Source organism: Methylobacterium sp. ap11 (genome assembly GCF_900110515.1).
In the GTDB taxonomy this organism is placed as follows: Bacteria; Pseudomonadota; Alphaproteobacteria; order Rhizobiales; family Beijerinckiaceae; genus Methylobacterium; species Methylobacterium ajmalii.
The window spans coordinates 56872-111963 of record NZ_FOEB01000009.1; the positions used below are offsets into that span (position 1 = coordinate 56872).

Below are 55092 nucleotides of genomic sequence, written 5' to 3' on the forward strand. Positions count from 1 at the left end.
CTGTTCCAGATGCTGCTGAGCCTGACCGGCGAGCGGGAATAGGCGACGAGCCGCCCACAGGGACGGACCCTCGACTTGATGCCCGCCTGCCTCGCAAGAGGTCGGCGGGTTTTTCTTTAGGGTTGGCAAATTTACTTTAAAATCTTGATCCCATATTTGACCTCATCCTGAGGTGCCGGCGATCGGAGATCGCAGACTGAAAGGAGCCTCGAAGGAGGGCTCCAGATGCCGCCGCGATCTCTGGAGTCCTCTTTCGAGGTCAGTCGATCTGCGATCGCCAACACCTCAGGATGAGGTCGAGGGTGGGCGGTCGAATTCCTCGGCGCCCGGCCAGAGATCGTCCTTGGCCGGGCATCGCGACCCCGTACGTATCCGAGGCGCCGCGCCCCGCCCCCTTGACCTCCCGCCGCCCCAAGCCCCACACCGCGCCGCAAGAGGCGCATCCCATGTCCGACATCCTGGTCATCGACAATTACGATTCCTTCACCTGGAATCTCGTCCACTTGATCGGGCCGCTCGCCGGCGCGATCGAGGTGGTGCGCAACGACGCGATCACCGTGGACGAGATCCGCCGCCGCGCGCCCGACGCCCTGGTGCTGTCGCCGGGGCCGTGCACGCCGAGCGAGGCGGGCGTCTGCCTCGACGTGGTGCGTGAGTTGAGCGACAAGATCCCGATGCTCGGCGTCTGCCTCGGCCTGCAGGCGATCGGCCAGGCCTTCGGCGGCGACGTGGTGCGGGCGCCGGCCCCGATGCACGGCAAGGTGTCGAGCGTGCGCCACCGCTCGACCGGGCTGTTTCGCGGCATCAACGGCCCGTTCGCGGCGACGCGCTACCACTCGCTCGTCGTCGAGCGCACGACCTGCCCCGAGAGCCTCGTCGTCACCGCGGAGGCCGACGGGCTGATCATGGCGCTCGAGCACGCCGAGCGGCCGGTCCACGGCGTGCAGTTCCACCCCGAGAGCATCCTGTCGCAGCACGGCGAGACGATGGTGCGCAACTTCCTCGACCTCGCCGCCGCCTGGAACGCCACGGCGCGGAATCCAGCCGCCCGGGGTGACAAGCGCGGCCGAGATGTGCATTGACGGGTCCGGCCCCTAAGCCAGCGCTGAGATCAGGCTCGTTATCGTCATGGACTCGTTCAAGCCCTACCTGGCGAAGGTCGCCACGGGCGCCGCGCTGACGCGCGAGGAGGCGCGGCGCGCCTTCGACCACCTGCTCTCCGGCGAGGTGACCCACGCCCAGGCCGGCGCCTTCCTGATGGCGCTGCACGTCCGCGGCGAGGCTCTGGACGAGATCACCGGCGCCGCCGCGGCCCTGCGCGAACGCATGACCCGCGTGGTCGCGCCCGAGGGCGCGGTCGACATCGTCGGCACCGGCGGCGACCATTCGGGCAGCTACAACGTCTCGACCCTGGCCTCCATCGTCACCGCCGCCTGCGGCGTGCCGGTGGCCAAGCACGGCAACCGCGCCGCCTCGTCGCGGTCGGGCGCCGCCGACGTGCTGTCGGCGCTCGGCGTCGGCATCGGCCTCACCCCCGACCACCTCGCCCGCTGCCTCGCGGAAGCCGGCCTGTGCTTCATGTTCGCCCAGGCGCACCACGCCTCGATGCGCCACGTCGCGCCGGTGCGGGTCGAGATCGGCACCCGCACCCTGTTCAACGTGCTCGGGCCCCTGTGCAACCCGGCCGGCGTGCCGGCGCAGCTGCTCGGCGTCTACGCTCCCTCGCTCGCCGAGCCGATGACCCGGGTGCTCGCCGAGCTCGGCAGCCGCCGGGTCTGGACCGTGCACGGCTCCGACGGCCTCGACGAGATCACCACCACCGGCCCGACCGCGGTGGTCGCCCTAGAGGACGGCGCGATCCGCCGCTTCACCCTCGATCCGCGCGAGGTGGGCCTGCGCCTCGCCCAGCCCGAGGAGCTGCGCGGCGGCGATCCCGCCTACAACGCAGCGGCCCTGCGCGCCGTGCTCGACGGCGCCCGCACGCCCTACCGCGACATCGGCGTCCTGAACGCCGCGGCCGCCCTCGTGGTCGCCGGTCGGGCCGGGAGCCTGCAGGACGGCGTCGCCCGCGCCGCCCAGGCGATCGACACCGGCGCCGCCCGGGCGGTGCTGGAGCGCCTCGCGGTCGTCTCCACCACTTAGTGTCTCTCACAAAACTCCCGATCACCGCCTCGGCTCGCTGTGGTGGCGACATCGCGGCGGGAGTTCTGCGAGGTGCACTTAAGATCGCATCCGGGCCGCCCGCCCGGACCGCTTTCCTGCTATACCCGATCGACCCCCGACATCCCCGAGGGGAGGCACGGCCTTGTCCGACATCGACACGACGCACCCGGAGGACGAGGCCCGGCCGCGCCCGGCCGACATCCTCGCCCATATCGAGGCCTACAAGCGGCGCGAGATCGCGGCGGCGAAGCTGCGCGTGCCGCTCGCCGAGCTCGAGAAGCGCGTCGCCAAGGCGGATCCGCCCCGGGGCTTCGCCGACGCGCTGGCCGCGCATGTCGCGCAGGATCGCTTCGCGCTGATCGCCGAGATCAAGAAGGCGTCGCCGTCCCGCGGCCTGATCCGCGAGGATTTCGATCCGCCGGCCTTGGCCCGCGCCTACGAGGCGGGCGGGGCCGCCTGCCTGTCGGTGCTCACCGACGAGCCCTCGTTCAAGGGCAAGCCCGAATACCTGACGGCGGCCCGCGACGCCTGTGCGCTCCCCGTCCTGCGCAAGGACTTCCTGTTCGAGCCCTACCAGGTGGTCGAGGCCCGGGCCTGGGGCGCCGACTGCATCCTGGTCATCATGGCGAGCCTCGACGACGACGAGGCGTCGGCCCTGGTCGAGACCGCCCACGACCTCGGCATGGACGTGCTGGTCGAGGTGCACGACGAGGCGGAACTGGCGCGCGCCCTGCCGCTGGGCACGCGGCTCATCGGGGTCAACAACCGTTCATTGCGCACCTTCGAGGTCTCCCTCGATACCGCCGTGCGGTTGAGCCCGCTGGTGCCCAGGGACCGGATCCTGGTCGGCGAGAGCGGCATCGGAGGCCACGCCGACGCGCAGGTGCTGGGCCGGGCGGGCATCCGCACGCTGCTCGTCGGCGAGAGCCTGATGCGGCAGGACGACGTGACGGCGGCGACGCGGCGGCTGCTGTTCGGCGATCAAACCTGATCCGACGGGAGCTGTTCGGACTCACGCGGCCGGAAATCCGGCCAGGAACCCGATCAGGGCCGCGTTGACCGCCTCCGGCTCCTCGTGCTGGAGCCAGTGCGTCGCCTCGGGGAAGTACCGCACGGCGCCTTGCGCGCATCGGCGCAGGCTCTCGACTGCCAGCCCCCGCTCGAGCGCCGTGTCGCGCTCGCCCCACAGCACCAGGACCGGCGGCCGGATCGGCCCCGGGGTCGGATCGCGCGGGAGGCGTAGGGCCCGGTACCAGTTCAGCATCGCGGCGATCGCGCCGGGCCGGCGCCAGGCGGCGGCGTAGGCCGCGAGGTCGTCGGGCCCGAAGGTGCCGGGACGGCTCGACGTGGTGAGCGCACGCTTCAGGACGGCGCAGTCGCCGGCCTGCAGCAGCGCTTCGGGCAGGCCGGGCAACTGGAAGAACCCGACGTAGACGCTGCGCAGGGCCTGGCTCGGATGCCGCCGGGCATAGGCGCCGAAGACGTCCGGATGCGGCGCGTTGAGGATCGCCACCCGGTCGATCCGCTCGGGGAAGCGGGCGGCCACCCGCCAGGCGACGAGCCCGCCCCAATCGTGCCCGACGAGGCGCAGGCGCTCGGACCCGAGCGCATCGGAAAGGCCGATCACGTCGTCGGCGAGCTTGTCGAGATGGTAGGCGGAAATGCCCTCGGGCCGGCTCGAGTCGCCGTAGCCGCGCTGGTCCGGCGCCACGACGTGCAGGCCGGCGGCCGCGAGCGGGCCGATCTGCCGCTTCCAGCTCCGGGATGTCTCGGGAAAACCGTGCAGCAGGACGGTGAGCGGGCCGTCCGCGGGACCGGCCTCGGTCACGTGGAGCGTGAGGCCGCGGACCGGGATGCGCCGCGTCGCGGGCTCGGGGAAGGTCGTCACGGCTCTCTCCCGCATGCGGCGGCTGACGAGAATCGAAACGCCGGCGCAGGACACCGGATCCGCGATCGGAAGCGTTGCTGCGACGCATCACCTGCGTCGTGGATGTCACGGAACGCCCATCGGGCCCTTGCCAGCCGAGCGGGCAGGGCCTAGCTTGGTTGGGCAACGCGGCGATGGCGTCGCGGCGTTGCTGCCCTCTTTGGGCGTTTCCTCCCTAGACTTGGGCCACACTTCGGTGTGGCCTTTTTCTTAGGTGCGAGGGCTCCTGTCAACGGCCAAGCTAGCGCTGACGGCCGCGATTTCACGTCATTTCACGCATCGCCGCAGAGGCTTGGCCGCGGCCGGCGCCAGCATCGGGCCCGGCGCCCCGGCGGCGTTCACCATTCGTCAAACACGGGTGCGAATGCACACTGCACGGCCGCGCTTCGGGCCCTATACGGCCCCAATCGTACGGCAGAGGAGGCTCGGTGGTGATCAGGGAAAGACTCGACGACATCCGCTTCATCGTGACGCTCGCGGCCGTCGCGGCGGCCGGCAGCGTGCTCGCCACCTTGTTCGGCTGAGCCGCGGCCGCTCGATGTCTGCAGCTCTGCTGTCCGGCGGTGGCGCGGCATTGTCGTTTCAGACGAGACTTTAAAGGCGGGATTTTTTCCGTCCCGGACGCCGGTTCAGACGGGGGTCGGGGTCCGGGCACGGTGGTCGCGGGGGCGGCGGGGCCAGATCAGGCGGCCGAGCGCCGTACCGGCCCGGCGGCAGAACAACGCGGCGCCGAGGAACCAGGCGAGGCCGAGCCAGAGTCCCTGGAGCACCGCGAGCAAGCCGGATCCGAGCACCAGGGCGCCGCGGCCGAGGAGCGCCAGCACCGCGCGGGTGCGCCCACCCATCCCTTCCGACAGGCGCGCGACGCGGCGCAGGTCGTCGGCATTCTCCGCAACCGACAGGGCCTGGAGCGTGCCCCGGGTGCCGAGCCGCGCCTGGATCCGGGCCGATTGCTCGCCGACGGCGCGGATCTCCCGAAAAGGCCCGGGGCGCAGCACGCCCACGGTGCCACGGCGCAGGGCGGTGAGATCGAGCCGGCCGGCCGCGGCGGCGGCGAGCCCCAGGGCTTCCCGGTCGACGGACGCGGCGGCGGCATTGGTCAGGCGCGCCGCCAGCGGGCGCGACAGCTTGCCGGTGCGGGCGGCGAGCTTCAGGGTCGTGGTGCCGGCATGGACCGGCACGCTGGAGCCGAGGGACAGGACGGTCGCCCCGGTCAGGGCGAGCCCCGCGGCGGCGAGGCCGAGGAGCAGCGGATCGTAGGACTCGCCCCGCGACAACCGCCCGCCCTCGCGCCACAGGTCGCGCAGGTCGCCGTAGCCGACGAGGTCGCCCGCCACCGCCCCGGCGAGGCCGGCCGGGCCGGCCCCCTCCCCGCTGACGAAGCCCGTGGCGGCCTCCGCCAGCGCCCGGCGCGGTGCGTCCGCGGCGAGCGCCTCGGCCCGGGCCCGCCGCTCCGGCGAGACCGGCACCCCGCGCGCCTCGGCGAGCGTCAGGAAGCTGCGGGCGAGGTCGTCGTCGCCGGCCGCGACCGCTGCGTCGAGGCCGGCCCCGATGCGCTCGGCGTCGGCGATGGCCGGCAGGCGCAGGGCCGCGAGCGCTTCCGGGTCGTCGGCCGCCGCGCGCAGGTGCCAGGCCCGGTCCGCGGCGGGCAGCAGCACCGGCGCGGCCGCGGCGAGGCCGGCGGCGCACAGGGCGAGGAACGCAGCGGCCGCACGCCGCCGTTCCGGATGCGGGGCGGGAGCTTCCATCGCCCCGGCCTCGTCAATCCTGCTGGCGCGGGCGCCGGGGCGGCCGGGCGGCCATCGCCGCCGAGGCGAGGGCGTCCGCGGGCGCGCCCGCATTGTCCTTGCCGGCCGCCGGCTTGCCGTGGGCGGGCGCCGCCCTGCCCTCGGCGGCGGTGGCCTTGCCGGCCGTCTTGGCGGCCGTCTTGGCGGCCGTCTTGGTGGCCGTCTTGGCTGCCGGTCCGTTCTGCGCGGGTGCGTCGGGGGCCGCTGCCTTGGGGTCGGCTGCCTTCGGGTCCGCTGCCTTGGCGGCCGTCTTTCTGGCGGGTGCCTTGACGGGCTTGGGCTTCGCCGCCGGGGCCGCGACCGGCGCCAGGGTCCCGGCGAGGGCCATCAGGTGCCGGCGATGGAGCACCGCCGGCCCGTCCTTCAGATCGGGATGGTGCTTGTCGAGGCGGGTCGCCAGGGCCTTGACCTCGGCGTCCTTCAGCCCGTCGACGATCAGCGCCAGAGGCTGCGGCCCGAGCGCCTCGCGCACCGCGCGCAGGCCCTGGAGATCGAGGGACTTGGCCTTCAGCTGCTTGGTCACCAGGGCGTGGGCGGCCTTGGTCACGTCGCTGCGGATCGCCGGAAAGGCCTCGGGCGCCTCCGCGATCGCGCACAGGACCGCGAGGCCGTCGATCTCAAGCGCCATCCAGGGCCTCCTTCAGCTCGGCCACCACCGGCGTGATCACCTCGCCGATCAGGTCGCGGGTGGCGTCGCGATACTTGTTGGCAAAGGTCTGATACTCGAGGGTGAGCGCGTTCGCCAGCGCCGCCGATTGCGGCACGCGGGTGCGGAACAGGCGGAACCGCGCGTCCTGCGCCGCGGCGCTCGCCTGCAGGGTGGCGAAGGTGGTGGCCTGCTGCTTGGTGTTCTGCCAGCGGGTGATCAGGACGTGCGGCGGCCGCCTGGGCGCCAGCATGCTCTCCGAGGCGCTGCCGACGCCCCAGATCGTCTCGTAGAACGCCTTGAGGCCGTAGGTGGACAGGAAGTCCGAGATGCAGGCGACCACCACGAGGTCGCTCGCCCGGATCGCCACCTCGGTCATCGGCGAGATGCCGGGCGCGCAATCGAACAGCACGTAGTCGTACTGCTCGCGCAGCGGCGCGAAGTCCTCCTGGAAGAGCTTCCACAGGTGGCCCTCGATGGCGTGCATCGAGAACTTGCGCTTGGTGAGCGCGTAGATGATCTCGCGCTCGACGATGCGCAGCGACGGGCCGGAGGCGAGGAGCGAGATCGGCAGCGGCTCGCCGAGATGGGTGGTGCTCGAGACGTGGGCGCGGATGAAGTCCGGCAGGGCGGCCTTGTCCCGGTCGACGATGCGCAGGCCGAGATAATAGTCGAGCGTGCGCCCGCCGGTGATCATCTCGGCGAGGATCGCGTCGCCGGCAAAGCACACCGAGGCGCTGGCCTGGGGATCGAGGTCGATCACCAGCACCGAGGCGCCGCCGGCGGCGAGCGCGTCGGCCAGCATCACCACGCTGGTGGTCTTGCCGACGCCGCCCTTCATGTTGGCGACCGCGACGAGCTTTCCCGTCGGGAGCTTGCCGGTCATGGGGATATCCGCGGGGCGCAAGCACGGCGCCGCGGCGCGGCGGGCGGACGGAACGGGGCCATCGGGTCTCTCTTCACGGCGAGGCCTCTTTCCACCACCGGTGCTCGAGTCGAGTCAATGCCGGTTGCACGATCCGGCGACGTCGCCCGGTCGCGGCCGGCGGTCAGCCGCCCGAGCAACGGGTGTAGCTCGCCGAGCCGCGCTCGCTCGCCCAGGTCAGGCGGTTCCCCGCCACGGTCAGGCGCACCCGCGAGGTCCAGCGCCGGCCGGCGGCCTGGCAGGCGGCGGTCGTGGTCCAGGTCCGGCCCTCGCGCCGCGTGTCGTGGAACCGGCACAGGGTCTTGCCGGCCCGGGCGCTGCCGGGCCGGATCACCGCCGGCAGGAAGCCGTGGCGGGCGGCGCGGCGCTTGGCGCAGGCCGCGGCACTCGGGCCCCAGACGCCCGCATAGGCCGGCGCCTCCTCCTCGTCCCGCTCCGCCTCGGGCGCGCGCTCGACCTCGGCAGGGGGCGGGCGCGGCCCGGTCCGGGCCTCCCGGCGCGGATCGGGCGGGACGCGCGGCCTCCCGCGGCCGGCCGGGGCGGGTGCCCGCTCCTCCGCCTCGTCGTCGGGCGCCACGTCGCCCGCCGGGGCGGGCTTCACCGGGCCGAACCCGGTCTCGCCCTGAGCCGTGCCGCGTGGCGCCGGCTCGCCGCGGCCGGGATCCGGCGTGGCAAGGTCCGATCGCCCGATCCCGGCCTTGCCGCCGTCGTTCCTGTCGCCTTCGAGCTTGCCGCCCTCCGGGGAGGCCCGGTCGCGGATGGCGGTGCGGCCCGGCGGCTCGCGCCAGCCGCCGGCTTGCGGGACGGCCTCGTCCGGCACCGCGTCCGGGGGCGGGGCCCGGCGGCGGAAGATCGGCACCGTGGAGCGGTAGGGCTTCGAGAGCACCGGCGCGTCGGCGGGCATCTCCAGATCGGACTGCGCGACGGCGCGGCCGGCCCCGGTCAAGCCGGCGGCGGCGGCCAGCCCCAACAGGCCGGCCACGAACAGGCCCGCGCGGTGAAACGCCCTCATGCTACCCCCAGGGTGCCCCGGCCGATGCCGGCGGTCACGTCGTCGAGCGCTCGCAAGCCATTGTGGCCATTGGTTCAGGGCCGCGAGAATGCGTCAAGTCGTCGGTGCCGCGAAGTCGGCCGGACCGGAGGTCCGGCACCGTGGTCGCCTCACCGGCGGAAGATACCCTTGAGGAGCTGCGCCGTCCGGTTGCGCCGGCGCTTGCGCGCCAGCTCGGCCGCGTCCCGCATCCAGGCGACCTGCACCACCCGGCGCTCGCCCGCGAAGGGCCGATGGCCGTGCCAGGAGGCGTCGCCGCGCAGGAAGGCGAACATCGTCCCCATCGTGGGCGGCACCTCGACCGCGTAGGGATCGAACCGCTCGCCGTCGTAGAGCACTCGCAGGCGCCCGGCTTCCGGCGCCTCCCAGGCGTCGTTCAGGTAGAGCAGGAGCGTCAGCACCTTGGCGGCGCCGTCGGTGTGGATCGCGCCGTATTTCGGCTGCGAGCGGCCCATCACCGTGGTCAGCCGCGGATGGGAGACGAGGTCGATCCCGAACTTCTCGCCCACCGCCCGCGAGACGGCATCGCCCTCGAGCTCCGCGACAAGATCCCCGAACCTGCCCGTGAGGGCGACCTCGTCCACCGTGAGGTAGCCGGGCTTGGCGATGGCGGGAAAGTCGCGGGCGAGCGCGGGCGCCGCCTCGGGTCGGATCACCTGCCGGCCGAGGACGTAGGGGTAGGGCGCCCGCGCGAGAGGCGCGGCACGTACGGCGTCGAGATCGAGGACCGGCGCGGCCGGGGCGGACACGATCACCGGGCAAGCTGCCGAAAGGGAAGTACAGGACAGGGAGGCTTCGACAGGGACAGCATGGGCCGCTCGCGCGCGTCGGATCTTGCGGCCGTCCGTCCGGACGGCGGGCGAGGCGCCGATCATCGAGTCCGATTGCGGCGGCGGCGCGGCATCACAGCCCGCCGCCCTGCCGGTTCCCCGGCGTTCACGTCTTGGCGAGCGAGGTTTGGCGAGCGCCGCCCGGGACGCCCCGGGCGCCGGCACCCGCGCCGAGATGGACGCGGTTTAACTTGCAACGGCGACGGTGCCATGGTCCTGCCACGGGACCCACCCATGGCGGAACGGGCGGCGCCGACGCCCACGCCCCGACCGCACCCCCTCACCGGCTCGCCCTCCAGGCGGGCCCGCCCAAGGCCCGCCCCCGGGCGGCCCGGAGACCGCGATGCACGGCTTGAAGCAGGCTCTCCTGCAGATCTGGCGCCTGGCCTATCCCTACTACACCACCCGCGAGGTCACGACCGTGCGGCTGTGGCCGCTGCCGGCGGTGAAGATGCAGGAACGCTGGGTCGCGCTGACCATGGCGGCCCTGGTGATCGGCATCGAGTTCGCCCAGGTCGCCATCAACGTGCGCCTGTCGTACTTCAACCGCGACTGGTTCAACGCCATCCAGGGCAAGGACGCGACGGCGTTCTGGTCGCTGCTGTTCTCGGTGTTCTGCCTGTGGGCCGCGGTCTACGTGGGGAGCGCGATCATCCAGTACGTGATCCAGTCGTTCCTGCGCATCCGCTGGCGGGCCTGGATGACCCGGCACTACGTCGAGCGCTGGCTCGGCAACGACACCCATTACCGCATGGGCTTCTCGGGCGCCCAGGCCGACAACCCCGACCAGCGCATCGCCGACGATATCGACCAGTTCACCCAGACCACCCAGACGCTGACGATCAGCTTCCTGTCGGCGGTCTCGAACCTGATCTCGTTCTCGGTGATCCTGTGGAACATCTCGTCGGCCTTCACGGTGCCGGGGACCGACTGGCACGTGCCGGGCTTCCTGGTCTGGGGCGCGCTGATCTACTCAGCGCTGGTCACCTGGATCACCCACCGGATCGGCCGGGCGCTGGTCGGGCTCAACTTCGAGCAGCAGCGCCGCGAGGCGGATTTCCGCTTCTCGCTCGCCCGCCTGCGCGAGTACGGCGAGCAGGTGGCGCTGCTGGGCGGCGCCCGGGCGGAGAGGGTGTCGCTCGGTGAGCGCTTCGCCTCGCTGATCCAGAACTTCTACGCCATCGTCGACCGCCGCAAGAAGCTCGCCGCCTTCACGGTCAGCTACCAGCAGGTCAACGTCGTGATCCCCTACATCCTGGTGGCGCCCTACTACTTCGCCGGCCAGATTCCGCTCGGGGTGATGACCCAGACCGCCGGCGCGTTCTCGCGGGTCGAAGGCACGATGTCGTTCTTCATCACGTTCTACGTGACGCTGGCCGACTACAAGGCGCAGGTCGACCGGCTCACCACCTTCGACGCCGCGATGAGCCGGGCCGACGCGATGGCGGCGGCCAGCGCGCTCTCGGTCGTCCCGGCGACCGATCGCGGCCTGCACCTCAAGGGCCTCGCCCTCGACCTGCCGGACGGGCGGCGCATCGCCGAGGCCCCTGCCCTGTCGTTCCGGCCCGGCGAGACGACGCTGCTCACCGGCCCCTCGGGCTCGGGCAAGTCGACGCTGTTTCGCGCCATCGCGGGTATCTGGCCCTTCGGCGAGGGCTCGGTAACGACGCCCGAGGGCGCCCGCCTGATGCTGCTGCCGCAGCGGCCCTACCTGCCGATGGGGACCCTGCGTGCCGCCGCCACCTACCCCGAGCCCGCCGGCAGCCGCGACGACGCGGCGATCCGGGCGGCCCTCGAGGCGGCGCGGCTGCCCCACCTCGCCGGGCGCCTCGACGAGGAGGCGCCCTGGGCCCAGGCCCTGTCGCTGGGCGAGCAGCAGCGCCTCGCCATCGCCCGGGCGCTTCTGGCCAAGCCCGATTGGCTCTTCCTCGACGAGGCCACCGCCGCCCTCGACGAGCCGACCGAGGCCGCGCTCTACCGCATGCTGCGCGTGGAACTGCCGGACACCACCATCGTGTCGATCGGCCACCGCTCGACGCTGACCGCCTTCCACGACCGGCGCATCGACATGGCCCGCCGCGAGGACGGCCGCTTCGTGCCCACCGACCTCGCCACGGCGGTGCCGGCGGAGTAGCCGGAAACGGGGCGACGAAGCGCCTTGACGCGCCGCGTCGCCCCGCCTAGAAGCCGGCTCACAGGGCGCGTAGCTCAGCGGGAGAGCATTCGCTTCACACGCGAAGGGTCACAGGTTCAATCCCTGTCGCGCCCACCACCCTTGATACAGTTTCGATCGGTCGAGCCGTGGCACCCCGCGCCACATCGCTTCGATGATCGAAAGTTTCGGCCTTCGACGGGCGTGCCTCCTGGCTCCTCGTCTCCCGCACCTCGGCCGAGCCGGGCGCGTAGCTCAGCGGGAGAGCATTCGCTTCACACGCGAAGGGTCACAGGTTCAATCCCTGTCGCGCCCACCATTTCTTTCAAAGATCGCGACGCGGGCGGAGTCCGAACGGCTCTCGCCGTGGTCTCGTCTGTCCCTCCATCATCCCGAGTTCCGCGTCGCAGCTCCGGACTGCATCGAAGCATCCGTTCGACGTGCGGATGATGGTTTCGGCGATTCCCGCGTTCCAACCTTTGCCTGCATCCTGAGGTGCCGGCCCATCGTCGATGGGCCGATCTCGGGACGAGGTTGCAGGGTCGAGCGCAACCCCGACATCCCATCGGGCAGGCCGCGAGCGTGTCGGCCCGCCGCGCCGGCATTCAGGCCGCGCCCGGATCGAGCCGCCGCACCGCCTCGTACAGCGCATCGAAATGCTGGATCACCACGTCCGGCTCCAGCTCCTCCACCGGCACGTCGGTATAGCCGAACGGCACCGCCACCACCGGGATGCCGGCCGCCTTGGCGGTGGCGACGTCGGTGCGGGAATCGCCCACCATCACGGCCCGGGCCGGATCACCGCCGGCTTGCGCGATCGTCTCGGTGAGGTGGCGCGGATCGGGCTTGAAGTACGGGAAGGTGTCGCGGCCGCAGATCGCCGCGAAGCGTCCCTTCACGCCGAGCAGCTCCAGGAGGCGGACCGAGTGCTCCTCGGGCTTGTTGGTGCAGACCGCGAGCCGGTAGCCCACCGCCTCGAGCCGGTCGAGGGATTCGATCACGCCGGGAAAGAGGTGCGAGATCTCGCACAGGTGCTGGCCGTAATGCGCCAGGAAGACCCGGAACAGCGCGTCGAGTTTGGCCGGCGTCAGCTCGCGCCCGCCGGCCGAGAAGCCGCGCTGGATCAGCGCCCGGGCGCCCGCCCCGATCAGCTCGCGCGCCTGCGACAGGGCCACCGGCGGCAGCCCTTCCTGCGCCAGGATCACGTTGAGCGTGCCGATGAGGTCGCCGGCCGTCTCCGCCAGTGTGCCGTCGAGGTCGAACACCACGATCGGCGCGAGGTCGGCGGCGGTCGTGGGGGTGGGGGCTTGGCTCGGCATAGAATCTCGCGGCTGGCGGCGGGGTCTGGCGCCTCCTTTACAGGCGGGGGGTGCACGGGGCCATGCCGGGTGCCCAAAATGACGAAGGCCCGCCGGCGCACCGACGAGCCTTAAGGGGCAGGGTCCACGTTCCAGGGTGCGGGTGCGCTCTCGCGCGGCACGATTGCGATGGCCGTCTCGGCCCCGTGCCGCATTCAGCCCGCCCTGGAGCCACTATCCCTGTCGCAAGTAGTCCGGTGGAGTTTCCTGGTCACCGGCATCGGTCTGTGTCGCGTGAGGGCTGCAACCTTGAGAATTCATGGCCACCTCCTCGAGTTCTTCTCGACGAGGATCATGCTGCTCCTCTGTCGGGATCGGGTCAAGAGGGATTCGTAGCCGGCTGGTGGCGATCTTCGTCCGGCTGCGAAAACTTAACGACACATTTAAAACGTGCCCGCCTTCCTCTGCGTCGAGCGTGCCGCGCGAAGTGGCGTCGATGAGCCAGGGACGTGGGAGCCGCCGAGGCGCGACGGCCCTGAAACGACGAAGGCCCGCCGGCGCACCGACGAGCCTTAAAGGGCAGGGTCCACGTTCCAGGGTGCGGGTATGCTCTCGCGCGGCACGATTGCGATGGCCGTCTCGGCCCCGTGCCGCATTCAGCCCGCCCTGGAGCCACTATCCCTGTCGCAAGTAGTCCGGTGGAGTTTCCTGGTCACTGGCATCGGTATGCGTCGCGTGAGGGCTGCAACCTTGAGAATTCATGGCCACCTCCTCGAGATCGACTCGATGAAGACTATGCTGCCCCTCCTCCCGGGAGCGGTCAAGGGGGATTCGTAGCCGACTGCGCGAACGGCGCTCCGGGTCCCGGATCCCGTGCCGTGGATCCGCAGCCGGCCGGTCGACGGTCCGATGCCGCCCTGCCGCGATCCGGGATGCCGGAGGATCCGCGAGTTTTTCGTCGAGTTCGGAGGGATCTCGTTAAGCCTGCCGACCGATCCGGCAGGACTATACTGCAAGTTGCAGTCGCGACGACGCCTCAGTCCGCTGCGGAATGCAGGTCATGATTCGTTATCCGCGCCCGATTACCGGATATCAACGTCCGGTCGCCAGTCTCCGGATCGTGAAATCTCGAACGATGGACTGGTGGAATCGAGCCATGCGGCCGGTCATGAAGCACATCGCGGCCCTCGCCCTCGGCCTGCCGCTATGGGGCAGCGCCGGCACCGCCGCGGGCGAGCCGCGCACAACCGCGGCGGTGCCGGCGGCGAGCGACCTCGACGCCCTGCTGTGGCCGGCCGGCGCGGCGGCGCGGCGGGTCGACCAGCGCGGGGCGGCGCTGACCGCCGTCGACCTGCGCGACCGGATCGTGGCCGTGTCCTTCGTGGCGCCGGATTGCGCCATCGTCTGCGTCGCCCGCACCCTCGACCTCGAGCGGGTGGCCCAATCGCTGCCGGACGGCCTCCGCCAGAGCGCGGTGTTCCTGGCGATCGGGTTCGACGGTTCGCCCGAGGCCCTGCGGGCCTTCGCGGACGGCACGGTCGGGGCGAGGTCGCGGCTGCGCGTCCTTTCCGGGGATCCGGCCTGGAGCACCGCCCTCGCCCGGATGCTTCGGTACCCCGCGACGGCGCTGCCGGAGCCGCCGCCGCAGATCCTGCTCTTCGACCGGCGCGGCGCGGTCGCGTCGAATTACGGCGGCGACCCGGTCGACCGTCCGCGGCTCGCCGGCGACATCGCCCTCCTCGACACGTTCGCGCAGGGCCTCGACGCCCCCCGCTAGAGCCGGCGTCGCGCCCCGCCCGTCCCCTGCCCCCGCCCCCCGTTCCCGCACCGCCCGTGCGCCCTCCGCTCCGGAAGACCCGACCATGACCGACCCCGCCCGCACCGCGATCCGGCGCCCGACGCGCCTGCGCGACGCCGCCCTCCTCTCCGCCACGATGCTGGCGACCGGCCTCCTCTCCCCGGCCGAGGCGGCGCAGTTCAGGGTCGTTGTCGCCCCGGTCGCCGACCCGATAATGACGGGCCTCCCGCTCCCCGACGCCGCCCCGGCGACGGGCGTGTTCTCGGGCGTGCAGGGCTGGCCGATGAACGCCGTCACCATGAGCCTCCTGCCGAGCGGCAAGGTCCTGTCCTTCGGCACCCCGGGGGGCAATCCCGGCACCCAGGACGGGCGCACCTTCGACACCTGGGACCCGACCCAGGGCTTCGGCGGCGGTCACGCGACCTTCAACGGCGTCGGCGGCATCAACAGCTTCTGCGCCGCCCAGGCCTTCCGGCCGGACGGCTCGCTGCTCATCGCCGGCGGCATCTTCGACAACGGCAACGACAAGGGCAGCCTGCTCTTCAAGGGCACCGGCACCGGGGTGACCGCGGTAGGCGCCAAGCTCGCCAACGACCGCTACTACTCGACCATGCTGACCCTGCCCAACGGCCAGCAGATCATCATGGGCGGCTCCTACCCGTATCTCGGCGGCTGGGCCGACCCGCAGGGGAGCATCGACAAGGGCTACATGACCGGGATGACCCCGGAGGTCTTCGACGGCACCCAGTGGCGGAGCCTGTTCGGCGCCAAGAGCCGCGACGCGTTCGGGCCGGACAACAACAGGTGGTGGTATCCCCGCGCCTGGGTCGCCCCCAACGGCAAGGTCTTCGGCATCAGCTCGGAGAAGATGTGGTTCCTCGATCCCGCCGGCAACGGCGCCGTGACGGTGACGAACTTCAAGGAGCCGCAGCGCAACGCATCCTCGGCCCTCGACGCGCCGAATGTCGGCCCGGTCTCGACCGCGGCGATGTTCGAGACCGGCCGCATCCTGCAGGTCGGCGGCAACAGCTACGACAACGGCAACGGCTTCCTGTCGAGCAGCCGCGCCACGGTGATCGACATCAACGGCGGCGCGCCGGTGGTGACCGACACCGCGCCGATGAGCGTCGGCCGGGCCTGGGCCAACGCCACGGTGCTGCCGACCGGGCAGGTCGCCGTCACCGGCGGCAGCAAGTGGAACGACCGGGCCGACGGCGACACCGTGCTGCAATCGGAGATCTGGGATCCGAAGACCGGGCGCTGGTCGCCGGGCGCGTCGGGCGGGGTCTATCGCGGCTACCATTCGAGCGCGATCCTGCTGCAGAACGGCGCCGTGCTGCTCGCCGGCGGCGGCGCCCCGGGCCCGGTGGCGAACCAGAACGCCGAGGTGTTCTACCCGCCCTACCTGTTCACCACCGTGAACGGGAAGACCGCGCTGGCGCCCCGCCCGCAGATCGTCAGCCTGTCGACCGTGCAGCTCCAGCACGGCCAGGCGATGCAGGTCGAGCTGAGCTCGCAGAACGGCCTCGCCCAGGTGGTCCTGGTCGGCCTGAGCGCGACGACGCACAGCTTCAACGCGGCCCAGCGCCGGCACGTCGTCGCCTTCACCCAGGCCGGCACCGCCGTGACCGTGCAGGCCCCGGCCTCGGCCAACGTCGCGCCCCCCGGCTACTACCAGCTCGTCGCGATCGACCAGAAGGGCGTGCCCTCGCCCGGCGTGATCGTGGCGCTCGGCGCCGGCGTCGCGGCCCCGAGCCAGGTGTCGGCGCCCGCGGTCGCGGCGGCCGGCACCGGCACCGGCGGCGGCCAGGCGGGCGGCGGAGCCGGCGGCACGGCCGGCGGCGGCACCGGGACCGGCGGCACCGGCACGAGCGCGGCCACCGGCGCGGCGGTGAGCCTGCAGGCGAGCAACTACACGACGAGCTACCTGACCAATGTCGGCGGCACAGCGCGGCTCGTCGTACCGGCCAGCGCCGCGGATCGCCAGCAGGCAACGTTCCGGCAGGTGCCGGGGCTGGCCGGCCAGGGCGTCTCGTTCCAGGCCGGCGGCAATGCCGGCCAGTACCTGCGCCACCAGAACTTCCAGATCTTCCAGCAGGCCAACGACGGCGGCGACATCTTCAGGCGCGGCGCGACCTTCATCCCGCGGGCGGGGCTTACCGGCAATTGCGGTTGCAGCACCGCCGCCTGCACGTCCTACGAGTCGATCGACTGGCCGGGCTACTACCTGCGGCACCAGAACTTCAGCTTCTACATCGCGCAGCCGGACGGCGGCGACGGGTTCAAGCAGGACGCCTCGTTCTGCCCTGCCCCGGGGCTGACGCCTGCGGCCTCGCTCCTCAAGGCGCAGCATTCGGGGCTCTGCCTATCGATCGCGGCCGGCGACAACGCCGACGGCGGCGCGGTGACCCAGCAGGCCTGTACCGGCGCGGCCGAGCAGACCTGGACCCCGGCAGCCGGCAACGGCGGCACCGCCTACGTCAACAAGGCCTCGGGCAAGTGCCTCGATCTCAGCCTGCTCAAGCCCCCGGCCGCCCCCGGCACGCCGGTCATCCAGTGGGCCTGCAACGGCGGCACCAACCAGGCCTGGACGCCGCGCGTCTCGAGCGGCGGCAACGCGCTCGTCTCGGTCAACAACGCCAATCTCTGCGTCGACGTCTGGAACGGGTCGACCGCGCCGGGCGCGATGACGGCGGCCTGGACCTGCCACGGCGGCGCGAACCAGACCTTCCTGTCGCAGTAGCGCCGCCGGCCCGGGTTCCTGCCGGGTCGCGATCACCGGGGGAGGACGGCGTCGCCCTCCCCCTTTCTCCGCCGAGCCCGGTTCGTCCGGTCGCTCAGCCCCGCTCCCGCGCCCGCCGGCTCTCGTAGGCCTTCAGGTGGGTGTAGGCCGCCGCGAGGTGCGGCCGGGCGCCCTTGGGGTCGGCCGCGCGGCCGCGGGCGAGGAGGTCGCCGACGATGTGGTCGGCCTCGATCCGGGCGCCCTTCTCGATGTCGCGCAGCATCGAGGCGGTGAAGGCCGAGCCCGGCGCCGTCAGGGTCTTGCGGCTGCCCTCCAGGAACTTCTCCCGCGGCGCATGGCCGGCCGCCTCCGCGATGGTGCGGCATTCCTCGAACAGGCCGAGCATCCAGTCGCGTCCGCCCGGGGCGGCCACGATGTCGCCGACGGGGGCCCGCATCAGGCAGGTGCCCCCGGCGAGCGTCGCGAGGAAGACCCACTTCTCCCACATCTCGAGCAGGATCCGGTCGCTCGGCCGCGCCGCGAAGCCTGCCCCCTCCATCAGGGACGCGACCCGGCCCGTGCACTCGGAAGGGGCCCCGCCCCGCTCGCCGAAGGTGAGCGCGTGCAACTCGCTTATCTGCACGATGTCGCCCTCCGCCGAGAGCGTCGCCGCGATGGCGCAGGAGCCGCCGAGGATCCGCTCGGCCCCGAAGCGCGCGTCGAGGGCGTCGAGATGCGCCATCCCGTTGAGGATCGGCAGCACCATCGTGTCCGGTCCGACCGCCGGGGCGACGTCGTCGAGGGCGCCCGCGAGGTCGTAGGCCTTGCAACTCAGGAGCACGAGATCGAACGGTGCGGGAATCGCGCCCGCCGTCACGGTCTTGGGCGCCTCGATCCGGAAATCCCCGAGCGGGCTCCTGACCGACAGGCCGCTCTGCCCCAGCCGCGCCGCCCGGGCCGGGCGGACCAGAAAGGTCACGTCGCGCCCCGCCGCGGCGAGCCGGGCACCGAAATATCCGCCGGTCGCTCCGGCGCCCACCACCAGCACCCGCATGCGGTCTCCTCCTGCCCGTCCTGCTTCAGAGAAGCTTCGCATTCCCGGCGGCTTCGTCCAAGGTGCCCGTCGGTCAGGCTGTCTTCGCGGGGATGCGACGGTGCGGGGTTTGAGGGGGCGGATGCCCGGGGCGCGGGATCTCGCCGGGTTGTGGGCCCGTCGCGGCCTGTTCGTGGTCGGCGGCATCGCGGTCGGCGGCGCGGCGGTGCTGATGGCGACGCTCGCGGATGCCGCGCAGGCGGGCTTCCGGGCGGTATTGGGACTCTCCCCGCTGATCGCGCTGGTGCTCACGCCCTTCGGCTTCGGGCTCGCGGCCCTCCTCGCCCGCACGGTCTTTCCGAACTCGCAGGGCAGTGGCATCCCGCAGGTCATCGCCGCGCGCGACATCGCGGAGCCTTCGTTGCGCCACCGCCTGATCTCGCTGCGGGTCGCCGCCGGCAAGATCGTGGTGATGAGCATCGGTCTCCTGTGCGGCGCCTCGACCGGGCGCGAGGGGCCGACGGTGCAGGTCGGCGCGGCCCTGATGGCGGCGGCCGGACGGTTCGCGCCGGAGCGCCAGCGCGGCCTTCTGCTCGCCGGGGGCGCCGCCGGGGTGGCTGCGGCCTTCAACACGCCGCTCGCCGGCATCGTGTTTGGCATCGAGGAGCTCAGCCGCTCCTACGAGGCCAAGACCTCGAGCCTGATCCTCGGGGCGATCATCGCGGCGGGCCTGACCTCGCTCGCGCTCGTGGGCAACTACACCTATTTCGGCACCACCGGCGACACCCTGCCGCTCGGGCGGGCCTGGGCGGTGGTGCCGATCTGCGGCGTGCTCGGCGGCCTGTTCGGCGGGCTGTTCAGCCGCATCGTCATCGCGGTCTCCCGCGGCCTGCCGGGGATGGCCGGGCGCTTCGTCGCGAACCGGCCGGTGATCTTCGCGGCGCTGTGCGGCCTCGGCGTCGCGCTGTGCGGGCTCGCGACCGACGGGCACATCTACGGCACCGGCTACGAGCAGGCGAAGGCGCTCCTGCACGGCACCGCCGAGACCCATGCGTGGTTCGGCCCGGTGAAGTTCGTCGCCACCACGCTGTCGTCGATCAGCGGCATCCCGGGCGGGCTGTTCGCGCCCTCGCTGGCGGTCGGGGCGGGCCTGGGCGCCGAGGTCGCCGGACTGTTCCAGGGCGTGCCGGTCGGCGCCGTGGTGCTGGTCGGCATGGTGGCCTACCTCACCGGCGTGCTCCAGGCGCCGATCACCTCGTTCGTGATCGTCTCGGAGATGACCGAGAACCACGCCCTTGTGATCCCCCTGATGGTCGCCGCCCTCGTCGCCGACGCAACCTCGAAGCTCGTCTGCCCCGAAGGGCTCTACCACGCGCTCGCCGAGCCGATGGTCGAGCGCCTCACCGGGCGCCCGGCCCACGCGCCGCAGGTGAACGGCCCGGCATGAGGGGGCCCCGGCCGCGCCGGCCGTGACCGTGGCGTCAGGACATGGCGTCAGGAGGACGTAGCGTCAGGAGGACATGGCGTCAGGACGTGGCGGTGGCGGTCGGCAGGCCGGTGACCTGCGCGGAGGGCTCCTCGCTCAGCCAGCGGTACAGGATGCCGCCGAGGGCCCCGCCGATGATCGGCGCCACCCAGAACAGCCAGAGCTGGCCGAGCGCCCAGCCGCCGGCGACCAGGGCCGGCCCGGTGCTGCGGGCCGGGTTGACCGAGAGGTTGGTGATCGGGATGCCGACGAGGTGGATCAGGGTCAGGCAGAGCCCGATGGCCAGCGGCGCGAAGCCGGCCGGCGCCTTGCCGTGGGTGGCGCCCATGATCACGAACAGGAACACCAGCGTCAGCACCACCTCGGCGAGGAAGCACGCCACCAGGGAATACTGCCCGGGCGAGTGGTCGCCGTAGCCGTTGGCGGCGAAACCCTTGGCGAGGTCGAAGCCCGGCGCCCCGCCGGCGATCGCGAGGAGCAGGCCCGCGGCCGCGACGCTGCCGAGCACCTGCGCGGCGATGTAGGGGCCGATGTCCCGGCCGGGGAAGCGCCGTCCCGCCGCCAGCCCGATCGTCACCGCCGGGTTGAGGTGGCAGCCGGAGATGTGGCCGATGGCGTACGCCATGGTGACCACCGTCAGCCCGAAGGCCAGGGAGACCCCGAGGAGCCCGATTCCGACCTGGGGCACCCCGGCGGCGATCACGGCGCTGCCGCAGCCGGCGAAGGTGAGCCAGAAGGTGCCGATCGCCTCGGCGGCGCATTTGCGGATGTCCATGGACGGCGTCTCCTGAAGCGGAGCGTCGTTGCCGTCCCGGCCGCCCGTCGGGGCGGAACCGGGACGGGGGCGGAGTTCCGTCGCCCGCCCGCGCTCCCGACACGCCGAGCGTAACCGGGTGCGTGGCGGGGTCTTCCGTTTGACCGTCAGGTGACCGTAAGGCGCTGGACTTGCGAAGTCCGGCTCTCAGCGCCGGCCGAACAGACGTTCCACGTCCGACAGCTTCAGCTCGACATAGGTCGGGCGGCCGTGGTTGCACTGGCCGGAGAACGGCGTCGCCTCCATCTCGCGCAACAGTGCGTTCATCTCCTCCGGGCGGAGGCGGCGCCCGGCCCGGATCGAGCCGTGGCAGCTCATCCGCGACAGGACCGCGTCGAGGCGGCGGGCGAGCGGGTCGGCCCCGCCCTCGGTGAGCGCGTCGACCACGTCGGTCAGCAGCGCCCGCAGGGACCCGCCGGCGAGTGCGGCCGGCACCTCGCGCACCAGCACCGCGCCGTGGCCGAAGGCTTCGAGGACGAGACCGAGATCCTGCAGGGCGTCGGCCGCGTCGGCGAGCCGGTCGGCCTCCGCCGGGTCGAGCTCGACCACGTCGGGGATCAGCAGGATCTGGCGGGCGATGCCGCCGCCTTCCCGCTCGCGCTTCAGCCGCTCGTAGACCAGCCGCTCGTGGGCGGCGTGCTGGTCGACGATGACGATCCCGTCCCGGGTCTGGGCGACGATGTAGGTCTCGTGCAGCTGCGCGCGCGCCGCGCCCAAGGGGTGGGCGGTCTCCACCGCGGTCGCGGGTGCCTCGGCGGGCGCCCGCAGGTCGGCGCTCGGGGCGGCGAGGTCGCCGGAGAACTGCGCCTGGGCCGCCTCGCGAAAGCCGCCCGCCTTGGGCGGTCCCTCGTAGGCGGCCTGGTCGGGCTCGCGCGCCTCCCATGGCGTATCGCCTGGCGCCTCCCTTGGCGTCTCCCAGGGCGTCGCTCCGAAATCGCGCGCGAAATCCTCGGTCCGGCCCGAGCCCGCCGGCCGCGCCGGCGCGGTCTCGTCGCGCCGCGCGAACAGGCTCGCGGGCGCGCGCGACGCCGACGAGGCCGGCACCGCCCCTTGAGCCGGCAACGGCGTTTGCGCCGGCCGCAGGCTCTCCAGGGTGCGGGCCGCGACCGTACCGGAGCTGCGCCCGCCCTCGCGGCGCAGGGCCTCGTGGATCGCGCTGACGATCAGCCCGCGCACGAGGCCGGGATCGCGGAAGCGCACCTCGGTCTTGGCCGGATGGACGTTGACGTCGACGAGCGCCGGATCGCAGGTCAGCGCCAGTGCCAGCACCGGGTGGCGGTCGGAGGCCATCACGTCGGCATAGGCGCCGCGCACCGCCGACAGCAGCAGCCGGTCGCGCACCGGCCGGCCGTTGACGACGAAATGGACATGGGTGGCGGCCGCCCGGTGGAAGGTCGGCAGGCCGACATGGCCGTCGAGGGCGAAGGCTTCTCGCTCCAGGCTGAGCGGCGCCGAGTTGGCGCCGAAGTCGGGCCCGAGCACCGCGACGAGCCGGCGCAGCCACGAGCCGGGCCCGGCTTCGGCCGGCAGCACCAGGGCGGCGGTCGTCGAGCCCTCGCTGCCCAGCGAGAAGCGGATCTGCGGGTGGGCGACCGCGAGGCGGCGCAGGATCTCGCCCACCGCCGTCGCCTCCGCCCGGTCGGATTTCAGGAATTTCAGCCGCGCCGGGGTGGCGGCGAAGAGGTCGGTCACCTCGATCCGCGTCCCGGGCTGGCCGGCCGCCGGGCGCACCGGCCCCTTGTGGCCGGCATCGACGACGATCGAATGGCCGCTCTCGGCACCCGGTACCCGCGAGGTGATGGCGAGGCGGGCCACCGCGCCGATCGAGGGCAGCGCCTCGCCGCGAAAGCCCAGGGTCTCGATGCGCTCGAGGTCGCCGTCGGGCAGCTTCGAGGTGGCGTGGCGCTCCACCGCCAGCGCCAGGTCGCCCGGCCCCATGCCGCCGCCGTCGTCGACGACCCGGATCAGCCGCCGGCCGCCGGCGGCGATCGTCACCGCGATGCTGGAAGCGCCGGCATCGATCGCATTCTCGACCAGCTCCTTGACCGCCGAGGCCGGCCGCTCGACCACCTCGCCGGCGGCGATGCGGTCGACCAGCACCGGGTCGAGGCGGCGGACCTGCGGGCGCCCGAGGGGTGAATCGCTCATGCCCGGAATATAAGGAGCGCGCGGCCGCGCCAGAAGGGACCGGCCGGCGCGGTCCACCGGAGGAACGAGGCGATGGAGGACGACGACGTGATCCTGCGGCCGTGCCGGGAGGACGACGTGCCCGCGGTGACGGCGATCTACGCCCACGCGGTCGCGACCGGCCGGGCCTCGTTCGAGATCGACCCGCCCGACGAGGCCGAGATGGCCCGGCGCCGGGCGGCGCTCGTCGGAAGCGGCCACCCCTATCTCGTCGCCGAGCGGGCGGGCGCGGTCGCCGCCTACGCGTATGCGGGGCCCTACCGGCCCCGGCCGGCCTATCGCGGCACGCTCGAGAGCTCGGTCTACGTCCGGCCGGACCAGGCCGGGCGCGGCCTCGGCCGGCGCCTGATGGCGCGCCTGATCGCCGAGGCCGAAGGGGCCGGCTTTCGCCAGATGGTGGCGGTGATCGGGGATTCGCACAACGCCGCCTCGATCGGCCTGCACGCCGCCCTCGGCTTCCGGCATGTCGGGGTGCTGACGTCGGTCGGCTGGAAGCACGGCACCTGGCTCGACACCGTGCTGATGCAGCGCGCCCTCGGCCCCGGCGACGGGATGCCGCCCGACGCCTGACACTGACGCCTGACCATTGGGCCGTTCGGTTACCGGCGCTTAACCCTGTCCGTTGTAGGGCTCTTAACCATGATGGTCCGCCGGCTCCGGCGGATCCCGGCGGAGCGGAGCGGCAGGCCCGTGGCGGACGAGCGGCGAACACCCGGACGGGCCGGTCCCGGCCTCCCGGCCCGGGCGCGGGCCGCCGCCCTCTCGGCCACGCTCGGCGTGGCATCCACGCTGCTCGCGGCGGCCGGGCCCGCCGCGGCCCAGGGCGCCGCCTCGCCGGCGACCGACCCCGCGCTCGCCGGCCCGCTTCCGGGCGGGCAGGATCCCGCCACCTTCGCGCTGCGGACCGGCCCGACTCCGCAGGGGCTGTCACGGACCCCCGCGCGCCCGGGCGCGTCCCGGTTCGGGGCCCGGCCGCGCACGCCGCCGCAGCGGCGCAGCCGCCCGCCCACCACGGCAATCACCCGCCAGGCAACCCAGCAGGGCGTCGCCGACGACCTGCGCCTGCGCCCCACCGTCCAGGTGCCGGTCTCGGGCCTGCCGGACCTCGCCACCGCGACGCCGCTCCTGCGCCGCCGCACGATCGATCCCCTCGATCCCTACGGCCCGCTCGGCATCCGGCTCGGCGGGCTGACCCTGTTCCCGGCGCTGCAGCAGAGCGTCGGCTACGATTCCAACCCCGACCGCTCGATCTACCGCCGCGGCTCGATGGCCCTGCTCACCCAGGGCGAGCTGCGCGTCGCGAGCGACTGGTCGTCCCACGAGCTCACCGGCGCGATGCGCTTCGGCTACTTCCTGTACCCGGACAACCGCGCCGCCAACCGGCCGGACGGCGACGGCGCGATGCGCCTGCGCCTCGACGTCGCCCGCGACACCAAGGTCGACGTCGAGGGCCGCTACGCCATCTCGACCCAGCGCGCCGGCAGCCCCGACCTCGCCGTCCAGGTCCGCGACCGGCCCCTCGTCGCGACTTACGGCGGCACCGTCGGGGTGACGCAGAACTTCAACCGGCTGCAGGTCACGGTGGCGGGCCTCGTCGACCGCCAGACCTACGAGAACGCCCAGCTCACCGACGGCACGCTGCTGCGCCAGGACGACCGCAACGCCAACCAGTACGGCCTGCGCCTGCGCACCGGCTACGAGATCCGCCCCGGCTTCACCCCCTTCGTCGACACCCTGGTCGATACCCGGATCCACGACTTCGCCGTCGACCAGTTCGGCCTGCGCCGCGACTCGGACGGCGTGACGGTGCGGGCCGGCTCCAGCTTCGAGGTCAGCCGGCTCCTCACCGGCGAGGTCTCGGGCGGCTACCTGTCGCGCCACTACGCCGACAGCCGCCTGCGCGACGTCTCCGGCCCGGTGATCGACGGCACGATGACCTGGGCGGCCACCGCCCTCACCTCGCTGCGGCTCGGCGCCTCGACCGGGGTGATCGAGACCATCGTGCCGGGGGCGAGCGGCATCCTCACCCGCACCGCCGTCGCCGAGATCAGCCACGACCTGCGCCGCAACCTGCGCCTGACCCTCACCGGCACGCTGATCAACAACGACTACCAGGGCACCAGCATCCGCGAGCAGGGCTACAGCGCCGGCGTCAAGCTCGACTACCGCGTCAACCGCTGGCTCGGCATCCGGGCGAGCTACGCCCGCGAGTTGCTGAAGAGCACCGCGGTGGGGTCGAGCTACCACTCGGACACGTATCTGGTGGGGGTGCGGGTCAACCCGTAGCCGCGGGCTCGCCCTGCGACACGGGCGCCGCGCAACCCTCACCCGCCTCCCCCGGTTTCATCGGATCGAGGCACCGGTCCCGAGGGAGGGTGGATCCACGCGATGACGACGGCGTTCCGGCCCGAGCGGATCTTCCTGGTCACCAGCCTGGTGCTGACCGCGGCCGCGGCGATCGCGCTCTACCTCCTCCAGGCGACGACGCTGACCATCGCGGTGGCGCCCCGGGACGGGACCGAGCCGGCCCTGATCCGCGCCTACGCGGAGGCGCTGAAGACCGCCCAGAAGGGCGTGCGCCTCAAGATCCTGCCCTTCGACGACGTGCGCGAGAGCGCCAAGGCGCTGGAGCAGGGGCGTGCCGACCTCGCGGTGGTGCGGCCCGACGTCGACCTGCCGGCGAACGGCCTGACGCTGGCGATCCTGCGCGACCAGGCGATGCTGATCGCCTCGCCGGCGCCGTCCGGCATCACGAGCTTCCCGGGCCTCGCCCGCAAGCGCCTCGGCATCGTCGCCCATCGTGACGCCGACCTGTGGCTGCTCAAGAACCTGATGGGCTATTACGGCCTCGCCCTGCAGGAGGGCGGGACGGGCCCGATTCCGACCGGGCAGGTGCGGCTGGTGCCGCTGGCGGAGGAAGATCTCGCCGGGGCCTTCGCCGCCAAGCGCATCGACGCGGTGGTGGCGGTGATCGCGCCGGCCGCCCCGATGGCCTTGCGCCTCGTCGGTACCGTCCAGGCGGCGAGCCGGACCCGCAAGGTCGATTTCGTCGGCGTCGAGGATGGGCCGGCGATCATCGAGCGGCTGCCCCGGCTCCAGGCGGTCACCGTGCCGGCCGGCCTGTTCGGCGGCAGCCCGAAGGTGCCCGAGGAGGAGGTGAAGACCGTCGGCGCGTCCTACCGGCTGATGGCCAAGGCCTCGATGAGCCGCACCGTGGCGGCGGACGTCACCCAGCACCTGTTCGAGCTGCGCTCGCGCCTCTCCGACGCGACGCCGGCGGCCGATTACGTGGCGGCGCCGGCCTACGAGACGACCGCCGAGGCGACGAGCGCGCGGCTGCCGATCCATCCCGGCGCCATCGACTATTTCGAGCGCGAGCAGCAGGGCTTCATCGAGCGCTACGGCGACTGGGTCTACCTGCTGGCGGTGCTCGGCGGCGGCTTCGGCTCGGCGCTGGCCTGGCTGCGACAGCGCCTGCGACGCCTGCGGCGCGAGCGCATCGACGTGGTGATGGACCGCCTGCTCGAGATCCTGGCCGAGGCCAGAGGGGCCGACGCCGCCGGCCTCGACGCCCTCACGGGCGAGGTCGACGCGCTCGCCGCCGACGTGGTGCGCTACACCCGCGAGCGCGAGACCGACACCCGCACCATGGCGGCGGTGATGATCGCCATCGAGACCGCGCGCTCGACCATCGCCGATTGCCGCCGGATGACCGGGAACGCGACGGGGGGCGACGCGGAGCCCCGCCGTCAGGCCTTCCGGCTCAGCGCCGCCGAATGACCTACCGCACCATCGCCAGCGGCGCGCCGGACTTCGACAGGGCGCCGTCCATGGCGCCGCCCGCCGGGCGCAGCCGCGCCGCGACCGTGCCGCCGGGCTGGTAGAGGTAGACCTCGCCGTCGCGAAAGTCCCAGGCGGTGACCTTGGCGAGGTCCTTGTTGGCGCAGCCCGCGGACGAGGCCTTGTAGAGGTCGAGCGCCGGGGTGCTGGCGAGGTTCACCTTGCAGCTCGCGCCGGTGGCGTCCTTGGCGGTCCAGCCGCCGACCACCGCCGAGCGGCCGCCCGTGGACACCACCGGGGGGGCGGGCGGCGGCGCGATCGCGGCCTGCTGCTGCACCGGCGGCGGCGGGGCGGGCTCCGCCATGATCGGGCCGGACGGGTTGGCGACGACCGGGGCCCCGGCTGCGCCCGGCGGCGGGGCGAGCGGCGCCGAGGTGACCGGGCCGGAGGACAGGCCGGGGCCGAGATCCGGCTCCTCGGGCGGCAGCGGCCGGGCGATCCGCGGGGCCGGCCGGACCGGAGCGCTCAAGGCCGCGGTATCGAAGCGCGACGAGGAGCAGGCGCCGGCGCTGGCGGCGAGCGCCAGGGCGGCGACGGTGCAGAGGATCTGACGCGGCATCGAAGGGTCCTGCAGGGGGCCTAGTGTCGAGGTCGTTGGTCCCCGGCAAATACGATCCCGCAAAGGCGGGCACAGGTCTTTCCCCAACGACAAAGGCGCCCGAAGGCGCCTTTTCGAGGGGGTGTGGCCGACAGGACCCAGTCGGCCGCACCGATGCGTTCGCGCGGGAGGATCAGACCTCGCGGGCCACCATCATCTTCTTGATCTCGGCGATCGCCTTCGCCGGGTTCAGGCCCTTCGGGCAGGTGTTGGCGCAGTTCATGATGGTGTGGCAGCGGTAGAGCCGGAACGGGTCGTGCAGGCTGTCGAGGCGCTCGCCGGTATGCTCGTCGCGGCTGTCGATCAGCCAGCGATAGGCCTGGAGCAGGGCCGCCGGACCGAGGAAGCGGTCACCGTTCCACCAGTAGCTCGGGCACGAGGTGGTGCAGCAGGCGCACAGGATGCACTCGTAGAGCCCGTCGAGCCGCGCGCGGTCCTCGGGGGTCTGCTGCCACTCCTTCTCGGGCGAGGGCGACTCGGTCTGCAGCCACGGCTCGATCGCGGCGTGCTGGGCGAAGAACGAGGTCAGGTCGGGGACCAGGTCCTTCAGCACCGGCATGTGCGGCAGGGGGTAGATCTTGACCTGACTCGACTTGCAGTCGTCGATGCCGAGCGTGCAGGCGAGCGTGTTCTGCCCCATGATGTTCATGGCGCAGGAGCCGCAGATGCCCTCGCGGCATGAGCGCCGGAAGGTCAGGGTCGGATCGATCTTGTTCTTGATCCAGAGCAGGGCGTCGAGGACCATCGGGCCGCAATCGTCGCGATCGACGTAGTAGGTGTCGATCCGCGGATTGGCGCCGTCGTCCTGGTTCCAGCGGTAGATCCGGAACTCCTGGACGTTCTTGGCACCGGCCGGCTTCGGCCAGGTCTTGCCCTCGGTGTACTGGGAGCCTTTGGGGAGATTGAACTGGGCCATCTGTCTATGCCTGATCGGTGCGGTCAACCCGAGGGAGCGAAGGCGGATGGGCCCGCCCGCGACGGCCGGATTGCGGAAGATGCGGGCGGAGGGACCGCCGAGTGCGGCGCGACCGGACGGCCCGCTGCACGGGGCCGGCCGGTCGTCATCATCAGTACACACGGGCCTTCGGCTCGATATACGCGATGTCGTTCGACATCGTGTAGGTGTGGACCGGCCGGTAATCGATCGCGACCTTGCGGGCGTCGGGGTCGAGCCAGGCGAGCGTGTGCTTCATCCACTGCTTGTCGTCGCGATCCGGAAAGTCCTCGCGGGCATGTGCGCCGCGCGACTCGGTCCGGTTGGCGGCCGATTCCATGGTAACGACGGCCTGGCCGATCAGGTTGTCGAACTCCAGGGTCTCCAGGAGGTCGGTGTTCCACACCAGCGAGCGGTCGGTGATCTTCACGTCGTCGGTGCCGGCCCAGACCTTGTTGATCAGGCCCCTGCCCTCCTCCAGCACCTCGCCGGTGCGGAACACGGCGCAGTTGTTCTGCATCGTCTTCTGCATCTCGAGGCGCAGCTCCGCCGTCGGCGTGCCGCCGTTGGCGTAGCGGAAGCGGTCGAGGCGCGAGAGCGCCTTGTCGGCGGAGTCCTTCGGCAGTTCCGGCAGGCGGCCGCCCTTCTCCACCGTGTCGGCGCAGCGCAGGCCCGCGGCGCGGCCGAACACCACGAGGTCGATGAGCGAGTTCGAGCCCAGGCGGTTGGCGCCATGGACCGACACGCAGGCCGCCTCGCCGATCGCCATCAGGCCCGGCACGACGTGGTCCGGGTTGCCGTTCTTCAGCGTCAGCACCTCGCCGTGATAGTTCGTCGGGATTCCGCCCATGTTGTAGTGGACGGTCGGGATGACCGGGATCGGCTCCTTGGTCACGTCGACGCCGGCGAAGATCTTCGCGCTCTCCGAGATGCCGGGCAGGCGCTCGTGCAGGATCTTCGGGTCGAGGTGGTCGAGGTGGAGGAAGATGTGGTCCTTGCCCTTGCCGACGCCGCGGCCGGCGCGGATCTCCATGGTCATGGAGCGCGAGACCACGTCGCGCGAGGCGAGGTCCTTGGCCGAGGGGGCGTAGCGCTCCATGAAGCGCTCACCCTCGGAATTCGTCAGGTAGCCGCCCTCGCCGCGCGAGCCCTCGGTGATGAGGCAGCCGGCGCCGTAGATGCCGGTCGGGTGGAACTGGACGAACTCCATGTCCTCGAGCGCGAGGCCCGCGCGCAGCACCATGGCGTTGCCGTCGCCGGTGCAGGTATGGGCCGAGGTCGCCGAGAAGTAGGCCCGGCCGTAGCCGCCGGTGGCCAGCACCGTCGTGGCGGCGCGGAAGCGGTGGATCTCGCCGGTCGCCTGGTCGATGGCGATGACGCCGCGGCAGCGGCCGTCCTCGTCCATGATCAGGTCGAGGGCGAAATACTCGATGAAGAAGTTGGTCTGCGCCTTCACGGCCTGGCCGTAGAGGGTGTGCAGCATGGCGTGGCCGGTGCGGTCGGCCGCCGCGCAGGTGCGCTGGGCGGTGCCCTTGCCGTAATCGGTGGTCATGCCGCCGAACGGGCGCTGGTAGATCTTGCCCTCGGCGGTGCGCGAGAACGGCACGCCCCAGTGCTCGAGCTCGTAGACCGCCGCCGGCGCGTTGCGCACCAGGTACTCGATCGCGTCCTGGTCGCCGAGCCAGTCCGACCCCTTCACGGTGTCGTACATGTGCCAGCGCCAGTCGTCCGGGCCCATGTTGCCGAGCGAGGCCGAGATGCCGCCCTGCGCCGCCACGGTGTGCGAGCGGGTCGGGAACACCTTGGTGATGCAGGCGGTGCGCAGGCCCGCCTGCGAGCAGCCGACGGTGGCGCGCAGGCCCGCGCCGCCGGCGCCGACGATCACGACGTCGAAGGTGTGGTCGATGATGGTGTACGCCTTGCCGTTCTGGGCCGGCGCGGCGGAAGCGGTGGAGGCCATGGGCGAGGTTCCCGTTCTGGCGTTGCGCAGTCTGTCGTTAGGCGAAGGCTCGCAGGCTCACGCGCACGATGGCGTAGAGGCAGGCGACCGCGACGACGACGCAGTAGAAGTTGTTGGCGATGACCGCGGCGACGCGCAGGCCCTTGTCGTGGACGTAGTCCTCGATGACGATCTGCAGGCCCATCCGCATGTGGTTGGTGACCGAGAGCACGCCAAGGATGAGCAGGATCGCCACCAGCGGGTGCGACACCAGGGCGACCGCCTCCGGGTAGGGCCGGCCGGCCATCAGGGCGACGATCACCACGAAGGCGAGGACGAGGGGCACGTTGGAGACCGCGGTGACGCGGTGCATCCACCACTCGCGCGTGCCGTGATGCGCAGGCCCCAAGCCGCTGATGCGGGCGCGGGCGGTGCGGATCGAGGGACGGGGTTCGGCCATGGTGTCGGTCGTCCTCTTCAGCGGGCCAGCAGGGCGACGAACCAGATCACCAGCGTCAGCGCGGTCGAGCCCACCAGGGTGAGGCGCGCCATCGCGATGCGGGTGCCGGGCTCCATGCCGTGGCCGAAATCCCAGACCAGGTGGCGGATGCCGCCGAGCATGTGGTGCATCAGGATCCAGGTGTAGACGAACAGGATCAGCCGCCCGAGGATCGAGCCGAAGAACCACGCCACCGGGCCGTAGGCGCCGGGACCCGCGGCGAGCGCGACCAGCCAGAGGGCCAGCAGAGCCGTGCCGCCGTAGAGCGCGACGCCGGTGATGCGGTGGGCCACCGACATCGCCATGGTCCAGGTCCAGCGGTAGATCTGGAGGTGGGGCGAGAGCGGTCGCACGACCGGTCTGCCGGCGGGGTTGGTGGGCCTTGCGGTGTCCGCCATCGTGATCCTCGAAAGATTCCTGGTCTGTACCGGCTCTAAACTGGGTCACCTATCGGCTCCGCCGCGCGAGCGCAACGTGGCCGCCGGTCCACACGCGTGACACAAGCCGCGACCTGTCTCTCTGGAATGCGTCCAGTTCGCAATGCGATTCTCGTTGACCCAGCCTTCGCGGATCGCGAAGGCTGGAAGCGGCTCTGGTCATCGTGGGCCTGAGCGCTCTACCTTCGTGGCCGGCGAAACGATCGGCCGGGTCCGAGGCCGCCGGACGCCCCAGGGGAGATGCGGCCATGCATTTCGATCTCGTCGATCTCAGCCTGTTTCGCCACGTCGTCGAGGCGGGCTCGATCACCCATGGGGCCAACCGGGCGAACCTGGCGCTCGCCGCGGCGAGCCACCGCATCCGCACAATGGAGGCCTCGCTCGGCGCATCCCTCCTTGTCCGGGCACGCCTCGGCGTCACCCCGACCCCGGCCGGGCGCACGCTGCTGGCCCATGCCCGCCAGATCCTCGGCAACGTCGAGCGCCTGCAGGGCGACCTCGCTGCCTTCGCGGGCGGGGCGGCGGGACAGATCCGCGTCCTGTCGAACACCAACGCGCTGACCGAATTCCTGCCCGAGGTGCTGTCGGCCTACCTCGCCCGGCATCCCGGGGTGAGCGTCGACATCGAGGAGCGATTGTCGGACGAGATCGTCGGGCTCGTGGCGGAAGGCGCGGCGGATCTCGGCCTCGTCGCCGGCACGGTCGAGACCGGCAGCCTTGAGACCTACCCGTTCCGCCGCGACCGCTTCGTCCTGGTGGTGGCGGCGGGCCACCCGCTGGCGGCGCGGCCGTCCGTGCCCTTCGCGGAGGTGCTGGGCCACGACCTCGTCGGGCTCGACCGGGCGAGCGCGCTCACCCGCTTCCTCGCCGCCAAGGCCGGGCGCAGCGGCCAGCCCCTGCGCCTGCGGGTGCAGCTGCGCGGCTTCGACGCGGTCTGCCGCCTGGTCGAGTGCGGCGTCGGCCTCGGCATCGTGCCGGAGACGACCGCGCGCCGGGCCGCCCGCACCATGGCGATCGCCCCGGTCGCCCTCGACGACCCCTGGGCGGTGCGCGACCTCACGATCTGCGTGCGGGACCTCGCCGCCCTCCCCCCGTTCGCGCAGGACTTCGTCGCCGATCTGCGGTTGCCGGGGGCCTCAGCCGATCTCGCCGACGTGGTTGCCGGTTCGGCGCCGAAAATCTGTGACGAAACAAGGGCCTGAGCGGGCGGGGCGTTGGCCTGCCCACGGTACACGATACTGGCCCTGCCGGGCTCCCCGGCTCATCGTCGGCCAACCCCTTTCCGGGCCCGGTACGGGCCTGCACGACTGCAGCGAAGCGGAAGGAGATCCGGGATCCAGCAAAACAAGCCGCGAAGCGTCCGTGCGTCTGCAACGGTGCACCAAGCAGAGCCGCTTCGCGGCACGTTCTCGGCTGGATCCCGGATCTCCTTCCGCTGACGCTCCAGTCGTCCGGGAAAGGGGGCGAGCCTTCTCGGAACGCCCTCGGACGGCCTACACATTCCCAGTGTCGGGTACCGTGTGGCCTGCCTACGCAAGTCCGCTCAGGGCGCGCGCCCGCCGCGGGGGATCGTGGAGTCCGGGCCCTGCACACCCGGCCCGTCCTCGGGTAAGACTGCGTCACCCCGAGGCAGCCAACGAGGCGGACGACCCCACCCCATGCAGGACACCGACCGCCCGCACGAGCCCGCCGCCCTGGTCGATGCCGAGGCGCATTCCGCCGGCTTCCGGCAGGTGCGCGAGGCGCGCCGGCTCGAGCTGGTCGAGGATTACGTCGAGCTGATCGCCGACCTGATCGGCGACGGCGGCGAGGCGCGCCAGGTCGACATCGCGGCCCGCCTCGGCGTCGCCCAGCCGACGGTGGCCAAGATGCTCAAGCGCCTGGCCGAGGACGGGCTGGTGCAGCAGCGGCCCTATCGCGGGGTCTTCCTCACCGAGGCCGGCCGGGCGCTGGCCGCGGAGGCGCGGGAGCGCCACCGCATCGTCGAGTCGTTCCTGCTGGCGCTCGGCGTCAGCCCGGACGTGGCGCGCTGCGACGCGGAAGGCATCGAGCACCACGTCAGCCGCGAGACCCTGGAGGCGTTCCGCCGCTTCACCGCCGCCCGGACCGACGCCTGACGGTGCGGGACCGGTGCCGCGGGCGCACCGGTCTCCGCTCCCGGTCAGGCCGCCCGCATGCTGCGCAGGAAGGCCTCCGTCTGGGCGTTCAGCTCGCGCGAGCGCTCCGAGACCTGCGACGAGGCGCTCATTACCCGCGTCGCGGTCTCGCCGGTCTCGGCGGCCGAGGCCGACACGCCGGCGGTGCCGGCCATCACGTCGCCGGCACCGGCCGCCGCCTGGGCGACGTTGCGGACGATCTCCTGGGTCGCGGCGTTCTGCTCCTCGACCGCGGCGGCGATGGTGGTCGTGACGCTGCTGATCTCGCGGATCCGCGCGCCGAACCCGCCGATCGCCGAGACCGCCTGGGCGGTCGAATCCTGGATCCGGGAGATCTGCGCCGAGATCTCGTCGGTCGCCTTGGCGGTCTGGTTGGCGAGTTCCTTGACCTCGGCCGCGACGACCGCGAAGCCGCGGCCCGCCTCGCCGGCCCGTGCCGCTTCGATGGTGGCGTTGAGCGCCAGGAGGTTGGTCTGCCCGGCGATCGACGAGATCAGGCTCACCACGTCGCCGATCTTGCTCACCGCGCCGCTCAATTCCTGCACCAGGCGCGCGGTCGAATCCGCCTCGACCACCGCCGCCTCGGCGAGGCTCGCCGAGCCCTGGACCTGGCGGCCGATCTCGTTGACCGAGCTGCCGAGCTCCTCGGAGGCCGCCGCGACGGTGCCGATGTTGCTCGACGTCTGCTGGGCCGACCCCGCGACCTCCGTCGAGCGGGCGCTGGTCTGGCTCGCCGTGCCGGCCATCGAGGAGGCCGCGCCGTTCATCTCGGCGGCGGCGTTCGATAGGGCGGCGAGCAGGGCCGAGGAATCCCGGGTGAAGCCGGCGACCAGTTCCTCCAGGCGCCTGGCCCGCTCCTCGTCGCGCAGCTTGATGGTCGTCTCCTCGTCGATGTCGACGAGCGAGCCGCAGATCCGGACCGGAACGCCGTTGGCGTCGTAGGCGGCGCCGCCCGTGGCGCGGAACCAGCGCGGCGTCCCGTCCGGCATCACGATCCGGTAGCGGACGTCGTAGGCACCCTGGTTCTTGACGTCCTTGATCGCCGCCGCGAAGGCGCCCATGATCCGCTCGACGTCCTCAGAGTAGATCCGGCTCGACCAGGATTCCAGGGTATCCGGGTAATCCTCGATCGTCTTGTAGCCGACGACACGCCGGAATTCCGGCGTCCAGGTCACCTTGGTCTTCGGATGGGTCAGGTCGCCCTTGAACGGGATGACCTCCCAGAGCCCCACACCGGCGCGCGTCGCGAGAAGTTCGAGAAATCCGTCTTTGCGGGAAAAGCGCGTCAGCATGGGGTCGTCCGATCGTTCCTGGACAGATCTTACCGACGACCGATGAACGACGCGTTACGTCACGGCACGATGTCGTTGCCTGCTCATCCCGACCGTTCCGGACGAGAACGGCCGGCCCGACGGCGGGAGCGGGCGCCGTCCTCGCCGGCGCCGGCGGAAACTGCCTCAGCGCGGCATCAGCGCCCAGTAATCGAGGTCGAGGATCACCGCCGGGTCGTAGCCCTCCCCCGCCTTGTCCGGATGGGCGGCGCAGGGCTGGTTCTTGGTCGCGACGGTGCGCAGGCGCAGCGCCCCGATGTCGTCGCGCCCGGGAAGCTCCGCCACCGCCAGGACCTCGCTCCAGGCATAGACCGTGTCGCCGGCAAACAGCGGCGCGACGTGGCGGCCGGCATTGATGCCGGCGATCGAGAAGGCGTTGCCGAGCCCGTTGAAGCTGAGGGCCCGGGCGAGCGAGATGACGTGGCCGCCATAGATCAGCCGCTTGCCGAAGCGGGTATCCTTGGCCGCGAAGCCGTCGAAATGGACCTTGGCGGTGTTCTGGAACAACCGGGTGGCGATCTGGTGCTCCGCCTCCTCGACGGTCATGCCGTCGACGTGGTCGATGCGCTCGCCCGCCGCGTAGTCGCCGAGGCGGTGCGGGCTGCCGGCGAGGCCGAGATCGTAGGCCTGCCCGTTCAGGGGCGGCAGGGCGGCGGCCAGTTCCTCGGGCGCCACCGCCTTGGCCAGCGTCGGCACCGCCTCGGCAACGATCACCGCCTCCGGGTCGCGCTTGCGCACCAGCACCCAGCGGCAATAGCTCAACACCGCCTCGCCGGCGGCGTTGGTGCCGGTGGACCGGACGTAGACCACGCCGGTCTGGCGGTTCGAGCTCTCCTTGAGGCCGATCACCTCCGAGACCGTGTTCAGGGTCTCGCCCGGATAGACCGGCCGCAGGAAGCGCCCCTCGGCATAGCCGAGATTGGCGACCGCGTTGAGCGAGATGTCCGGCACGGTCTTGCCGAACACGACGTGGAAGACCAGCAGGTCGTCGAGGGGAGCCCGGGCGTAGCCGAAGGCCGACGCGAAGGCATCCGAGGACTGCACCGCGAAGCGCGGGCCGTAGAGCGCGGTGTAGAGCGCCACGTCGCCGGTGGTCACGGTGCGCGGCGTGGCGTGGCGGATGGTCTCCCCGAGGCGGAAATCCTCGAAGAAACGGCCCGGATTGGTCTTCATCGTCGCCCTCTCGTGCAAGAGCCCGCCGGGCGCGCGCGGGCGCCGGGCAGGCTCCGGGATTCGTTCCGTGCAGCCGGGACGGGGCCGGCCGGTGACGTCGACGAGGATTTGAGGGTCAGCCCCGCCCCACGGTCAAGCCCCACCGCAGCCCAAGGGGTCGAAGGGAGCCAGGGTTCGGAGGGGCGCGTTCCCCCGGATCAGGGGGCGGCCAGGGTCTCGAGGCGTCGCACGAGAGCCGGGCCGTCGCCGGTGATGCGGAAGTGCTTGATCCGCGCCGTGGCGCCGGCCGCGAGCGTCACCGCCGAGGCGGGCAGCCCGAGGGCGCGCCGCAGCACGTCGCGGATCGCGGCATTGGCGGCGCCGTCCTCCGGCGCCGCCCGCACCCGTACCTTCAGCACGGGCAACCCGTCGTCCCGGGTCTCGATGCCGTCGAGGGCATCGCGCCCGCCGCGCGGGGTGGCCCGGACCCGGACCTCGATCCCCTCGGGGGTCGCCCGCCAGGGCCGGGCGTCCATCGCCGCCCTACGCCAGGCCGGCGAGGAGCTCGAACATCAGGTTGCGCAGGAAGAACAGGCCCAGCACCAGGATGATCGGCGAGATGTCGATGCCGCCGAGGTTGGGCAGGATGCGCCGGATCGGCCGCAGGGCCGGCTCGGTCACCCGGAACAGGAACTCCCCGATCTGCGAGACGATCGGGTTGCGCACGTTGACCACGTTGAAGGTCACCAGCCAGCTGAGCACGGCGCTGGCGATCAGGAGGTACACGTAGAGCGTGATGATGTTGTCGATGAGCCAGAGGATCGAGCGCATGCGTGGTCCGTGCGAGCCCGGGGCGCCCGCGCGCAGTCGCGACGCGGCCGTGCCACCAAGGGAATTGACAGGCTGAGAAGGGCCGGCCTACAAGGCACCCGCCTCGGACGGGGCTGTAGCTCAGATGGGAGAGCGCCGCAATCGCACTGCGGAGGTCAGGGGTTCGAATCCCCTCAGCTCCACCAGGCCTGCCTCGCGTGGTTAACGCTGGGTTGGTCCGGTGAAGAGGTCAGGTGGCGAAGGCCACCGGGTAGTGACATCGCTCCGGCGATATGACATATGCCCGCTCACGGCGGGGCTGTAGCTCAGATGGGAGAGCGCCGCAATCGCACTGCGGAGGTCAGGGGTTCGAATCCCCTCAGCTCCACCAAATCTTCTTTGGTGGATACCGGCCTCGACCTGGATCGAGGCAGGATGAACCGGGAGCGGCGCAGGCCGTAGCCCGGTTTTTTCGTTTTCAGGCCGTGCCGGCCGGATGTGATCCTGGTGCCGTGCGAGAGCACTTCGCTCCTCGGCGGGGACCGGCTCCACGTCACGGCGTTCGAGCCCGTCGGCGAGGAGCCGGTACTGGGCCCGGCCCGGCCGGATTCGGGCGCGCAGCGCGAGCAGACGGCAGAGCCCCCGGTGACCAATAGCAAGACGTAGCCCAAAGGAACCGGGGGGCGCGCGGCCGCGCGGCCAAGATTGAGCTTGACCTGCCCGGCCGGCATGTAAGAACGGTTGCCGTTCCTCAGGGATAGGGCGGCGATCACTCACCAGACTCGACATCGCCCGGGCCGCCCGCGCCCTCCCGGACGAGCGGACCCCCGGTCGGGGAAGGCACGCCATGGATTACCAGTACGTCGACGGCCGGCTTCAGGTGCGCCGCACCGACGAGGAGAAGAAGCCCATCCTCCAGCGCCTCAAGCGCATCGAGGGACAGGTGCGCGGCCTCCAGGCGATGGTGCAGGAGGATCGCTACTGCCTCGACGAGGTGCAGCAGATGAACGCCATCACGGCCGCGGTGCGCGAGGCGGTGCTGCAGCTCATCAGCTCGCACCTCGACGCCTCGGTCGACTACGCGGCGAAGTCCGAGGATCGCGAAGGCGCCATCGAGGAGATGGTGCGGGTCCTGCGCGCGGCCCTGCGCCAGTCGTGAATCCCGACTGGCGGACGGGCGGCGCCCCGCGCTGTCCGGTCGCCCTGGCGGTGCGGGAGCGCGGGCTTATCTAGGCTCCAAGTCCGGCGCTCGGCCCCGTCCGCGCGCATCCTCGCACGAGCCCCGTCCCGCATGTCCGCCTCCGACAGCGAAGCCAATCGCTTCTCCGCCCGCGCCGCCCGCTACGCGAAGGTCGGCGCCAACGTGGGCGGCGTCGCCGCCCGGATGGCCGGCGCGCGGCTCCTCGGCCGCAAGGGCGAGGACGTGTCCAGCGCCGCCGCCCTCGCCCAGGCGCTGGGTGGCCTCAAGGGGCCGATCATGAAGGTGGCGCAGCTGCTCGCCACCGTGCCGGACCTGCTGCCGCCGGAATACGCCGCCGAGCTGCAGAAGCTGCAATCCGAGGCGCCGCCGATGGGCGCGGCCTTCGTCAAGCGCCGCATGGCCGCTGAGCTGGGCCCGCAATGGAAGGAGCGCTTCGGCGCGTTCGACCTGCGTCCGGCGGCGGCCGCCTCCCTGGGCCAGGTCCACCGGGCCGAGACGCTGGACGGCGTGGCGCTCGCCTGCAAGCTGCAGTACCCGGACATGCAATCCGCCGTCGAGGCGGACCTCAAGCAGCTCGAACTCGCCTTCGCCCTGCACCGGCGCATCAGCGCGGTGATCGACACCCGCGAGATCGCCAAGGAGATCGGCGACCGGGTCCGGGAGGAGCTCGACTACACCCGCGAGGCCCGGAACGCCGCCCTCTACGCCGACGTGCTCCAGGGCGTCGAGACGGTGCGGGTGCCGGTCGTCTTCCCCGACCTCTCGACCAAGCGCCTGCTCACGCAGGGCTGGCTCGAGGGCGAGAAGATCCTGAACTTCACCGGCGGGCCGCTGGAGGTGCGCAACCGCCTCGCCCACGCGATGTTCCAGGCCTGGTGGCACCCCTTCAGCCGCGCCGCGGTGATCCACGGCGACCCGCACCTGGGCAACTACACGGTCTTCTCGGAGGGCGGCGAGCCGCAGGGCATCAACCTGCTCGATTACGGCTGCATCCGCATCTTCCACCCCCGCTTCGTCGGCGGCGTGGTCGATCTCTACAAGGGGCTCCTGCACGACGACCAGGCGCGCGTCGTCCACGCCTACGAAAGCTGGGGATTCCGCAACCTCACCCGTGACCTCGTCGACACCCTCAACATCTGGGCCCGCTTCATCTACGGGCCGCTGCTCGAGGACCGGGTCCGCACGGTGGCGGACGGCGTCAAGCCGGGCGAGTACGGCCGCCGCCAGGCCTTCGAGGTGCACCGTGCCCTCAAGGAGCGCGGGCCCGTCACGGTGCCGCGGGAATTCGTGTTCATGGACCGGGCCGCGGTGGGCCTCGGCGCGGTCTTCCTGCACCTGCGCTCGGAGCTGAACTACCACCGCCTCTTCGAGGCGCAGATCGACCGCTTCTCCCTCGACGATCTCGCCGCCCGCCAGCACGCGGCCCTCGAGAAGGCCGGCCTGCCGCAACCGGCCTGAGGCCGGGGCCGCGGGACTTCGATTTGGAAAAAGGTGCGGATCCGCACCTCCGGCCGGTGGCCGGGGGTGCCCCGACACCGGGCCGGATCGTTGGCCCAACCGTGAAACTCGAGGTATCGCAACGGCTTGCCCGGGAACGGGCGGGCCGTTCCGTTGCGCGCGGACCGCCTATCGGCTGATTGCCGGGACCTTGAGCATGCGCTAAAGCCCGGCCAACGAGCACAAGACGGGGTCTACCGCATCATGGCCGACATCAATCACGCCACCGACTCCGCCTACAGCCCGGAGATGGACGGCCCGACCCACGAGGCCACCTATCGGGGCTTCGTGCGCTTCGTCGAGATCGCCACCACCGTCGTGATCTGCTGGGTCCTGTCGCTCGCCGTCGGCGGCGTGCGCGAGGCCTGGATCACCGCGATCGTCGGCGTCGTTCTGGGCGGCATCGGCGGGGCCGTCGGCGCCCTCTCCCCGGCGATCGGCTGGCGCGCGCCCGCCGTCGTGGCGGTGCTGCTCGCCCTCATGCTCGCCTTCTATTGAGGCGGCGGGCGGCCCGCCCGCCCCACCCCTTTCACGCGCCGAAAGATTGCGCGTGACTTAATGGTTAAAGATTTGTAACCAGAGCCGTCCCTTCTGCCGGGGGGACGGCTTTACAGTCGTGGGGCAGGCGTGGCCTTGTACACACCGCCCGCAAGGGGGGATCGGCGCACCGCGCCGTGTAAACGACCAAAGGAAGTCTGAATGCGGATCGCGGTCCTATCCGAGACCGATCCGGCGGAGCCGCGGGTCGCGGCAGTCCCGGAAACGGTGAAGAAGTACAAGGCTCTCGGGGCCGAGGTGACGGTGCAGTCCGGCGCGGGCCTGAAGGCCGGCGTGCCGGATGCCGAGTACGAGGCCGCCGGTGCCTCGATCGCGCCCGACGCCAAGGCCGCGGCCGACGGGGCGGACATCGTGCTCAGGGTGCGCCGTCCGGCCGCCGAGGAGCTGCCCGCGCTCAAGCGCGGCGCGATCGTGATCGCCATCATGGACCCCTACGGCCACGAGGCCGAGGTCAAGGCGATGGCCGATGCCGGCGTCTCGGCGATCGCCATGGAGCTGATGCCCCGCATCACCCGCGCCCAGGTGATGGACGTGCTCTCGAGCCAGGCCAACCTCGCGGGCTACCGCGCCGTGGTCGACGGCGCCGCCGTCTACGGCCGGGCACTGCCGATGATGATGACCGCGGCCGGCACCGTGCCGGCGGCCCGCATCTTCGTGATGGGCGCCGGCGTCGCCGGGCTGCAGGCCATCGCCACCGCCCGCCGCATGGGCGCGGTGGTGACCGCTACCGACGTGCGGCCCGCCGCCAAGGAGCAGGTCGAGTCGCTGGGCGCCAAGTTCGTCGCCGTCGAGGACGACGAGTTCAAGCAGGCCGAGACCGCCGGCGGCTACGCCAAGGAGATGTCGGCCGAGTACAAGAAGAAGCAGGCCGAGCTGGTCGCCAGCCACATCGCCAAGCAGGACATCGTGGTCACCACCGCGCTGATCCCCGGCCGGCCGGCGCCGAAGCTCGTCACCGCCGACATGGTGGCGGCGATGCGTCCGGGCTCGGTGCTCGTCGACCTCGCGGTCGAGCGCGGCGGCAACGTCGAGGGCGTCAAGGCCGACGAGGTCGTGGAGACCGAGAAGGGCGTGAAGATCGTCGGCTACGCCAACGTGCCGGGCCGTCTCGCCGCCACCTCGTCGAGCCTCTACGCCCGCAACCTCTACGCCTTCGTCGAGACCCTGGTCGACAAGACGTCGAAGGCGCTGGCGGTGAAGTGGGACGACGAGCTCGTCAAGGCGACCTGCCTGACCCGCGACGGCGCCGTCGTCCACCCGAACTTCCAGCCCAAGGCGGCCTAAGGCCTCGCCTGCACTCGGAGGAGACCTCATGGCTACCCTTCCCCCCGACCAGGCGGCCGAGCAGGCGCGCGCCGCCGCCGCCGCCGCCCGCAACGCGGCCGACATCGCCGCCCGCGCCGCCGACCAGGCGGCGATCATCGCCGACAGCGTCGGCCACGGCGTCGCCGCCGCGACCCACGGCGCCATCGACCCGACCGTCTTCCGCCTCGCGATCTTCGTGCTGGCGATCTTCGTCGGCTACTACGTCGTCTGGTCGGTGACCCCGGCGCTGCACACCCCGCTGATGTCCGTCACCAATGCGATCTCCTCGGTGATCGTGGTCGGCGCGATCCTGGCCGTCGGCGTGCCGCTGATCGAGAAGGGGACCGGCTGGGCCCGCTTCTTCGGGTTCATCGGCCTGGTCTTCGCCAGCGTGAACATCTTCGGCGGCTTCCTCGTCACCCAGCGCATGCTCAGCATGTACAAGAAGAAGGCCTGAGGCGATGTCTGAGAACGTCTCCTCGCTCCTCTATCTCGTCTCCGGCGTCCTGTTCATCCTGGCGCTGCGGGGCCTGTCCCACCCGACCACCTCCCGGCAGGGCAACCTGTACGGCATGATCGGCATGGGTATCGCCATCCTGACGACGCTGATCGGCCACGCGCCGTCCGGCGTCGGGGCGTGGTTCCTGGTACTGCTCGGCCTCGGCATCGGCGGCGGCGCCGGCGCGGTGATCGCCAAGCGCGTGCCGATGACGGCGATGCCGCAGCTCGTCGCGGCCTTCCACTCCCTCGTCGGCCTCGCCGCCGTCGCGGTGGCGGCCGGCGCGCTCTACGCGCCGCAGGCCTTCGGCATCATCGAGAACGGCGCCATCCACAAGCAGTCGCTGTTCGAGATGGGCCTGGGCGTGGCCATCGGCGCCATCACATTCACGGGCTCGGTGATCGCGTTCCTCAAGCTCGATGGGCGCATGTCGGGCAAGCCGATCATGCTGCCGCAGCGCCATCTCATCAACATCGTGCTGGCCGTCGTGCTGGTCGCGCTGCTGATCGGCTTCATCGGCGGCGGCAGCAAGGTGCTGTTCTGGCTGATCGTGATCCTGTCCTTCGTGCTCGGCGGCCTCTTGATCATCCCGATCGGCGGCGCGGACATGCCGGTCGTGGTCTCGATGCTCAACTCCTATTCGGGTTGGGCGGCGGCCGGCATCGGCTTCACGCTGGGCAACCTCGCGCTGATCATCACCGGCGCGCTGGTCGGCTCGTCGGGCGCGATCCTGTCCTACATCATGTGCCACGCGATGAACCGCTCGTTCATCTCGGTGATCCTCGGCGGCTTCGGCGGCGACGCCGCGGCGTCCTCGGGCGGCGGCCAGGTCGAGACCCGGCCGGTCAAGCAGGGCTCGGCGGACGACGCGGCCTTCATCATGAAGAACGCCGAGAAGGTCATCATCGTGCCGGGCTACGGCATGGCGGTGGCGCAGGCCCAGCATTCGCTGCGCGAGATGGCCGACCAGCTCAAGAAGGCCGGCGTCGACGTGAAGTACGCCATCCACCCGGTGGCGGGCCGCATGCCGGGCCACATGAACGTGCTGCTCGCCGAGGCCAACGTGCCCTACGACGAGGTGCACGAACTGGAGGACATCAACGGCGAGTTCCCGCAGGCCGACGTGGCCTTCGTGATCGGCGCCAACGACGTCACCAACCCGGCCGCCAAGACCGATCCGCAATCGCCGATCTACGGCATGCCGATCCTCGACGTGGAGCGGGCCAAGACCGTGCTGTTCATCAAGCGCGGCATGGGCTCGGGCTATGCCGGCGTCGAGAACGAGGTGTTCTTCCGCGACAACACCATGATGCTGTTCGGCGACGCCAAGAAGGTGGTCGACGAGATCGTCAAGAACTTCTGACCGCCGCGCCCGCCCGGGCGCGATGCCGGACGCTCGTCCGGGACGGAAAGCGGGGCCTCGTGCCCCGCTTTTCGCATTTCAGGGGTCCGGCGATGCCGGACAGGGCTTGCCGACGCCCGGTCAGACGGTGCTGCTCAGGCCCATCGCCGCCAGCCCCTCGTCGAGCAGGTCGCCGACATTCGGGATGCCGAGCAGGTAGTCGGCGGTGCGGGTGCCGGCGGCCTCGCGCTCGCGGGCCAGCCGCACCGCGTCGGGAAACTCCTCCGGCTCCATGTCGCCGCGGCCGACGAACAGCAGCGCCACCAAATCGGCGCGCTCGTCGTCGTTGAGGCCGGCGATCATCTCGCGCAACTCCTCCTCGGTCGCGTCGTCGGTGCCGTCGACCAGCACGTCGCGGGCGCCGTCGTCGATCGGGTTCGAGCCGGAATCGGGATCGCTCAGACCCTCCTTCACGTCGAGGGCGCGGGCGCGCAGAATGAACTCACTGACCTTGTCTACGGCGATGTCCATCGGTCGAATCTCCTCGCGGCGCGGGCGCCATGCTGTGGAGCCTCAACCCGCGAAGCGTGGCCCGGTTCGCCCGCCGCAGAGGCTCGCCCCTGGACGCCGGGGCCGTTCGACATCAAGTGAGCGGCGGCACGCCCCATTCGAGAGGCTTCGATGCTCATCAACGCCGCCTTCGCGGCCCTGCGGCAGGTGTTTTCCCCGCCGCTCCGCCAGATCCTGTGGAAGTCCCTCGGCCTGACGGTCGGGCTGCTGTTCCTGGTGTGGTTCGGCCTGTCGAAGGGCATCGCGGCGCTGATCGCCGCCCACCCGATCTCGACCGACTACGCCATGGTCAACGCCGTGGCGTCGTTCCTGGCCGGGGCCGGGCTGTTCGTCGGCCTCGCCTACATCCTGCCGCCGGTCTCGATCCTGGTGGCGGGCTACTTCCTCGACGATGCCGCCGCGATCGTCGAGCGCACCGACTTCCCCGACGAGGTGCCGGGCCAGGCGATGCCGTTCGGCCAGGCGATGCTCTACACGGCGCGGTTCGCCGGGCTGGCGCTCGCCGTCAACCTCGCGGCGCTGCTGCTGCTGCTGGTGCCGGGCATCAACGTGGCGGCGTTCTTCCTCGCCAACACCTACCTGCTTGGGCGCGAGTATTTCGAGCTCGCCGCGGCCCGGTTCCGGCCCCTGGCCGAGGCCGGCGCGATGCGGCGCCACCACACCGCGACCGTGATGCTCGCCGGGGCGCTGCTGGCCGGGCTGATGCTGGTGCCGATCGTCAACCTGATCACGCCGCTCTTCGGCATCGCCCTGATGGTCCACGTCCACAAGGGCCTGAGCCGCGACCGCCTGCTGCGCGCGCCGCAAGCCCGGCCGCCGGTGGCGATGGACCGGGACCGGCTCGACGCGGGGCGGCGCTGACGCCGCCTCCCCTCACCCGAACACGACGCGGCCCATGATCCGCCCGGGCAGCAGGGTGAACAGGCCGGTGATCACCAGCGCGCCGAGATAGAGCCCGATCATGGTCCAGCGATGGGCCGCGACCTCGCCGCGGCGTGCGTGCAGCACCCCGCGGACCAGTGCCGCCAGGGTGAACAGCGACAGGAGGTGGATCCAGCTGAACGGCCCGATCTGGCGCAGACCCGAGATGCCGAACGAACTCAGCGCCACCACCGCCATCAGCCCGACCCAGAGCCGGCCCATCCACCGGTGCCGCCCCCCGCCCCGCCGGAGCCCGAACTGCAGCGCCCCGAGCGCCAAGGCGGCGAGGGCCGCCGCGGCGTGGACCTGGATCACCGGCGAGGCCTGGAGCAGCGGCTGGAGGGTCATGGCGCAGGCACGATCCGCGGTGCGACCCGGCTGTCGCAGCTTGCAGCGGCGTCCGGGGCCCGTATGTTGACAGGCGCAACATACGAGGCATGTGGGCATTGTCAACATCTGGCGGCGGCGCGAGCTACCATCACGGCGACCTGCGCCGCGGCCTGATCGCGGCAGGGCAGGACCTCCTGCGCTCCGGCGGGGTCGAGGCGGTGAGCTTTCGCGAAGCGGCGCGCCTCGCCGGCGTGTCGCACAACGCGCCCTACCGGCACTTCCCGAGCCGCGAGGCGCTGCTCGCGGCGCTCGCGACCGAGGGCTTCCTCGCCCTGCACCGGGCGCTCGACCGGGCGGCGGGCGAGGCGAGCCCGCCGGATCGGCTCACGGCGCTCGGCCGCGCCTATCTGCGCTTCGCCGAGGCGGATCGGGCGACCTTCCGGCTGATGTTCGGCGGGACCCTGGACCGCGATGCCCATCCCGATCTCGCCGAGGCCTCCGCCGCGGCGTTCGGGACGTTGCGGGGCGCGGTGGTGGAACGCGAGCCCCCGGCATCCGCCGACCGCGACGCCCTGCGGGCCTGGGCGCTGGTCCACGGCCTCGCCCACCTCGTCGCCGACCGGCAGATCGAGGCCGCACAGGCCGAAGCCTGCCTCTTGTAAGAGCAATGTCGCCGCGGTTTGTTAGCCCACGAATGAGGCAGGCTAGAATTTAGGCATTCCAGTTCCAGGGATGCGCCTCCGGCGCAGGCGAGGCGGTTGGCAGGCCTCTTGCAGTCCTGTCGTCCGTCAACCCCACGGAGACGATCGACGATGCCGCTGCTCACCCCCCCGTCCCTGCGCCGGTCCGCGCTCGGGCGGACCCTGTCCGGGCTCGCCCTCGCCCTCGCCCTGACGGGGCCCGCGAGCGCGCAGGGCGTGCTGCGCATCGGCATGACCGCTTCCGACATCCCGCTCACCACCGGCCAGGCCGACAATGGCGGCGAGGGCATGCGCTTCACCGGCTACACGGTGTACGACGCCCTCATCAACTGGGACCTCAGCCGGGCCGACAAGGCCTCCGACCTGACCCCCGGCCTCGCCACCTCCTGGTCGATCGATCCCGCCGACAAGACCCGCTGGACCTTCAAGCTCCGCCCCGGCGTCACCTTCCACGACGGCTCCGCCTTCGATGCGAACGCCGTGGTGTGGAACCTAGACAAGCTCCTGAAGTCGGACAGCCCGCAATTCGACCCGCGCCAGTCGGCGCAGGGGCGCACCCGCATCCCGGCGGTGGCGTTCTACAAGCCGGTCGATCCGATGACGCTCGAGATCGTCACCAAGACCCCGGACGCGACCTTCCCCTACCAGCTCGCCTGGATCCTGATGTCGTCTCCCGCCAACTGGGAGAAGCAGGGCAAGAGCTGGGATGCCGTCGCCAAGGCGCCCTCCGGCACCGGTCCGTGGAAGGTGACGGGCTTCGTGCCGCGCGAGCGCCTCGAGCTGGTGCCCAACAAGGAGTACTGGGACAAGGCGCGCGTTCCCAAGCTCGACAAGATGGTCTTGGTGCCTCTCCCCGAGGCCAATGCCCGGGTCGCCGCCCTGCGGTCGGGCCAGGTCGACTGGATCGAGGCGCCGGCCCCCGATGCGGTGCCCTCGCTCAAGGCCGCGGGCTTTGCCCTCGTCACCAACCTCTACCCGCATAACTGGACCTGGCACCTGTCGCGGGCCGAGGGCTCGCCGTGGAACGACGTCCGCGTGCGCAAGGCCGCCAACCTCGCCATCGACCGCGAGGGCCTGAAGGAGTTCCTCGGCGGTCTCGCCACCCCGGCCGAGGGCTTCCTGACCCCCGGCCATCCCTGGTTCGGCAAGCCGACCTTCAAGCTCGGCTACGACCCCGAGGCGGCGAAGAAGCTCCTCAAGGAGGCCGGCTACGGCCCCAACAAGCCGCTCTCCACCAAGGTGCTGATCTCGGCTTCGGGCTCGGGCCAGATGCAGCCGCTGCCGATGAACGAGTTCATCCAGCAGAACCTCGCGGAGGTCGGCATCAAGGTCGACTACGAGGTCGTGGAGTGGAACACGCTCATCAACATCTGGCGGGCCGGCTCCAAGTCCGACAGCGCGCGCGGCGGCACCGCGATGAACTACTCCTACCTGATCCAGGACCCGTTCACCGCCTTCATCCGCCACGCCCAGTGCAACCTGGCGCCGCCGAACGGCACCAACTGGGGCTATTACTGCGACCCGGCGATGGACAAGCTGTTCGACGAGGTCCGGGCGACCTTCGATCCGAAGGAGCAGGTCGCGGTGCTGCAGAAGGTGCACGAGAAGTTCGTCGACGACGCCCTGTTCCTGATGGTCACCCACGACGTCAACCCGCGGGCGATGAGCAAGAAGGTCCAGGGCTTCGTCCAGGCCCAGAGCTGGTTCCAGGATTTCTCGCCGATCACCATGGCGAAGTGAGCGCCTGATCGATCCCCCGCCCGGCCCTAACGCCGGGCGGGACCACTACCCCGACAACCGGCGCCGCCTCATGATCCTCTTCATCCTCAAGCGCATCGGCTACGCCGCCCCGGTCGCCCTGGGCGTCAGCCTGGTGTGCTTCCTCCTCGTCCACCTCGCCCCCGGCGATCCCCTGAGCGCGATCCTGCCCGTGGACGCCACCGCCGAGATGCAGGCGCAGATGCGGTCGGCCTACGGCTTCGACAAGCCGCTGCCGGTGCAGTACGGCCTGTGGCTCTGGAAGATCCTGCACGGCGACCTCGGCACCTCGATCGCCACCGGCCGCCCGGTCCTGTCGGAGGTCGGCCGCGCCGTCGGCAACAGCCTGATCCTCGCCTCGATGGCGACGCTGATCGGCTTCACCTTCGGCACCTTCTTCGGCTTCGTCGCCGGCTATGCCCGCGATTCCTGGCTCGACCGGGTCGCCTCGGCGATCGCGGTGTTCGGGGTCAGCGTGCCGCACTACTGGCTCGGCATCGTCCTGGTGATCATCTTCTCGGCCACCCTCGGCTGGCTGCCGCCGACAGGGGCGGGGCCGCAGGGCTCGGGCAACTGGTTCCCGGACCTCGAGCACCTGCGCTACATCCTGCTCCCGGCCATCACCATGTCGGTGATCCCCATGGGGGTGATCTCCCGCACCGTCCGGGCGCTCGTCGGCGACATCCTGCACCAGGACTTCGTCCAGGCGCTGCGGGCCAAGGGCCTGTCGGAGTTCGGCGTCTTCCGTCACGTCGTCAAGAACGCCGCGCCGACCGCCATCGCCATCATGGGCCTCCAGCTCGGCTACCTGCTCGGCGGCTCGATCCTGATCGAGACCGTCTTTGCCTGGCCGGGCACCGGCTTCCTCCTCAATGCCGCGATCTTCCAGCGCGACCTGCCGCTGCTGCAGGGCACGATCCTGGTGCTCGCGATGTTCTTCGTGACCCTCAACCTCCTGGTCGACGTGGTGCAGACCGCGCTGGACCCCCGCATCGAGAGGGCGTGAGCGCATGACCATCCAGACCTCCCTCGCCACGGGCGATCCGGTCGCGGCGGTCGCCGCTCCCGAAATCCCGGCGGTCGCCTCGCGCGGCTACTGGGGCAGCGTGCTGCGCCGCCTCCTGCGCGATCCGGTGGCGATGGCCGCCGCCTGCGTCATCCTCGCCATCGTGCTCGCGGCGATCTTCGCGCCGCTCATCGCCCCGATGGACCCGTTCAAGGGCTCAATGGTCCGGCGCTTGCGCCATGTCGGCGACGCGACCTACTGGCTCGGCTCGGACGAGCTCGGCCGCGACATGCTCACACGGCTTCTCTATGCCGGCCGCCTGTCGCTGTTCATGGGCGTCTTGCCGGTCGTCATCGCGTTCTTCGTCGGATCCGGCCTCGGCATCCTCGCCGGCTATGCCGGCGGCTGGGTCAACACCGTGATCATGCGCGTCGTCGACGTGTTCTTCGCCTTCCCCTCGGTGCTGCTCGCCATCGCGCTGTCGGGGGCGCTCGGTGCGGGCATCCTCAACTCGATCGTGTCGCTCACCGTCGTGTTCGTGCCCCAGATCACCCGTGTCGCCGAGAGCGTCACGGTGCAGATCCGCAACCGCGACTACGTCGAGGCCGCCCGGGTCTCGGGCGCCAACCCGTTCACGGTGGTCCGCGTCCAGGTGCTCGGCAACGTGCTCGGCCCCGTCTTCGTCTACGCCACCAGCCTGATCTCGGTCTCGATGATCCTGGCCTCGGGCCTGTCCTTCCTCGGCCTCGGCGTGAAGCCGCCCGAGCCGGAATGGGGATTGATGCTCAACACCCTGCGCACCGCGATCTACGTCAACCCGGTCGTGGCGGCGCTTCCCGGCGTGATGATCTTCCTGACCTCGATCTCCTTCAACCTTCTGTCGGACGGCCTGCGCTCGGCCATGGAGGTGCGCCAGTGACCGACCTCGATCCCCGCGACCGCGGCGGCCCCGCGCAGCCGCTGCTGACCGTCGACGGCCTGGTGAAGCACTTTCCCGGCAAGGGCGGGCTGTTCGGCAAGGGCCCGGCGGTGCGCGCCGTCGACGGCGTCGATTTTTCCGTGATGAAGGGCGAGACGCTCGGCGTCGTCGGCGAATCCGGCTGCGGCAAGTCGACGACTGCGCGCCTGCTGATGCAGATCGCCCGGCAGGACAAGGGCGACATCGTCTTCGACGGCGAGCTGCTCGGCTCCCGCGCCCTCGACCTGAAGGCCTATCGCCGCCAGGTGCAGATGGTCTTCCAGGATTCCTACGCCTCGCTCAATCCCCGCCTCACCGTCGAGGAATCGGTCGCCTTCGGCCCGAAGGCGCACGGGCTGTCCGCGGCCGCCGCCCTGTCGCGGGCCCACGATCTCCTGCGCCGGGTCGGGCTGGAGCCGCGGCGCTTCGGCGGCCGCTACCCGCACGAGGTCTCGGGCGGCCAGCGCCAGCGGGTCAACATCGCCCGCGCGCTGGCGCTGGAGCCGCGCCTCCTGATCCTCGACGAGGCGGTCTCGGCCCTCGACAAGTCGGTGGAGGCGCAGGTGCTGAACCTGCTCACCGACCTCAAGCAGGAATTCGGCCTGACCTACATCTTCATCTCGCACGACCTCAACGTCGTGCGCTTCATGTCAGACCGGGTGATGGTGATGTATCTCGGTCGCGTCGCCGAGATCGGCCCGGCCGACGCGATCCTGGGTACCCCGCGCCACCCCTACACGGCGGCTTTGCTGGCTTCCCAGCCCTCGACCGATCCGAATGCCCGGCTGGAGGAGGCGCCGCTCACCGGCGATCCGCCGAACCCGATCAACCCACCCCCGGGCTGCCGCTTCCACACCCGCTGCCAGTTCGCAGCGGACGTCTGCCGCACCCGCGAGCCCGGCCTCGATCCGGTGGCGCCGGCGCATTTCGCCGCCTGCCACATGGCGGCGGCGGGCTCCGGCCACCCGGAGGCTCCCCCGGTCCCGCTAGCGGCGTGAGGCTGACATGAACGCACCCCTTCGCACGACGGGCACCTCCGCCTCTGACGCCCTGATCGAGGTCCGCGACCTCACGGTCGACTTCCTCGGCGGCCGCAAGCCCGTCCGGGCGGTCGGCGGGGTCGATTTCTCGATCCGGGCCGGCGAGGCCCTGGCGCTGCTCGGCGAATCCGGCTCCGGCAAGTCGGTGACGCTCCGGGCCCTGATGCGGCTCCTGCCGGAATCCCGCACCCGCATCGCCGGGCACCTGCGGGTCGACGGGCACGACGTGCTCTCCCTCAAGCGCAAGGCGCTCTCGGCCTATCGCGGCGGCACCGTCGCGATGATCTTCCAGGATCCGGGCCTCGCCCTCGATCCGGTCTACCGCATCGGCGACCAGATCGCCGAGGCCGTGATGCGCCACGAGGGCGTCTCCCGCGCCGCGGGCCGGGCCCGGGCGCTGGAGCTGTTCGAGCGCGTCCACATCCCCTCCCCGGCCCGGCGCCTCGACGCCTATCCGCACGAGCTGTCGGGCGGCATGCGCCAGCGCGCGATGATCGCCCTCGCGCTCGCCTGTCGGCCCAAGGTGCTGCTCGCCGACGAGCCGACCACGGCGCTCGACGCCACGGTGCAGATCCAGATCCTGCTGCTGCTGCGGGAATTGCAGCGCGACCTCGGCCTCGCCGTCATCTTCGTCACCCACGACGTCGGCGTGGCCGTCCAGGTCGCCGACCGGGTGGCGGTGATGTATGGCGGCCACCTCGTCGAGGTCGGCGCGAGCGGCGAGGTGATCGGCCGGCCGGCCCATCCCTACACGCAAGGCCTGCTCGCCTCGCGCATCACCCCGGATTCGCCCAAGGGCGTGCGGCTCGCCACGATTCCCGGCTCGCCGCCGGATCTCGCCGATCCGCCCCCGGGCTGCCCGTTCGAGCCGCGCTGCGGCCTCGTCGTGCCGGCCTGCCGCGAGGGCCTGCCGGCCCGGGTGGCGGTGGCGCCGGGGCACGCGGCGCGCTGCGTGCGCCTGGGCGGGGCCGCGCCCGCGGCCTGAACCCCCGCGTCGGGCGCCGATTGTCCATCCCGGCCACTCTGGACGGAGGCTCAGGTCGGATCCGACAATCCTCCGCGACCACGGCGGCCCGGGCCGAACGCGACGACGCCTGCCGGCGCCCTCGCCTCGCCCGAGGGCACGGGACGGGAGCCCGCGCGGCCCCGCTCCCCGGCTCGCCCCGCGTTTCCCGCCTGCGGCCCTTTACGCGGCCCCGCCTTCGACGGCACAAGGCGGCCGAGCGCTCATGCGGAAGCCTCGAGGAGATCCCGATGACCATCACGCGTTTCGAGACCGGCCCCCGGATGAGCCAGGCCGTGGTCCATAACGGCACCGCCTACCTAGCCGGCCAGGTCGCCGACAACGTCTCGAACGACGAGGGCGTCGAGGCGCAGACCAAGGACATCCTCGCCCAGATCGACGCGCTGCTTGCCAGCGTCGGCAGCGACAAGACCCGGCTCCTCTCGGCCACGATCTACCTCGCCGACATGTCGACCTTCGCCGAGATGAACCGCGCCTGGGACGGCTGGGTCGCGGCCGGCCACACCCCGGCCCGCGCCACCGTCGAGGCCAAGCTCGCCGGCCCGCAATACAAGGTCGAGATCTCGATCATCGCCGCGATCGGAGCCTGACCGATGCGGCTGCTCCGGCGCGGTCTCCTGCGGGCATCGGCCTGCCTCCTCGCCCTCGCGGCGGTGGCCGCCGGCCCCGCGGCGGCCGCGCCGGAGCGGGTCGTCAACGTCTACAACTGGTCGGACTACATCGACCCCAAGATGCTCGACGCCTTCACGCGCGAGACCGGCATCAAGGTGGTCTACGACACCTACGACACCAACGAGATCGTCGAGACCAAGCTGCTCGCCGGCCGCTCGGGCTACGACATCGTGGTGCCCTCGGGTCCGTTCCTGCAGCGCCTGATCAAGGCGGGCGTCTTCCAGCCCCTCGACAAGGCGAAGCTGCCGAACCTCAAGCACGCCTGGCCCGAGGTGACCGCGCGGCTCGCCGTCTACGATCCGGGCAACGTCTACGCGGTCGACTACATGTGGGGCACGACCGGGATCGGCATGAACACCGCCCTGGTGCGGGCCCGCCTGGGCGCGACCCAACCGCTCAACACCTGGGACATCGTCCTGCGCCCGGAGCTGGTCGCCAAGCTCAAGGATTGCGGCGTCACGATGCTGGACGCCCCCGAGGACGTCTTTCCGAGCGTGCTCCAGGCGATCGGGCTGAAGCCCGACACGCGACGGGTCGACGACCTCGAGAAGGCCGGCGAGGCGTTGTTCCGCATCCGCGGCGCGGTGCAGAAATTCCACTCCTCCGAGTACATCAACCAGCTCGCCAACGGCGACGTTTGCCTGTCGGTCGGCTATTCGGGCGACGTGCTCCAGGCCCGCCGCCGCGCCCGCGAGGCGAAGAACGACGTCGACATCGCCTACGTCATCCCGCAGCAGGGCGCGCTGATGTGGTTCGATTCCTTCGCGATCCCGAAGGACGCCCCCCACGCGGCGGAGGCGCACGCCTTCATCGACTTCATGATGCGGCCGGAGGTTGCGGCGGCCAACACCAACTTCGTCGCCTATGCGAGCGGCAACCTGGCGGCCAAGGCCCTGGTCAAGCCCGAGATCCTGTCGGATCCCGGGATCTACCCGGACGACGCCACGTTCCGGCGCCTGTTCACCAACACCGCCTACGACGATCGCACCCAGCGGCTGGTGACCCGGCTCTGGACCCGGGTGCGCACCGGGCGCTGAGGCCCCGCTCACGAGAAAGGCCCGCTCCTCTCCGGAGCGGGCCCCTTCCCGCGCGTCCCGTTCACCCGCGGCGCGGGCGGGCGGGATCGCGTCCCGGCATCAATCCTTGAGGTCGTCCGGCACCTTGCCGCCGTTCTCCTCGAGCTTCTTGATCACCTGCTTGTGCAGCCACACGTTCATGGTGGCCGAATCCTCGGTGTCGCCGGTGTAGTTCAGCTCCTTGGCGAGCTCCTTGCGGGACGACAGGCTGCTGTCGAGGTGGAGCAGCTTCATCAGGTCGACGATCGAGGTGCGCCAGTTCAGCGGCTGGCCGGCCTTACCGGCGAGGTCGTTGAGCACCGCCTCGACGTCGACCTTGCCGTCGACCTTCGGCACCGCGCCGCCGGACGCCGCGTCCGAGCCGCCGCCGAGCGCCCCGCCCGCCGAGGACGTGTCGGTCTTGGGCGCATCCCCCGACGTCTGCGCCTGGGCGTCGCCGCCGCCGAAGGGGTGCAGGATCTTGCTGACGATCGTCCCGAGCAGGCTCATCGTGTCGTTCTCCGTCTGGGGCTCGCGTGGCGCTGCCCGCATCCTCGCGGGCGAAGGGCGGGCACGCTCGGCCTTGCGGCACGGTAACGAACGGCCCCGCTCACCGTTCCGTGAAGCGCGCGTCCGCGACCATCCCGGCGCTGCACGCCGCCGCAGGATCGGTTAAGGACGGGCCGGAAGGCGGGCCGGGCGCGTGGCGCCGGCCGCGACGGGAATCGCGTGGGAGCGGCATGACAGGGGATCCGATACGCCGGGCGCTCGACGACGTCTGGTACTGCGTCGGCGAGAGCCGCAGCGTCCGGCCCGGCGGCATGCGGTCGGTCAGCCTCGGCGAGGAAGCCGTGGTGGTCGGGCGGGAGGAATCGGGCGCGCTGTTCGCCCTGCGCGACCGCTGCCCGCATCGCGGCATGGCGCTGTCGGCCGGCCGGATCGTCGACGGCAACCTCGTCTGCCCGTTCCACGGCTGGCAGTTCCGGCCCGACGGCGCCTGCGCGGCGATTCCGGCGCTCGCCCGCCGGGACGACGCCAATTTCGCCTCCGTCCGCCTCGCCCGCTTCGCCGTGACCGAAAAGTCCGGCCTGATCTGGGTGCATGCCAGCGCCAACCCCGCCGGCGCCGCCCCGGAGACGGCGCCGCCGATCCCGGAGGTCGATTTCGACTATTGCGGGCAACTCGTCGAGATCCTCGAGGTCGAGGCCTCGTTCGACCTCGTGGCGCTGAGCTTCGTCGATCCGGCGCACGTCGCCTACGTCCACGATTCGTGGTGGTGGCGCCCGTCGAAGACCATGAAGGAGAAGGTCAAGCACTTCGCGCCCTCGCCCTTCGGCTTCACCATGACGAGCCACACGGCGAAGACCGCCTCCCTCGCCTACCGCCTGCTCGGCTCGATCCCCGAGGTCGAGATCGAGTTCCGCCTGCCGGGCGTGCGGCTCGAGCGGATCACCGCGGGCGAGAAGCGCCTGGCGAACTACACCTTCGCCGCGCCGCTGGCGAACGGCCGCACCGCGCTCATCAACGCGATGTACTGGAACATCCCGGCCCTCAACCTGCTGAAGCCCGTCGCCCGGCCGCTGATGCGCCAGTTCCTCGGCCAGGACCGCGACGTGCTCCAGATCGCCCAGCGCGGCCTCGACCGGAAGCCCGCCATGGTGCTGATGGGTGAGAGCGACGTGCAGTCGCAGTGGTATTTCAGCCTCAAGCGCGAGTTCCTGCGGGCGCGCGAGGCGGCGGCGCCCTTCGTCAATCCGCTCGAGCCGCGGGAGCTGCGCTGGCGCAGTTGAACGGACAATACGGGCTGCCCGATGCTGGATCGGCGGCAGGTGCACGGCGTTGCCGTCGAGAAGAGGCGGTCCAGAGGCCGGATCGCGCGCCTGTCAGCTCTGTCCCGCGCCGCGACAACGGCAGGAAATTCCAAGGCCGTGCCGTTCGGCGCTATCGCGGGCGCGGCCTTTCGGATTATCCCGTCCGTCCAGTCTTCCGGGGGACACGGATGTCCGGTGACATCTTCCGCATCGTTTACAAGAGTACCGCCGCTCATCCGGCGGAGGCGATGCTGGGACAGGGCCACATCGCGTCTCTCCTTGGCGTCGCCCGGCACCGCAACCGCCTGGCGGACGTGAGCGGCGTGCTG

52 protein-coding genes and 4 tRNA genes (2 of these 56 cut by a window edge) are annotated in these 55092 nt (G+C 71.6%); 34 read left to right on the forward strand and 22 right to left on the reverse strand.

Going from position 1 to position 55092, the window contains the following annotated elements:
* The 4 genes from BMX97_RS15100 to trpC form a co-directional block, all read left to right on the forward strand.
* Positions 1 to 42, forward strand: partial view of a Bax inhibitor-1/YccA family protein gene (locus BMX97_RS15100; RefSeq protein ID WP_091751596.1) — the end only. Its footprint begins 669 nt before the window's first position; 42 of the gene's 711 nt are visible here — the last part of the coding sequence; the start codon falls outside the window, past its left edge; its stop codon occupies positions 40 to 42.
* 404 nt (positions 43 to 446) lie between these two features.
* Complete coding sequence (locus BMX97_RS15105) at positions 447 to 1082, forward strand: anthranilate synthase component II (protein WP_091751599.1); 636 nt, start codon at positions 447 to 449, stop codon at positions 1080 to 1082.
* A gap of 46 nt (positions 1083 to 1128) precedes the next feature.
* Positions 1129 to 2142, forward strand: coding sequence for an anthranilate phosphoribosyltransferase (gene trpD, locus BMX97_RS15110; RefSeq protein ID WP_091751602.1), 1014 nt, complete (start codon positions 1129 to 1131; stop codon positions 2140 to 2142).
* 163 nt (positions 2143 to 2305) lie between these two features.
* Complete coding sequence (gene trpC / locus BMX97_RS15115) at positions 2306 to 3154, forward strand: indole-3-glycerol phosphate synthase TrpC (protein WP_091751605.1); 849 nt, start codon at positions 2306 to 2308, stop codon at positions 3152 to 3154.
* A gap of 21 nt (positions 3155 to 3175) precedes the next feature.
* On the opposite strand, the gene BMX97_RS15120 is transcribed toward trpC, so the two are convergent.
* The 6 genes from BMX97_RS15120 to BMX97_RS15145 all read right to left on the reverse strand — a co-directional run bounded on the left by BMX97_RS15120 (position 3176) and on the right by BMX97_RS15145 (position 9254).
* On the reverse strand, positions 3176 to 4066 hold the full coding sequence (locus BMX97_RS15120) for an alpha/beta fold hydrolase (RefSeq protein WP_091752052.1): 891 nt from the start codon (positions 4064 to 4066) through the stop codon (positions 3176 to 3178).
* 653 nt (positions 4067 to 4719) lie between these two features.
* Positions 4720 to 5838, reverse strand: a complete 1119-nt coding sequence (locus tag BMX97_RS15125) for a hypothetical protein (RefSeq protein WP_091751608.1) — start codon at positions 5836 to 5838, stop codon at positions 4720 to 4722.
* A gap of 13 nt (positions 5839 to 5851) precedes the next feature.
* A complete protein-coding gene (locus tag BMX97_RS15130) occupies positions 5852 to 6505 on the reverse strand; it encodes a hypothetical protein (protein ID WP_091751611.1) in 654 nt (217 codons plus the stop codon).
* The gene (locus BMX97_RS15135) at positions 6495 to 7409 is read right to left on the reverse strand and encodes a ParA family protein (protein ID WP_091751614.1); all 915 of its coding nucleotides are present in this window, start codon (positions 7407 to 7409) and stop codon (positions 6495 to 6497) included. Before BMX97_RS15135 ends, BMX97_RS15130 begins: the two co-directional genes overlap by 11 nt.
* Before the next feature lie 163 nt (positions 7410 to 7572).
* Positions 7573 to 8460: a hypothetical protein gene (locus BMX97_RS15140; RefSeq protein ID WP_091751617.1), complete on the reverse strand. Its 888-nt coding sequence runs from the start codon at positions 8458 to 8460 to the stop codon at positions 7573 to 7575.
* A gap of 149 nt (positions 8461 to 8609) precedes the next feature.
* Positions 8610 to 9254 carry a 2OG-Fe(II) oxygenase gene (locus BMX97_RS15145; protein ID WP_244538445.1) on the reverse strand — a complete coding sequence of 215 codons (645 nt, stop codon included), beginning with the start codon at positions 9252 to 9254 and terminating at the stop codon, positions 8610 to 8612.
* 418 nt (positions 9255 to 9672) lie between these two features.
* Between BMX97_RS15145 and BMX97_RS15150 the strand changes: the two genes are divergently transcribed.
* The 3 genes from BMX97_RS15150 to BMX97_RS15160 all read left to right on the forward strand — a co-directional run bounded on the left by BMX97_RS15150 (position 9673) and on the right by BMX97_RS15160 (position 11800).
* Complete coding sequence (locus tag BMX97_RS15150) at positions 9673 to 11463, forward strand: ABC transporter ATP-binding protein/permease (protein WP_091751620.1); 1791 nt, start codon at positions 9673 to 9675, stop codon at positions 11461 to 11463.
* Between the two features lie 63 nt (positions 11464 to 11526).
* Positions 11527 to 11601 (forward strand) — tRNA-Val (locus BMX97_RS15155).
* Between the two features lie 124 nt (positions 11602 to 11725).
* Positions 11726 to 11800: transfer RNA gene (locus tag BMX97_RS15160), tRNA-Val, on the forward strand.
* Positions 11801 to 12086: 286 nt separating this feature from the next.
* On the opposite strand, the gene gph is transcribed toward BMX97_RS15160, so the two are convergent.
* Complete coding sequence (gph, locus tag BMX97_RS15165) at positions 12087 to 12800, reverse strand: phosphoglycolate phosphatase (protein ID WP_091751623.1); 714 nt, start codon at positions 12798 to 12800, stop codon at positions 12087 to 12089.
* Between the two features lie 1135 nt (positions 12801 to 13935).
* Here gph and BMX97_RS15180 point away from each other — a divergent pair.
* Complete coding sequence (locus tag BMX97_RS15180; protein ID WP_091751632.1) at positions 13936 to 14556, forward strand: SCO family protein; 621 nt, start codon at positions 13936 to 13938, stop codon at positions 14554 to 14556.
* 85 nt (positions 14557 to 14641) lie between these two features.
* On the forward strand, positions 14642 to 17320 hold the full coding sequence (locus BMX97_RS15185; protein ID WP_091751635.1) for an AbfB domain-containing protein: 2679 nt from the start codon (positions 14642 to 14644) through the stop codon (positions 17318 to 17320).
* Between the two features lie 94 nt (positions 17321 to 17414).
* Here the strand turns inward: BMX97_RS15185 and panE are convergent, their stop codons facing one another.
* Positions 17415 to 18353, reverse strand: a complete 939-nt coding sequence (panE, locus tag BMX97_RS15190) for a 2-dehydropantoate 2-reductase (protein WP_091751637.1) — start codon at positions 18351 to 18353, stop codon at positions 17415 to 17417.
* Between the two features lie 121 nt (positions 18354 to 18474).
* On the opposite strand from panE, the gene BMX97_RS15195 reads away from it, so the two are divergent.
* The gene (locus tag BMX97_RS15195; RefSeq protein WP_091751640.1) at positions 18475 to 19779 is read left to right on the forward strand and encodes a chloride channel protein; all 1305 of its coding nucleotides are present in this window, start codon (positions 18475 to 18477) and stop codon (positions 19777 to 19779) included.
* Between the two features lie 79 nt (positions 19780 to 19858).
* On the opposite strand, the gene aqpZ is transcribed toward BMX97_RS15195, so the two are convergent.
* The gene (gene aqpZ / locus BMX97_RS15200) at positions 19859 to 20593 is read right to left on the reverse strand and encodes an aquaporin Z (protein WP_091751643.1); all 735 of its coding nucleotides are present in this window, start codon (positions 20591 to 20593) and stop codon (positions 19859 to 19861) included.
* 186 nt (positions 20594 to 20779) lie between these two features.
* Complete coding sequence (gene mutL, locus BMX97_RS15205) at positions 20780 to 22780, reverse strand: DNA mismatch repair endonuclease MutL (RefSeq protein WP_091752058.1); 2001 nt, start codon at positions 22778 to 22780, stop codon at positions 20780 to 20782.
* Positions 22781 to 22852: 72 nt separating this feature from the next.
* Here mutL and BMX97_RS15210 point away from each other — a divergent pair, with 72 nt between their 5' ends.
* The 3 genes from BMX97_RS15210 (at position 22853) to BMX97_RS15220 (ending at position 26599) form a co-directional block, all read left to right on the forward strand.
* Positions 22853 to 23389 (forward strand): GNAT family N-acetyltransferase, encoded by a 537-nt coding sequence (locus BMX97_RS15210; protein WP_091751646.1) that lies wholly within the window; start codon positions 22853 to 22855, stop codon positions 23387 to 23389.
* Between the two features lie 120 nt (positions 23390 to 23509).
* Positions 23510 to 25105 carry an outer membrane beta-barrel protein gene (locus BMX97_RS15215; RefSeq protein WP_244538446.1) on the forward strand — a complete coding sequence of 532 codons (1596 nt, stop codon included), beginning with the start codon at positions 23510 to 23512 and terminating at the stop codon, positions 25103 to 25105.
* A gap of 102 nt (positions 25106 to 25207) precedes the next feature.
* Entirely contained in the window at positions 25208 to 26599 is a 1392-nt protein-coding gene (locus tag BMX97_RS15220) for a TAXI family TRAP transporter solute-binding subunit (RefSeq protein ID WP_091751649.1), read from the forward strand.
* A 1-nt stretch (position 26600) separates the two neighbouring features.
* Here BMX97_RS15220 and BMX97_RS15225 read toward each other — a convergent pair whose 3' ends face one another.
* From BMX97_RS15225 to sdhC, 5 genes are all read right to left on the reverse strand, one after another.
* Positions 26601 to 27218: an AprI/Inh family metalloprotease inhibitor gene (locus BMX97_RS15225; RefSeq protein ID WP_091751652.1), complete on the reverse strand. Its 618-nt coding sequence runs from the start codon at positions 27216 to 27218 to the stop codon at positions 26601 to 26603.
* A gap of 172 nt (positions 27219 to 27390) precedes the next feature.
* Positions 27391 to 28173: a succinate dehydrogenase iron-sulfur subunit gene (locus tag BMX97_RS15230; RefSeq protein ID WP_091751656.1), complete on the reverse strand. Its 783-nt coding sequence runs from the start codon at positions 28171 to 28173 to the stop codon at positions 27391 to 27393.
* A gap of 151 nt (positions 28174 to 28324) precedes the next feature.
* Complete coding sequence (gene sdhA, locus BMX97_RS15235; RefSeq protein ID WP_091751659.1) at positions 28325 to 30151, reverse strand: succinate dehydrogenase flavoprotein subunit; 1827 nt, start codon at positions 30149 to 30151, stop codon at positions 28325 to 28327.
* A gap of 37 nt (positions 30152 to 30188) precedes the next feature.
* Entirely contained in the window at positions 30189 to 30590 is a 402-nt protein-coding gene (sdhD, locus tag BMX97_RS15240; RefSeq protein WP_091751662.1) for a succinate dehydrogenase, hydrophobic membrane anchor protein, read from the reverse strand.
* A 17-nt stretch (positions 30591 to 30607) separates the two neighbouring features.
* On the reverse strand, positions 30608 to 31027 hold the full coding sequence (gene sdhC / locus BMX97_RS15245) for a succinate dehydrogenase, cytochrome b556 subunit (RefSeq protein ID WP_091751665.1): 420 nt from the start codon (positions 31025 to 31027) through the stop codon (positions 30608 to 30610).
* Between the two features lie 287 nt (positions 31028 to 31314).
* Between sdhC and BMX97_RS15250 the strand changes: the two genes are divergently transcribed.
* Together BMX97_RS15250 and mntR are read left to right on the forward strand one after the other, a co-directional pair.
* On the forward strand, positions 31315 to 32268 hold the full coding sequence (locus tag BMX97_RS15250) for a LysR family transcriptional regulator (RefSeq protein WP_091751668.1): 954 nt from the start codon (positions 31315 to 31317) through the stop codon (positions 32266 to 32268).
* A gap of 456 nt (positions 32269 to 32724) precedes the next feature.
* A complete protein-coding gene (gene mntR, locus BMX97_RS15255) occupies positions 32725 to 33183 on the forward strand; it encodes a manganese-binding transcriptional regulator MntR (protein ID WP_091751670.1) in 459 nt (152 codons plus the stop codon).
* 44 nt (positions 33184 to 33227) lie between these two features.
* On the opposite strand, the gene BMX97_RS15260 is transcribed toward mntR, so the two are convergent.
* The 4 genes from BMX97_RS15260 to BMX97_RS15275 form a co-directional block, all read right to left on the reverse strand.
* Positions 33228 to 34514, reverse strand: a complete 1287-nt coding sequence (locus tag BMX97_RS15260) for a methyl-accepting chemotaxis protein (RefSeq protein ID WP_244538447.1) — start codon at positions 34512 to 34514, stop codon at positions 33228 to 33230.
* A 165-nt stretch (positions 34515 to 34679) separates the two neighbouring features.
* On the reverse strand, positions 34680 to 35726 hold the full coding sequence (locus BMX97_RS15265; protein ID WP_091751673.1) for a MaoC family dehydratase: 1047 nt from the start codon (positions 35724 to 35726) through the stop codon (positions 34680 to 34682).
* Positions 35727 to 35923: 197 nt separating this feature from the next.
* Positions 35924 to 36241 carry a DUF167 family protein gene (locus BMX97_RS15270; protein WP_091751676.1) on the reverse strand — a complete coding sequence of 106 codons (318 nt, stop codon included), beginning with the start codon at positions 36239 to 36241 and terminating at the stop codon, positions 35924 to 35926.
* A gap of 7 nt (positions 36242 to 36248) precedes the next feature.
* Positions 36249 to 36536 carry a YggT family protein gene (locus BMX97_RS15275; RefSeq protein ID WP_060848638.1) on the reverse strand — a complete coding sequence of 96 codons (288 nt, stop codon included), beginning with the start codon at positions 36534 to 36536 and terminating at the stop codon, positions 36249 to 36251.
* A gap of 109 nt (positions 36537 to 36645) precedes the next feature.
* Between BMX97_RS15275 and BMX97_RS15280 the strand changes: the two genes are divergently transcribed.
* The 8 genes from BMX97_RS15280 (at position 36646) to BMX97_RS15315 (ending at position 42938) form a co-directional block, all read left to right on the forward strand.
* Positions 36646 to 36721, forward strand: a tRNA-Ala gene (locus tag BMX97_RS15280).
* A 109-nt stretch (positions 36722 to 36830) separates the two neighbouring features.
* Positions 36831 to 36906, forward strand: a tRNA-Ala gene (locus tag BMX97_RS15285).
* A gap of 456 nt (positions 36907 to 37362) precedes the next feature.
* Positions 37363 to 37674: a metal-sensitive transcriptional regulator gene (locus BMX97_RS15290; RefSeq protein WP_091751678.1), complete on the forward strand. Its 312-nt coding sequence runs from the start codon at positions 37363 to 37365 to the stop codon at positions 37672 to 37674.
* Positions 37675 to 37806: 132 nt separating this feature from the next.
* The gene (locus BMX97_RS15295) at positions 37807 to 39174 is read left to right on the forward strand and encodes an ABC1 kinase family protein (RefSeq protein WP_091751681.1); all 1368 of its coding nucleotides are present in this window, start codon (positions 37807 to 37809) and stop codon (positions 39172 to 39174) included.
* A 243-nt stretch (positions 39175 to 39417) separates the two neighbouring features.
* The gene (locus BMX97_RS15300) at positions 39418 to 39711 is read left to right on the forward strand and encodes an aa3-type cytochrome c oxidase subunit IV (RefSeq protein ID WP_060848635.1); all 294 of its coding nucleotides are present in this window, start codon (positions 39418 to 39420) and stop codon (positions 39709 to 39711) included.
* A 201-nt stretch (positions 39712 to 39912) separates the two neighbouring features.
* Positions 39913 to 41055 carry a Re/Si-specific NAD(P)(+) transhydrogenase subunit alpha gene (locus BMX97_RS15305; RefSeq protein ID WP_060848634.1) on the forward strand — a complete coding sequence of 381 codons (1143 nt, stop codon included), beginning with the start codon at positions 39913 to 39915 and terminating at the stop codon, positions 41053 to 41055.
* A 28-nt stretch (positions 41056 to 41083) separates the two neighbouring features.
* The gene (locus tag BMX97_RS15310; protein ID WP_091751684.1) at positions 41084 to 41533 is read left to right on the forward strand and encodes a proton-translocating transhydrogenase family protein; all 450 of its coding nucleotides are present in this window, start codon (positions 41084 to 41086) and stop codon (positions 41531 to 41533) included.
* A gap of 4 nt (positions 41534 to 41537) precedes the next feature.
* Positions 41538 to 42938: an NAD(P)(+) transhydrogenase (Re/Si-specific) subunit beta gene (locus BMX97_RS15315; protein WP_060848632.1), complete on the forward strand. Its 1401-nt coding sequence runs from the start codon at positions 41538 to 41540 to the stop codon at positions 42936 to 42938.
* 120 nt (positions 42939 to 43058) lie between these two features.
* Here the strand turns inward: BMX97_RS15315 and BMX97_RS15320 are convergent, their stop codons facing one another.
* Complete coding sequence (locus BMX97_RS15320; RefSeq protein ID WP_058618262.1) at positions 43059 to 43448, reverse strand: DUF3775 domain-containing protein; 390 nt, start codon at positions 43446 to 43448, stop codon at positions 43059 to 43061.
* 150 nt (positions 43449 to 43598) lie between these two features.
* Between BMX97_RS15320 and BMX97_RS15325 the strand changes: the two genes are divergently transcribed.
* Positions 43599 to 44348, forward strand: a complete 750-nt coding sequence (locus BMX97_RS15325; RefSeq protein ID WP_091751687.1) for a sulfate transporter family protein — start codon at positions 43599 to 43601, stop codon at positions 44346 to 44348.
* Between the two features lie 12 nt (positions 44349 to 44360).
* On the opposite strand, the gene BMX97_RS15330 is transcribed toward BMX97_RS15325, so the two are convergent.
* The gene (locus tag BMX97_RS15330) at positions 44361 to 44756 is read right to left on the reverse strand and encodes a DUF2306 domain-containing protein (protein ID WP_091751690.1); all 396 of its coding nucleotides are present in this window, start codon (positions 44754 to 44756) and stop codon (positions 44361 to 44363) included.
* 98 nt (positions 44757 to 44854) lie between these two features.
* Between BMX97_RS15330 and BMX97_RS15335 the strand changes: the two genes are divergently transcribed.
* The 8 genes from BMX97_RS15335 to BMX97_RS15370 all read left to right on the forward strand — a co-directional run bounded on the left by BMX97_RS15335 (position 44855) and on the right by BMX97_RS15370 (position 52934).
* A complete protein-coding gene (locus BMX97_RS15335) occupies positions 44855 to 45400 on the forward strand; it encodes a TetR/AcrR family transcriptional regulator (RefSeq protein ID WP_244538448.1) in 546 nt (181 codons plus the stop codon).
* 150 nt (positions 45401 to 45550) lie between these two features.
* Positions 45551 to 47179: an ABC transporter substrate-binding protein gene (locus BMX97_RS15340; RefSeq protein ID WP_091751696.1), complete on the forward strand. Its 1629-nt coding sequence runs from the start codon at positions 45551 to 45553 to the stop codon at positions 47177 to 47179.
* Between the two features lie 70 nt (positions 47180 to 47249).
* On the forward strand, positions 47250 to 48203 hold the full coding sequence (locus tag BMX97_RS15345) for an ABC transporter permease (RefSeq protein WP_048429155.1): 954 nt from the start codon (positions 47250 to 47252) through the stop codon (positions 48201 to 48203).
* Positions 48204 to 48207: 4 nt separating this feature from the next.
* Positions 48208 to 49122 (forward strand): ABC transporter permease, encoded by a 915-nt coding sequence (locus BMX97_RS15350; protein WP_091751699.1) that lies wholly within the window; start codon positions 48208 to 48210, stop codon positions 49120 to 49122.
* Positions 49119 to 50159, forward strand: coding sequence for an ABC transporter ATP-binding protein (locus tag BMX97_RS15355; protein WP_177202234.1), 1041 nt, complete (start codon positions 49119 to 49121; stop codon positions 50157 to 50159). Before BMX97_RS15350 ends, BMX97_RS15355 begins: the two co-directional genes overlap by 4 nt.
* A 7-nt stretch (positions 50160 to 50166) precedes the next feature.
* Positions 50167 to 51186, forward strand: coding sequence for an ABC transporter ATP-binding protein (locus BMX97_RS15360; RefSeq protein ID WP_091751705.1), 1020 nt, complete (start codon positions 50167 to 50169; stop codon positions 51184 to 51186).
* Between the two features lie 269 nt (positions 51187 to 51455).
* Entirely contained in the window at positions 51456 to 51815 is a 360-nt protein-coding gene (locus tag BMX97_RS15365) for a RidA family protein (protein ID WP_060848622.1), read from the forward strand.
* 3 nt (positions 51816 to 51818) lie between these two features.
* Positions 51819 to 52934, forward strand: a complete 1116-nt coding sequence (locus BMX97_RS15370) for a polyamine ABC transporter substrate-binding protein (protein WP_091751708.1) — start codon at positions 51819 to 51821, stop codon at positions 52932 to 52934.
* A gap of 99 nt (positions 52935 to 53033) precedes the next feature.
* Here BMX97_RS15370 and BMX97_RS15375 read toward each other — a convergent pair whose 3' ends face one another.
* Entirely contained in the window at positions 53034 to 53462 is a 429-nt protein-coding gene (locus BMX97_RS15375) for a DUF3597 domain-containing protein (RefSeq protein WP_060848621.1), read from the reverse strand.
* A 230-nt stretch (positions 53463 to 53692) separates the two neighbouring features.
* Here BMX97_RS15375 and BMX97_RS15380 point away from each other — a divergent pair, with 230 nt between their 5' ends.
* The gene (locus BMX97_RS15380; protein ID WP_060848620.1) at positions 53693 to 54742 is read left to right on the forward strand and encodes an aromatic ring-hydroxylating oxygenase subunit alpha; all 1050 of its coding nucleotides are present in this window, start codon (positions 53693 to 53695) and stop codon (positions 54740 to 54742) included.
* A gap of 209 nt (positions 54743 to 54951) precedes the next feature.
* Positions 54952 to 55092: the start of a BLUF domain-containing protein gene (locus tag BMX97_RS15385; RefSeq protein ID WP_091751711.1), read on the forward strand. It continues 321 nt past the right edge of the window; only the first 141 of its 462 coding nucleotides appear in the window; its start codon is at positions 54952 to 54954; the stop codon falls past the right edge of the window.

Bases quoted from the DNA above. Each gene is read 5' to 3' on its own strand.
- BMX97_RS15380 (WP_060848620.1), top strand. From the start codon at position 53,693: ATGACAGGGGATCCGATACGCCGGGCGCTCGACGACGTCTGGTACTGC.
- BMX97_RS15370 (WP_091751708.1), top strand. From the start codon at position 51,819: ATGCGGCTGCTCCGGCGCGGTCTCCTGCGGGCATCGGCCTGCCTCCTC.
- BMX97_RS15180 (WP_091751632.1), top strand. From the start codon at position 13,936: ATGCGGCCGGTCATGAAGCACATCGCGGCCCTCGCCCTCGGCCTGCCG.
- BMX97_RS15220 (WP_091751649.1), top strand. From the start codon at position 25,208: ATGACGACGGCGTTCCGGCCCGAGCGGATCTTCCTGGTCACCAGCCTG.
- BMX97_RS15375 (WP_060848621.1), bottom strand. From the start codon at position 53,462: ATGAGCCTGCTCGGGACGATCGTCAGCAAGATCCTGCACCCCTTCGGC.
- BMX97_RS15135 (WP_091751614.1), bottom strand. From the start codon at position 7,409: ATGACCGGCAAGCTCCCGACGGGAAAGCTCGTCGCGGTCGCCAACATG.
- mutL (WP_091752058.1), bottom strand. From the start codon at position 22,780: ATGAGCGATTCACCCCTCGGGCGCCCGCAGGTCCGCCGCCTCGACCCG.
- BMX97_RS15325 (WP_091751687.1), top strand. From the start codon at position 43,599: ATGCTCATCAACGCCGCCTTCGCGGCCCTGCGGCAGGTGTTTTCCCCG.
- BMX97_RS15120 (WP_091752052.1), bottom strand. From the start codon at position 4,066: ATGCGGGAGAGAGCCGTGACGACCTTCCCCGAGCCCGCGACGCGGCGC.
- mntR (WP_091751670.1), top strand. From the start codon at position 32,725: ATGCAGGACACCGACCGCCCGCACGAGCCCGCCGCCCTGGTCGATGCC.
- BMX97_RS15185 (WP_091751635.1), top strand. From the start codon at position 14,642: ATGACCGACCCCGCCCGCACCGCGATCCGGCGCCCGACGCGCCTGCGC.
- BMX97_RS15250 (WP_091751668.1), top strand. From the start codon at position 31,315: ATGCATTTCGATCTCGTCGATCTCAGCCTGTTTCGCCACGTCGTCGAG.
- gph (WP_091751623.1), bottom strand. From the start codon at position 12,800: ATGCCGAGCCAAGCCCCCACCCCCACGACCGCCGCCGACCTCGCGCCG.
- BMX97_RS15195 (WP_091751640.1), top strand. From the start codon at position 18,475: ATGCCCGGGGCGCGGGATCTCGCCGGGTTGTGGGCCCGTCGCGGCCTG.
- BMX97_RS15140 (WP_091751617.1), bottom strand. From the start codon at position 8,460: ATGAGGGCGTTTCACCGCGCGGGCCTGTTCGTGGCCGGCCTGTTGGGG.
- BMX97_RS15105 (WP_091751599.1), top strand. From the start codon at position 447: ATGTCCGACATCCTGGTCATCGACAATTACGATTCCTTCACCTGGAAT.
- BMX97_RS15225 (WP_091751652.1), bottom strand. From the start codon at position 27,218: ATGCCGCGTCAGATCCTCTGCACCGTCGCCGCCCTGGCGCTCGCCGCC.
- BMX97_RS15340 (WP_091751696.1), top strand. From the start codon at position 45,551: ATGCCGCTGCTCACCCCCCCGTCCCTGCGCCGGTCCGCGCTCGGGCGG.
- BMX97_RS15265 (WP_091751673.1), bottom strand. From the start codon at position 35,726: ATGAAGACCAATCCGGGCCGTTTCTTCGAGGATTTCCGCCTCGGGGAG.
- BMX97_RS15210 (WP_091751646.1), top strand. From the start codon at position 22,853: ATGGAGGACGACGACGTGATCCTGCGGCCGTGCCGGGAGGACGACGTG.
- BMX97_RS15295 (WP_091751681.1), top strand. From the start codon at position 37,807: ATGTCCGCCTCCGACAGCGAAGCCAATCGCTTCTCCGCCCGCGCCGCC.
- BMX97_RS15230 (WP_091751656.1), bottom strand. From the start codon at position 28,173: ATGGCCCAGTTCAATCTCCCCAAAGGCTCCCAGTACACCGAGGGCAAG.
- BMX97_RS15305 (WP_060848634.1), top strand. From the start codon at position 39,913: ATGCGGATCGCGGTCCTATCCGAGACCGATCCGGCGGAGCCGCGGGTC.
- BMX97_RS15130 (WP_091751611.1), bottom strand. From the start codon at position 6,505: ATGGCGCTTGAGATCGACGGCCTCGCGGTCCTGTGCGCGATCGCGGAG.
- BMX97_RS15270 (WP_091751676.1), bottom strand. From the start codon at position 36,241: ATGGACGCCCGGCCCTGGCGGGCGACCCCCGAGGGGATCGAGGTCCGG.
- BMX97_RS15345 (WP_048429155.1), top strand. From the start codon at position 47,250: ATGATCCTCTTCATCCTCAAGCGCATCGGCTACGCCGCCCCGGTCGCC.
- sdhD (WP_091751662.1), bottom strand. From the start codon at position 30,590: ATGGCCGAACCCCGTCCCTCGATCCGCACCGCCCGCGCCCGCATCAGC.
- BMX97_RS15350 (WP_091751699.1), top strand. From the start codon at position 48,208: ATGACCATCCAGACCTCCCTCGCCACGGGCGATCCGGTCGCGGCGGTC.
- trpD (WP_091751602.1), top strand. From the start codon at position 1,129: ATGGACTCGTTCAAGCCCTACCTGGCGAAGGTCGCCACGGGCGCCGCG.
- aqpZ (WP_091751643.1), bottom strand. From the start codon at position 20,593: ATGGACATCCGCAAATGCGCCGCCGAGGCGATCGGCACCTTCTGGCTC.
- BMX97_RS15315 (WP_060848632.1), top strand. From the start codon at position 41,538: ATGTCTGAGAACGTCTCCTCGCTCCTCTATCTCGTCTCCGGCGTCCTG.
- panE (WP_091751637.1), bottom strand. From the start codon at position 18,353: ATGCGGGTGCTGGTGGTGGGCGCCGGAGCGACCGGCGGATATTTCGGT.
- BMX97_RS15310 (WP_091751684.1), top strand. From the start codon at position 41,084: ATGGCTACCCTTCCCCCCGACCAGGCGGCCGAGCAGGCGCGCGCCGCC.
- BMX97_RS15150 (WP_091751620.1), top strand. From the start codon at position 9,673: ATGCACGGCTTGAAGCAGGCTCTCCTGCAGATCTGGCGCCTGGCCTAT.
- BMX97_RS15330 (WP_091751690.1), bottom strand. From the start codon at position 44,756: ATGACCCTCCAGCCGCTGCTCCAGGCCTCGCCGGTGATCCAGGTCCAC.
- BMX97_RS15320 (WP_058618262.1), bottom strand. From the start codon at position 43,448: ATGGACATCGCCGTAGACAAGGTCAGTGAGTTCATTCTGCGCGCCCGC.
- BMX97_RS15290 (WP_091751678.1), top strand. From the start codon at position 37,363: ATGGATTACCAGTACGTCGACGGCCGGCTTCAGGTGCGCCGCACCGAC.
- BMX97_RS15125 (WP_091751608.1), bottom strand. From the start codon at position 5,838: ATGGAAGCTCCCGCCCCGCATCCGGAACGGCGGCGTGCGGCCGCTGCG.
- BMX97_RS15360 (WP_091751705.1), top strand. From the start codon at position 50,167: ATGAACGCACCCCTTCGCACGACGGGCACCTCCGCCTCTGACGCCCTG.
- BMX97_RS15365 (WP_060848622.1), top strand. From the start codon at position 51,456: ATGACCATCACGCGTTTCGAGACCGGCCCCCGGATGAGCCAGGCCGTG.
- BMX97_RS15260 (WP_244538447.1), bottom strand. From the start codon at position 34,514: ATGCTGACGCGCTTTTCCCGCAAAGACGGATTTCTCGAACTTCTCGCG.
- sdhC (WP_091751665.1), bottom strand. From the start codon at position 31,027: ATGGCGGACACCGCAAGGCCCACCAACCCCGCCGGCAGACCGGTCGTG.
- sdhA (WP_091751659.1), bottom strand. From the start codon at position 30,151: ATGGCCTCCACCGCTTCCGCCGCGCCGGCCCAGAACGGCAAGGCGTAC.
- BMX97_RS15300 (WP_060848635.1), top strand. From the start codon at position 39,418: ATGGCCGACATCAATCACGCCACCGACTCCGCCTACAGCCCGGAGATG.
- BMX97_RS15275 (WP_060848638.1), bottom strand. From the start codon at position 36,536: ATGCGCTCGATCCTCTGGCTCATCGACAACATCATCACGCTCTACGTG.